The sequence below is a fragment of the Blautia sp. MCC283 genome, assembly GCF_018785565.1.
Classification (GTDB): domain Bacteria; phylum Bacillota; class Clostridia; order Lachnospirales; family Lachnospiraceae; genus Blautia_A.
The window spans coordinates 1-57671 of the sequence record NZ_WQQB01000008.1; the positions used below are offsets into that span (position 1 = coordinate 1).

General features: G+C 45.2%; 48 protein-coding genes, 1 pseudogene and 1 other annotated feature. Of the genes and pseudogenes, 39 read left to right on the forward strand and 10 right to left on the reverse strand.

Going from position 1 to position 57671, the window contains the following annotated elements; all coding sequences use genetic code 11:
* The first annotated feature begins 205 nt into the window (after positions 1-205).
* The 25 genes and pseudogenes from GPK81_RS02170 (at position 206) to GPK81_RS02285 (ending at position 32594) form a co-directional block, all read left to right on the forward strand.
* A complete protein-coding gene (locus GPK81_RS02170; RefSeq protein WP_118514200.1) occupies positions 206-1150 on the forward strand; it encodes an NmrA family NAD(P)-binding protein in 945 nt (314 codons plus the stop codon).
* Between the two features lie 20 nt (positions 1151-1170).
* Complete coding sequence (locus GPK81_RS02175) at positions 1171-2520, forward strand: aminomethyltransferase family protein (protein WP_118368515.1); 1350 nt, start codon at positions 1171-1173, stop codon at positions 2518-2520.
* A 204-nt stretch (positions 2521-2724) separates the two neighbouring features.
* Positions 2725-2817 (forward strand): annotated as a pseudogene (locus tag GPK81_RS18435) (toxin HicA); the annotation flags it as partial.
* On the forward strand, positions 2801-3163 hold the full coding sequence (locus GPK81_RS02180; RefSeq protein ID WP_117567313.1) for a type II toxin-antitoxin system HicB family antitoxin: 363 nt from the start codon (positions 2801-2803) through the stop codon (positions 3161-3163). The pseudogene GPK81_RS18435 and the gene GPK81_RS02180, both read left to right, overlap by 17 nt.
* A gap of 645 nt (positions 3164-3808) precedes the next feature.
* A complete protein-coding gene (locus tag GPK81_RS02185; RefSeq protein WP_215706458.1) occupies positions 3809-4582 on the forward strand; it encodes a NifB/NifX family molybdenum-iron cluster-binding protein in 774 nt (257 codons plus the stop codon).
* A gap of 554 nt (positions 4583-5136) precedes the next feature.
* The gene (locus GPK81_RS02190; protein ID WP_215706459.1) at positions 5137-7758 is read left to right on the forward strand and encodes a cation-translocating P-type ATPase; all 2622 of its coding nucleotides are present in this window, start codon (positions 5137-5139) and stop codon (positions 7756-7758) included.
* Positions 7758-8972, forward strand: a complete 1215-nt coding sequence (locus tag GPK81_RS02195; RefSeq protein WP_215706460.1) for an AI-2E family transporter — start codon at positions 7758-7760, stop codon at positions 8970-8972. The genes GPK81_RS02190 and GPK81_RS02195 overlap by 1 nt, the downstream gene beginning before the upstream one ends.
* 59 nt (positions 8973-9031) lie before the next feature.
* On the forward strand, positions 9032-9445 hold the full coding sequence (locus tag GPK81_RS02200; RefSeq protein ID WP_174088277.1) for an EamA family transporter: 414 nt from the start codon (positions 9032-9034) through the stop codon (positions 9443-9445).
* Between the two features lie 37 nt (positions 9446-9482).
* Positions 9483-11456 (forward strand): bifunctional metallophosphatase/5'-nucleotidase, encoded by a 1974-nt coding sequence (locus tag GPK81_RS02205; protein ID WP_215706461.1) that lies wholly within the window; start codon positions 9483-9485, stop codon positions 11454-11456.
* Positions 11457-11602: 146 nt separating this feature from the next.
* Positions 11603-12337 (forward strand): class I SAM-dependent methyltransferase, encoded by a 735-nt coding sequence (locus GPK81_RS02210; RefSeq protein WP_044962204.1) that lies wholly within the window; start codon positions 11603-11605, stop codon positions 12335-12337.
* Positions 12318-13409 carry a hypothetical protein gene (locus GPK81_RS17860; RefSeq protein WP_227574098.1) on the forward strand — a complete coding sequence of 364 codons (1092 nt, stop codon included), beginning with the start codon at positions 12318-12320 and terminating at the stop codon, positions 13407-13409. The genes GPK81_RS02210 and GPK81_RS17860 overlap by 20 nt, the downstream gene beginning before the upstream one ends.
* Before the next feature lie 4 nt (positions 13410-13413).
* Positions 13414-14346 carry a DMT family transporter gene (locus GPK81_RS02220; protein WP_215706462.1) on the forward strand — a complete coding sequence of 311 codons (933 nt, stop codon included), beginning with the start codon at positions 13414-13416 and terminating at the stop codon, positions 14344-14346.
* A 232-nt stretch (positions 14347-14578) separates the two neighbouring features.
* Positions 14579-15115 carry a nitroreductase family protein gene (locus GPK81_RS02225; RefSeq protein ID WP_215706463.1) on the forward strand — a complete coding sequence of 179 codons (537 nt, stop codon included), beginning with the start codon at positions 14579-14581 and terminating at the stop codon, positions 15113-15115.
* A gap of 212 nt (positions 15116-15327) precedes the next feature.
* Complete coding sequence (locus tag GPK81_RS02230) at positions 15328-16356, forward strand: alpha/beta fold hydrolase (RefSeq protein ID WP_015525502.1); 1029 nt, start codon at positions 15328-15330, stop codon at positions 16354-16356.
* A gap of 201 nt (positions 16357-16557) precedes the next feature.
* Positions 16558-17955, forward strand: a complete 1398-nt coding sequence (locus GPK81_RS02235; protein WP_021977441.1) for an alanine/glycine:cation symporter family protein — start codon at positions 16558-16560, stop codon at positions 17953-17955.
* 86 nt (positions 17956-18041) lie between these two features.
* Positions 18042-18288, forward strand: a binding site (T-box leader).
* Positions 18289-18373: 85 nt separating this feature from the next.
* Positions 18374-18877, forward strand: coding sequence for a TRAP transporter small permease (locus GPK81_RS02240; protein WP_021977442.1), 504 nt, complete (start codon positions 18374-18376; stop codon positions 18875-18877).
* Positions 18878-22210, forward strand: coding sequence for a TRAP transporter large permease subunit (locus GPK81_RS02245; RefSeq protein WP_021977443.1), 3333 nt, complete (start codon positions 18878-18880; stop codon positions 22208-22210).
* A gap of 162 nt (positions 22211-22372) precedes the next feature.
* The gene (locus tag GPK81_RS02250; RefSeq protein ID WP_173762727.1) at positions 22373-23305 is read left to right on the forward strand and encodes a GTP-binding protein; all 933 of its coding nucleotides are present in this window, start codon (positions 22373-22375) and stop codon (positions 23303-23305) included.
* The gene (locus GPK81_RS02255) at positions 23289-24323 is read left to right on the forward strand and encodes a DUF3878 family protein (RefSeq protein WP_215706464.1); all 1035 of its coding nucleotides are present in this window, start codon (positions 23289-23291) and stop codon (positions 24321-24323) included. The genes GPK81_RS02250 and GPK81_RS02255 overlap by 17 nt, the downstream gene beginning before the upstream one ends.
* Before the next feature lie 137 nt (positions 24324-24460).
* Positions 24461-24694, forward strand: a complete 234-nt coding sequence (locus tag GPK81_RS02260) for a hypothetical protein (protein WP_015525508.1) — start codon at positions 24461-24463, stop codon at positions 24692-24694.
* Between the two features lie 211 nt (positions 24695-24905).
* On the forward strand, positions 24906-26126 hold the full coding sequence (locus GPK81_RS02265) for a CobW family GTP-binding protein (RefSeq protein WP_178004383.1): 1221 nt from the start codon (positions 24906-24908) through the stop codon (positions 26124-26126).
* Between the two features lie 94 nt (positions 26127-26220).
* A complete protein-coding gene (locus GPK81_RS02270; RefSeq protein ID WP_118062309.1) occupies positions 26221-27171 on the forward strand; it encodes a TIGR03943 family putative permease subunit in 951 nt (316 codons plus the stop codon).
* A gap of 13 nt (positions 27172-27184) precedes the next feature.
* Positions 27185-27763 carry an aminoacyl-tRNA hydrolase gene (gene pth / locus GPK81_RS02275; RefSeq protein WP_021977127.1) on the forward strand — a complete coding sequence of 193 codons (579 nt, stop codon included), beginning with the start codon at positions 27185-27187 and terminating at the stop codon, positions 27761-27763.
* Positions 27764-27770: 7 nt separating this feature from the next.
* Complete coding sequence (mfd, locus tag GPK81_RS02280) at positions 27771-31097, forward strand: transcription-repair coupling factor (protein ID WP_215706465.1); 3327 nt, start codon at positions 27771-27773, stop codon at positions 31095-31097.
* A gap of 213 nt (positions 31098-31310) precedes the next feature.
* Positions 31311-32594, forward strand: a complete 1284-nt coding sequence (locus tag GPK81_RS02285; protein ID WP_021977129.1) for a hypothetical protein — start codon at positions 31311-31313, stop codon at positions 32592-32594.
* A gap of 87 nt (positions 32595-32681) precedes the next feature.
* On the opposite strand, the gene GPK81_RS02290 is transcribed toward GPK81_RS02285, so the two are convergent.
* Positions 32682-33479 carry an HAD family hydrolase gene (locus GPK81_RS02290; protein ID WP_215706466.1) on the reverse strand — a complete coding sequence of 266 codons (798 nt, stop codon included), beginning with the start codon at positions 33477-33479 and terminating at the stop codon, positions 32682-32684.
* A 176-nt stretch (positions 33480-33655) separates the two neighbouring features.
* On the reverse strand, positions 33656-34849 hold the full coding sequence (locus tag GPK81_RS02295; RefSeq protein WP_118071349.1) for a DUF4317 domain-containing protein: 1194 nt from the start codon (positions 34847-34849) through the stop codon (positions 33656-33658).
* 616 nt (positions 34850-35465) lie between these two features.
* Here GPK81_RS02295 and GPK81_RS02300 point away from each other — a divergent pair.
* Positions 35466-36479, forward strand: coding sequence for a hypothetical protein (locus GPK81_RS02300; protein ID WP_215706467.1), 1014 nt, complete (start codon positions 35466-35468; stop codon positions 36477-36479).
* Positions 36480-36621: 142 nt separating this feature from the next.
* On the opposite strand, the gene GPK81_RS02305 is transcribed toward GPK81_RS02300, so the two are convergent.
* Positions 36622-37266, reverse strand: a complete 645-nt coding sequence (locus GPK81_RS02305; protein ID WP_021977133.1) for a phosphoribosyltransferase — start codon at positions 37264-37266, stop codon at positions 36622-36624.
* Positions 37267-37574: 308 nt separating this feature from the next.
* A complete protein-coding gene (locus GPK81_RS02310; protein WP_021977134.1) occupies positions 37575-38027 on the reverse strand; it encodes an Hsp20/alpha crystallin family protein in 453 nt (150 codons plus the stop codon).
* A gap of 613 nt (positions 38028-38640) precedes the next feature.
* Between GPK81_RS02310 and GPK81_RS02315 the strand changes: the two genes are divergently transcribed.
* The gene (locus GPK81_RS02315) at positions 38641-40272 is read left to right on the forward strand and encodes a glycoside hydrolase family 36 protein (RefSeq protein WP_252196578.1); all 1632 of its coding nucleotides are present in this window, start codon (positions 38641-38643) and stop codon (positions 40270-40272) included.
* 15 nt (positions 40273-40287) lie between these two features.
* Here the strand turns inward: GPK81_RS02315 and GPK81_RS02320 are convergent, their stop codons facing one another.
* Complete coding sequence (locus GPK81_RS02320; RefSeq protein WP_174087726.1) at positions 40288-41157, reverse strand: AraC family transcriptional regulator; 870 nt, start codon at positions 41155-41157, stop codon at positions 40288-40290.
* 53 nt (positions 41158-41210) lie between these two features.
* Between GPK81_RS02320 and GPK81_RS02325 the strand changes: the two genes are divergently transcribed.
* The 3 genes from GPK81_RS02325 to GPK81_RS02335 all read left to right on the forward strand — a co-directional run bounded on the left by GPK81_RS02325 (position 41211) and on the right by GPK81_RS02335 (position 44466).
* Positions 41211-41846, forward strand: coding sequence for a YczE/YyaS/YitT family protein (locus GPK81_RS02325; protein WP_215706469.1), 636 nt, complete (start codon positions 41211-41213; stop codon positions 41844-41846).
* A 354-nt stretch (positions 41847-42200) separates the two neighbouring features.
* On the forward strand, positions 42201-43325 hold the full coding sequence (locus GPK81_RS02330; protein WP_215706470.1) for an aldo/keto reductase: 1125 nt from the start codon (positions 42201-42203) through the stop codon (positions 43323-43325).
* Positions 43326-43374: 49 nt separating this feature from the next.
* Positions 43375-44466: a PTS transporter subunit IIC gene (locus GPK81_RS02335; protein ID WP_215706471.1), complete on the forward strand. Its 1092-nt coding sequence runs from the start codon at positions 43375-43377 to the stop codon at positions 44464-44466.
* A 114-nt stretch (positions 44467-44580) separates the two neighbouring features.
* Here GPK81_RS02335 and GPK81_RS02340 read toward each other — a convergent pair whose 3' ends face one another.
* On the reverse strand, positions 44581-45672 hold the full coding sequence (locus GPK81_RS02340) for a DnaJ C-terminal domain-containing protein (RefSeq protein ID WP_118062321.1): 1092 nt from the start codon (positions 45670-45672) through the stop codon (positions 44581-44583).
* A 370-nt stretch (positions 45673-46042) separates the two neighbouring features.
* Between GPK81_RS02340 and GPK81_RS02345 the strand changes: the two genes are divergently transcribed.
* Both GPK81_RS02345 and GPK81_RS02350 read left to right on the forward strand, forming a co-directional pair.
* Positions 46043-46996: a hypothetical protein gene (locus tag GPK81_RS02345; protein ID WP_021977141.1), complete on the forward strand. Its 954-nt coding sequence runs from the start codon at positions 46043-46045 to the stop codon at positions 46994-46996.
* A 61-nt stretch (positions 46997-47057) separates the two neighbouring features.
* On the forward strand, positions 47058-47969 hold the full coding sequence (locus tag GPK81_RS02350) for a LysR family transcriptional regulator (RefSeq protein WP_118062322.1): 912 nt from the start codon (positions 47058-47060) through the stop codon (positions 47967-47969).
* 88 nt (positions 47970-48057) lie between these two features.
* Here GPK81_RS02350 and GPK81_RS02355 read toward each other — a convergent pair whose 3' ends face one another.
* Complete coding sequence (locus GPK81_RS02355) at positions 48058-48576, reverse strand: nitroreductase (protein ID WP_021977143.1); 519 nt, start codon at positions 48574-48576, stop codon at positions 48058-48060.
* Between the two features lie 247 nt (positions 48577-48823).
* Between GPK81_RS02355 and GPK81_RS02360 the strand changes: the two genes are divergently transcribed.
* Positions 48824-49096 (forward strand): acylphosphatase, encoded by a 273-nt coding sequence (locus tag GPK81_RS02360; protein ID WP_021977144.1) that lies wholly within the window; start codon positions 48824-48826, stop codon positions 49094-49096.
* A gap of 4 nt (positions 49097-49100) precedes the next feature.
* On the forward strand, positions 49101-49796 hold the full coding sequence (locus tag GPK81_RS02365; protein ID WP_215706472.1) for a YjjG family noncanonical pyrimidine nucleotidase: 696 nt from the start codon (positions 49101-49103) through the stop codon (positions 49794-49796).
* 11 nt (positions 49797-49807) lie between these two features.
* On the opposite strand, the gene GPK81_RS02370 is transcribed toward GPK81_RS02365, so the two are convergent.
* Positions 49808-51049 (reverse strand): CdaR family transcriptional regulator, encoded by a 1242-nt coding sequence (locus GPK81_RS02370; RefSeq protein ID WP_021977146.1) that lies wholly within the window; start codon positions 51047-51049, stop codon positions 49808-49810.
* Between the two features lie 397 nt (positions 51050-51446).
* Here GPK81_RS02370 and GPK81_RS02375 point away from each other — a divergent pair, with 397 nt between their 5' ends.
* Positions 51447-52577, forward strand: coding sequence for a glycerate kinase family protein (locus GPK81_RS02375; RefSeq protein ID WP_119248003.1), 1131 nt, complete (start codon positions 51447-51449; stop codon positions 52575-52577).
* Between the two features lie 174 nt (positions 52578-52751).
* On the opposite strand, the gene GPK81_RS02380 is transcribed toward GPK81_RS02375, so the two are convergent.
* Positions 52752-54545 (reverse strand): flavin reductase, encoded by a 1794-nt coding sequence (locus tag GPK81_RS02380; RefSeq protein ID WP_021977148.1) that lies wholly within the window; start codon positions 54543-54545, stop codon positions 52752-52754.
* Positions 54546-54761: 216 nt separating this feature from the next.
* On the opposite strand from GPK81_RS02380, the gene GPK81_RS02385 reads away from it, so the two are divergent.
* The 4 genes from GPK81_RS02385 (at position 54762) to GPK81_RS02400 (ending at position 56902) form a co-directional block, all read left to right on the forward strand.
* The gene (locus GPK81_RS02385) at positions 54762-55397 is read left to right on the forward strand and encodes a Crp/Fnr family transcriptional regulator (RefSeq protein ID WP_021977149.1); all 636 of its coding nucleotides are present in this window, start codon (positions 54762-54764) and stop codon (positions 55395-55397) included.
* Between the two features lie 95 nt (positions 55398-55492).
* Complete coding sequence (locus GPK81_RS02390) at positions 55493-55984, forward strand: GNAT family N-acetyltransferase (RefSeq protein WP_021977150.1); 492 nt, start codon at positions 55493-55495, stop codon at positions 55982-55984.
* 22 nt (positions 55985-56006) lie between these two features.
* Complete coding sequence (locus tag GPK81_RS02395; protein WP_021977151.1) at positions 56007-56573, forward strand: class I SAM-dependent methyltransferase; 567 nt, start codon at positions 56007-56009, stop codon at positions 56571-56573.
* Between the two features lie 56 nt (positions 56574-56629).
* The gene (locus tag GPK81_RS02400) at positions 56630-56902 is read left to right on the forward strand and encodes a DUF1294 domain-containing protein (protein WP_021977152.1); all 273 of its coding nucleotides are present in this window, start codon (positions 56630-56632) and stop codon (positions 56900-56902) included.
* A 30-nt stretch (positions 56903-56932) separates the two neighbouring features.
* Here the strand turns inward: GPK81_RS02400 and GPK81_RS02405 are convergent, their stop codons facing one another.
* On the reverse strand, positions 56933-57646 hold the full coding sequence (locus GPK81_RS02405; protein ID WP_178004730.1) for a YczE/YyaS/YitT family protein: 714 nt from the start codon (positions 57644-57646) through the stop codon (positions 56933-56935).
* Positions 57647-57671: the final 25 nt, after the last annotated feature.

Here is a 57671-nt window from a genome sequence, read left to right on the forward strand (position 1 = left end):
ATTTAGAAGAGCTTTTAGAAGCTTAAAAAGTAGAAAAAAATAGAATTTGCAGTTGCTAACCATTCATGCGTTTGTCGTGAGTTAGAGAGGAGATAATATAATTCAGACAAAAGGAAGGAGGCAATAAAAAGAGCTGAGGGAGCATCCTATAAAGGGGTATCGATTTTTTAATATTATAACTATATAGTTGAAAGGATTATTTTTTATGAAAAAGATATTGTTAAATGGAGTAGACGGAAATTTTGGAAGCAGATCAGCCCGTGTATTGCTGGAAAAATATCCTCATGAAGCTTTGATTTTTACGGCTCCAACAAAAAATGGTCTTGAAAAATACCAGGCAATGGGCATTGAAACCAGAATTGCCGATTTTAACAATGCGGAAAAACTGACGGAAGCATTTAAAGATGCGGATACAGTTATTCTGATCTCCATGCCATTCGTTGGACCGAAAAGAAGAGCGGCACATAAAATTGCAATTGATGCGGCTGTGGCGGCAGGTGTAAACAAACTGGTTTATACATCGATTGTAGGAGCCGGACATGAGGATATCAATGCTTACGAAGTAAACGATCATGTATGGACCGAAAGGTATATCAAAAAACAGCCCATCCATTATTTGATTCTTCGAGATTCCCAATATGCGGAAGCAATGGTCTCCACATTTGTGGAAGCAGTTGAAAATACAAACGGCATCATCCGCAATAACATGGGAGATGGGAAAATGGCATTTGTTTCGAGGGATGACTGTGCGCTTGCGGCGGCCTGTGCGGCAATGTCTGATTGGGAAGATCGAATTGTTGATATAAATGGAGCCGAGCTTCTGACAATTGCACAGTACATGGCAATCGCCTCGGAGGTTACGGGTAAAAAGACGGAATATCAATATATCAACGATGATGAGATGTATGAGTTCTTTGACTCTATCGGCGTTCCAAGGACAACGGAGGAAATGTGGGCGGACACGGCGAAGAACTTTCCATTTTGCTCAGATGGAATGGTGTCCTTTGGCAGGGCAATCCGTCTGAATCAAATGAGTACATTTACAGATGATTTTGAAAAGCTGACAGGGCAAAAGCCCATCACGGTAAGAGAAATGTTTGAAGATATGGAAAATCATTTAATCGGAACAAGAACATCTACAGATAATTAAAAACAGTAGGAGGACGAAAAATGGCAGAAATGATGAATCCGGCGCTGGAAGGCGCCACCTTATTGTTCCCACAGGGATCTTTTATTACGGCATATGCTTATACGGGCGTGGAGGATGAGATCAAGGCATATCAGACCAGCGCATGGATTGGAACGGCGCTTATGACATCCCCCATTTATGATGTATACGGACCGGATGCCGTTAAATTAATGGGACAGGTTTGTACAAATGATTTTACCACGCTGGGAATGAACGGCATACGCCATGCCGTAATGTGCAATGAGAAAGGTCAGATTCTGACAGACGGCGTTGTAATCCGTATCGGAGAAGATCGTTACAGAACCTACTGGCTTGATCCGGTGATCTCTTATTATGTCAATACATCAGATCTGGATGTGCATGGCGAAAACATGAGCGGAAAGGAATATTTTATCCAGATTGACGGTGAAAAGTCCTTAGAGATTCTGGAAAACGCATTCCAGGCCAATCTTCACGACATCAAATTCGGCAGACATAGAATCCAGGAGGTAAACGGAAAACAGGTACGCATCATCCGGCTTGGCATGTCCGGCAACCTTGCTTATGAAATTCACGGAGATATGGCGGATTATGCGGAGATCTATAATCTGGTATGGGCGGCAGGTGAAAAGCTGGGAGCAAGAAAGCTTGGGCTCCAGGCTTATAACATGTTTAACCATACGGAGGCCGGATTCCCGAATATCAATCTTCACTATCCGCTTCCGTGGCTGGAAACCAGCGAGAAAATGACAGAATATATGCGCACAGTGCCTCAGTTATCCATGTTCAATCTCAATCGAAGGCTTCTCGGAAGTGTGGGGGATGATCTTCAGGCTCGCTTTGTTACTCCCTATGATGTGGGATGGGATTTCCTGATTAAATACAATCATGACTTCATTGGAAAAGAAGCCCTCCTTGAAATGTCGAAAAAGCCCCAAAAAAAATGCGTAACCCTGGAGTGGAACGCCGAGGATGTGGCAGAAGTCTTTGCAACCATGCTCAGCCCTGGGGAGGAACCCTGCGAGGATATTACCAAACCATGCGCTCTTGAATACTATTTCTGTGTCAGAGAGTTTGGTTTTGAGTACCGGGCGGATAAGGTGCTGGCTGCAGATAAGGAGATCGGGATCACAAGCGGAAAAATCATCTCTTATACCTATAACAGCATGATTTCTCTGGCCTTCATTTCCGCAGAATATGCCAAAGAAGGGACGGAGCTTGAAATACTCTGGGGAACGCCGGGAACCCGCCAGATGAAGGTTCGCGCAAAGGTTGCCAGATTCCCGTATAATCAGGATTATATCCGTAATGAAAAGCGGGATGTTTCGGATATACCTGTTTTTGAAAGATGAAACCGGAGATGATTACATAGGGAAAATAAAATTTATGTGTTCCCCTGCAGAGTTTTCAAGCTTTGCAGGGGATCTGCTGTTTACAGGTTTATTCTTTTAACTTAATACATATACCTATATTAATTATTGAACATAATATAGAATTTATTTCTCATGTAGCAGATTATCTTGTAGATGTAGGAAGAAATGCAGGAAATAAAGGTAATACCAAAGCACGAACCAATCAAGAAAGTATATGTAGAAATGGTAAGGCAGATTGTAGAAAGCGAGGCGAAGAATGATGAAGACGCTGAATGATTATATGGCAATGTCCTATCGTATGGAAATTGTGGAAGATAAAGATGAAGGCGGATTTGTAGTTTCTTATCCGGATTTGCCTGGTTGCATTACTTGTGGTGAGACAGTGGAGAGTGCGGTAGCAAATGCACTGGATGCAAAAAAAGCATGGATTGAAGCTGCATTAGAAGAAGGCGTAGAGATTCATGAACCAGATAGTTTGGAAGATTATTCTGGGCAGTTTAAATTGAGAATTCCACGAAGTCTGCACAGATCACTGGCAGAACATTCTCAGCGGGAAGGAATCAGCATGAATCAATATTGTGTGTATCTACTTTCCAGAAATGATGCAGTGTTCTCAAAATAAATGTTGTCAAACTTATCTACACCATTTACAATAAGCTGGCAACAAATTGGCAACAGAAAATCAGTGAGCTAAAATAATATATGCAACAGAAATAAAATAACGGCTAAAAAGATACAAAACTTAAACAAATACATTTAAGAATATTTTTGGACTTGCCGAGTTTGAATAATTCACATATTTTTTCGCACTGCCTTTTGACATTTTTTTCGTAACATCCCTTTTCAAAAACCAGTGCCTCCCGTTTATTCAATCTTCATCCGCTTCCAGCCCAAAAGAAGAAAAATAAACCCAAAAGAACCACCAAAAACCTTGTCTCAGCTATGAAATATGTGAGAAACCGGTGCAGGAGATAATAAAGAGATTCTATGGGCATGAGGCAGGAATCTCATTAACGTAATATTTGTAAAGGAAAAAGAACAGTCTGTTTTGATGGAATTAATTTCTGTTATGACAGACTGTTTTTTCTATTCCATTATCAATAGTCGATTTGCGGAAAACATTGAAATATATGTGTCGTGAGGAGAAGTTTATGCTGTATATGCATATAATACTATTAGCTGAGTTATATGGGCATATGTCAAAAATATTATTGACATATGCCTTTTATAGAGCTATTATATAAGAAAAGCAAGAAAGGAGCAGTTTATGCCGAGACCAGTAAAATGCAGAAAAGTTTGCCATTTCCCCAATGTTTTAGAATTCTTTCCGGCAGATGATACTGAGAAAAAAACACCTATTGTTCTGACGGTAGATGAGTATGAAACCATCCGTCTTTTGGACAAGAAAGGTTATAGTCAGGAGCAGTGCGCAGCATCTATGCAAGTCGCAAGAACAACCGTTCAACGGATTTACGAGATTGCCAGGAAGAAAATAGCAGATGCTCTCATTGATGGATATCCACTCAGAATCGAGGGTGGGGATTTCAGAATCTGTGACGGCCAGAGCAGTAACTGCAACTTTGGAGGGTGTTACAAGCAGGAAATTTACAAAAAATATGCAGTGGAAAAAGGAGAGGGTATCATGAGAATAGCAGTAACATATGAAAACGGACAGATTTTTCAGCACTTCGGACACACAGAAACATTTAAGATTTACGATGTAGAGGAAGGAAAAGTAGTACATTCAGAAGTAGTAGATACGAATGGAAGCGGACACGGTGCATTGGCGGGAGTTCTTAATGCATTGAATGCAGATGTTTTAATCTGTGGCGGAATCGGAGGCGGTGCACAGACAGCGTTAGCGGCAGTCGGCATTAAGCTTTTCGGAGGAGTTTCCGGAGATGCGGATGAAGCAGTAGAAGCGTTTATCAATGAAACACTCGATTATAATCCGGATGTTAAGTGTTCTCATCATGAGCACAGCCACGGGGAAGGATATACATGTGGCGAGCATGGATGTGGAAGCCATAGCTGTCATTAAGAAAAATAGCAAAAAATAATAATACACAAGGATGTACAAAGGCGTTTTGCAGTCATTATGAGTTTTTGTTTTTATCAGCAGTGATAAAAAATGTGCAGGTAGTTCGAGGACTGAGAAAAGGAAAAGATCAGGGAAGAGTTGTACAGGGAAATATTGTGGCTGATCAGAGTAATAAATCTTAAAAGGTAATAAAACGGCTGCAGGCCTATAATACTTTCAGGGTAACAGAAAAACTTCCATTCAAAAAATGGGAGTTTTTCTGTTACCGGAGTATCATATTTGCAAGGTGTGATTTATAAAGTATCTTGACAGAGGTACCGATCCTGTTATACTATTAAAACTGATAAAGGGGAGTAACCTACGTTTGGAAATCTGCGTTTGCAGTGTCGTCAGTACGGTGGAAACATCCGGCGCTGCAGGGAAATGGTGAGACTTTTATTGCATTTTTTGTTGTGCAATAAGGGTTTCTTTTTTTATATCCTTTTATCAAAAAATCCTTTATTGCATAAAAAAATTACAGTTGGTGAATATTTGCAAAAAAGGAGGCAAAGGGAATGAAAGAAATTTATCAGCAGACAGCAGAAGAAGTTCTCGAGCGTGTGGAAAGCAGGGAATCAGGGCTTACCGATGAACAGGTCAGACGGTCCAGAGAGAAGTGCGGATGGAATGAGCTTGCAGAAGGAAAGAAAAAAAGTATTTTGCAGATCTTCTTTGAACAGTATAAGGATTTTCTGGTGCTGATCCTGATCGCATCGGCAGTGATATCCGGTATGCTTGGAGATGTGGAAAGTGCAGCAGTTATCGTGATCGTTATTACGATCAATGCGATTTTGGGAACTGTGCAGACAGTAAAGGCTGAGCAGTCCCTGCAGAGCTTAAAGAAGCTTTCCGGACCGGAGGCAAAGGTATTACGTGATGGTGTGGCGGTACAGCTCCCGGCAAGAGAACTGGTTGTAGGAGATGTGATCCTTCTTGAAGCAGGTGATATGATCCCGGCCGATGGAAGATTGATTGAAAATGCAAGCCTTAAGGTCGATGAAAGTGCCCTTACCGGAGAAAGTCTTGCGGTTGAAAAGAGTATGGACATTATTTTGGAGGAAGCACCGCTTGGTGATCGGACAAATATGCTGTTTTCCGGAAGCTTTGTCACATATGGGCGTGGCAGAGCGGTTGTAACGAATGTAGGAATGCAGACAGAGGTTGGAAAGATTGCGGGACTTCTGAAATCGACTTCGGAAAAACAGACGCCACTTCAGGCGAATCTGGATGATTTTGGAAAGAAGCTTTCCATTCTGATCCTGATATTTTGCGGAATTCTGTTTGCAATCAGTGTATTCCGCGGTGAGAAGATCAGCAGTGCATTTATGTTTGCAGTAGCACTTGCAGTCGCAGCGATTCCGGAAGCTTTAAGCTCCATCGTGACGATCGTCCTTTCTTTCGGAACACAGAAGATGGCAAAGGAGCACGCGATCATTCGTAAGCTTCAGGCTGTGGAAGGTCTTGGAAGCGTATCTGTTATCTGTTCGGATAAGACCGGAACACTCACACAGAATAAAATGACAGTAGAAGATTATTATATTGATGGAAAAAGAATCACAGCAGATGCAATTGATGTAGCAGATCCGGCGCAGAGATGTCTTTTGGACTACAGCATTTTATGTAATGATTCAACAAACGAAAATGGAGTGGAGATCGGAGATCCGACGGAAACGGCATTGATCAATCTGGGCAGCCGGTACGGAATCGAGGCTGCTGGTGTAAGAAAGCTTTATCCAAGGGAAGGAGAGCTTCCCTTTGACAGTGACCGTAAGATGATGTCAACACTTCACAGAATTGATGATGAAAACCGGATGATCGTAAAAGGTGCGGTTGACCGGCTTCTGGAGCTGACAGACAGGATCTGGATAAAGGACGGAGTTCGGGAAATCACAGAAGCAGATAAAGAAAAGATCCGGCGCCAGAATCAGGAATTTTCAATGGAAGGGTTACGGGTACTGGCATTTACCTATCGTGAAATTCCGAAGAAGCATGTATTGACGATAGAAGATGAGAACCATCTGGTATTTCTTGGCCTGATCGCTATGATGGATCCGCCGAGGGAAGAATCAAAGGCTGCAGTTGCAGAATGCATAAAAGCGGGGATTCGGCCGGTCATGATCACGGGAGATCATAAGATCACAGCAGCGGCAATCGCAAAAAGGATCGGGATCCTACATGATCTGTCAGAGGCCTGCGAAGGTGCTGATATTGAAAATATGAGTGATGAGCAGCTGAAGGAGTTTGTCCCGAATATTTCTGTGTATGCAAGAGTGTCACCGGAGCACAAGATCCGTATTGTCCGTGCATGGCAGGAGAAGGGGATGATCGTGGCAATGACCGGAGACGGTGTGAATGATGCTCCGGCATTGAAGCAGGCAGACATTGGTGTTGCAATGGGAGTGACCGGAACCGAGGTCGCAAAGGATGCCGCAGCAATGGTGCTTACAGATGATAATTTTGCAACAATTGTAAAAGCAGTGGAAAACGGACGAAATTTATATCAGAATATCAAGTATGCGATCCAGTTTCTTCTGTCAGGAAACTTTGGTGCGATCCTGGCAGTTCTTTGTGCATCCCTTGCAGGACTTCCGGTTCCTTTTGCACCGGTACATCTGCTGTTTATCAATCTTTTGACAGACAGTCTTCCGGCGATCGCGTTAGGCGTGGAGCCGCACAGCAGTGAGGTGATGAATGAGAAACCAAGATCAGCAGACGAGTCAATACTGACAAAGGATTTTCTTGGTAAAATCGGTCTGGAAGGACTGGTGATCGGTATGATGACGATGATCGGATTTTTGACAGGATATCATCAGAATGGTGCACTGCTTGGCAGTACTTATGCCTTCGGAACACTTTGTCTGGCACGTCTGTTCCATGGATTCAACTGCAAATCGGATCATCCGGTTATCTTTACAAAACGTTTCTTTAATAATAAATGGCTTCAGGGAGCATTTGTACTAGGGGCAGTACTCATTACCGTTGTACTGACGGTTCCAGGATTTCATCTCCTGTTTAAAGTAGAGACGTTGGATCTGATGCAGCTTGGCTATGTATATCTGTATGCGTTTGCAAGTCTTCCGATCATTCAGCTGCTTAAATGGATACGCATGAAATTAGGAAAAAGAGGAGAACGATAGTGGATATAAGTAAAATATCTGTAAAAAAAATTCGGGAGCTTATTGTGTTTACAGTATTTCTTGTGGTCGCCCTGTGGAAGTTTGATGTGGTGCTCGATGTGCTGAAAGCAATATGGGGGATCGCATTTCCTTTTGTACTTGGCGGAGCGATCGCATTTGTGACCAACGTGCCAATGAGCTTTTTGGAAAAGAAAATTTTTGGAAGGGTAAAAAAAGAAAATAAGATAGGTGTAAAACTGGCAAGACCGATAAGTCTGTTCCTTACGATCGTATTTGCGGTTGGCGTGATCGTACTGGTGATGTTTGGTGTGATCCCGCAGCTTACGCGGACAATGGGAACTTTGATGATGAGTATCGCTGATTTTATTCCGCAGATGCAAAGCTGGATCCGGGAATTCTCCCATAATAACCAGGAAATCATGAAGCTGGTAGATCAGGTACAGTTTAATCCGGATCAGGCGATCAAGTGGGGGATAAGCCTTCTTGGAAACGGTGCAGGAAATATGATGAATACCACAATGTCAGCAGTGGGTTCCATAGTCAGTGGATTGGCAACCTTTTTTATTGCTTTTTCATTTGCCTGCTATGTCCTTTTTCAGAAGGAGAAGCTGCATGTGCAGATCCGAAAAGTATTTTTTGCTTTTCTCCCAAAGAAAAAGGCAGATGCTTTTCTTAAAGTCTGTTCTCTGACTTATCGGACATTTGCAAATTTTCTTGCAGGCCAGTGTCTGGAAGCTGTGATCCTCGGCTGTATGTTTGTTGTGATACTGAGTATTTTGAGGATGCCATATGCACTTTTGATCGGAGTTTTGATTGCGTTTACCGCATTGATTCCGATTTTCGGGGCCTTCATCGGGTGTGCGGTGGGAAGCTTTTTGATCTTTATGGTAAATCCGAAACAGGCAATTTTATTTATTATAGTATTTCTGGTACTGCAGCAGATCGAGGGAAATCTGATCTATCCTCATGTTGTGGGTGAATCCGTAGGACTTCCGTCGATCTGGGTTCTTGCAGCAGTTACGATCGGCGGAAACCTTATGGGAATTGTAGGTATGCTTGTTTTCATTCCGTTGCTTTCCGTATTCTATACTATCTTTCGGGAATTCGTATATCTGCGCCTGAAGAAAAAGCATATCAAACAGGTGACAAAGACAGAAATAGAGGAATATACGGCGGAGGAAATTGTAAATAGTGACATATCAGAGGGGAAATGATATGATGGACTTGTATTGGGATAGTTAAGAAAATCTTATATTTAAGTGGGGGAGTTACTATGTGGTTTGTGTTTGCCTTGCTGTCTGCTGTATTTGCGGCGCTGACCTCCATACTGGCCAAGATAGGTATTGTCGGTGTTAATTCGAATCTTGCAACAGCGATTCGAACGATGGTGGTGCTGGTTATGGCGTGGGGAATGGTTTTCCTCACAAATACCCAGGGCGGGATCGCAGCGATCAGCAAAAAAAGCTGGCTGTTTCTGACCCTTTCAGGTCTGGCAACGGGTGCTTCGTGGTTATGCTATTATCGTGCTCTGCAGATAGGCGATGCATCGAAGGTTGTGCCGATAGACAAGCTGAGTGTTGTGATCACACTGGTACTGGCATTTGTTTTTTTGCATGAGAAATTCACAGCAAAATCGATGATGGGATGTATTTTGATCGGTGTGGGAACATTATTGATGGTTTTGTGAAAAGGCATAAGAAAACTATATACAAAAGGAGAGTGTTATGAAAACACGAAAGAAAATTTCAGCAAGGCTGCTGGCGATCATGCTTATTGCTGCATTGCTGCTTCCTCTTGCATGGAATGTCCCGGTGGAAGCAGCCGAGGCAAAACAGATCGATGTTTTGTTCAGCCATGATACACATTCGCATTTGAACAGCTTTTCAACCATCGTAGATGGAGAGCAAAAAGATGTTGGCGGATTTGCAAGGATCAAAACCCTGATCGATGAAAAGAAGCAGGAAGATCCGGACACCCTGGTGCTGGATGGCGGCGATTTTTCCATGGGAACACTGATCCAGACCGTATACGAAACGGAGGCGGCAGAGCTTCGGATGCTGGGATATCTGGGGTATGATGTGACGACTCTGGGGAATCATGAATATGATTATCGTTCAAAGGGAATGGCAAATATGCTGGAGGCTGCGAAGACTTCTGGTGAGACAGTGCCGGCATTGGTAGTGTGCAACGTGGACTGGGACAGCATGGAGCAGGATGGATTAAGCGATGGTCAGAAGCAGATCCGGTCGGCATTTGAAGCCTACGGTGTGAAGGATTATGTAGTAGTTCAAAAAGGAGATGTAAAGGCTGCGGTAGTCGGTGTGTTCGGTAAGGATGCCCTGGAATGTGCACCGACCTGTGAATTAAAGTTCAAGGATCCGGTTGAGGCCGTAAAACAGACGGTAGAAGAGATCCGAAAAAATGAAAAAGTGGATATGATCGCTTGTGTGTCCCATGGAGGAACCTGGGAGGATGAGAACAAATCGGAGGATGAGATCCTTGCAAAAGAGGTGCCGGATATCGACTTGATCATCAGCGGACATACGCACACAGAGCTGAAAGAGGCAATTCAGCATGGGAACACATATATCGTATCCTGCGGCGAATACGGAAGAAATTTGGGATCACTTTCCATGACACAGAAACAGGACGGACGGTGGGAGCTGACATCCTATGAGCTGATCCCTGTTTCTGAGGATGTAAAACCGGACCAGGCGACACAGGAACAGATCGATGCCCTGATGGATACGGTAGATAAGAATTATCTTGCCGATTTCGGCTATACAAGGGAAGAGGTTCTTGCTGAAAATGATGTTGAATTCAACAGTCTGGAAGAAATGGGCACGAAGCACGAAGAGTTGAATCTTGGTGATATCATGTCCGATGCATACATATATGCAGTGGAAAATTCCGAGTATTATGATGGTGATCCGGTTGATGTAGCCGTTGTTCCAAGCGGAACCGTGCGGGATACATACACAAAGGGCGATATCACAGTAGAGGATGTTTTTAATTCCTTTTCACTGGGGATCGGAAAGGACGGTGTTGCCGGATATCCGCTGATCAGTGCATACCTGACCGGAAAAGAGCTGAAGCTGGCAGCGGAGGTGGACGCTTCTGTATCAGATTTTATGACAACGGCAAGGTTATATTGCAGTGGATTGAATTTTGCATACAATCCACATCGGATGATCCTGAATAAGGTGACAGATTGTTATCTCACCAGGGCAGACGGAGAACGGATCGAAATCCAGGATGATAAGCTGTATCATGTTGTGACAGATCTGTATACCGGCCAGATGCTTGGTTCTGTGATGAAAATGTCCTATGGACTGTTGTCTCTTGAACCGAAGGACAGGGATGGGAATCCCATTGAAAATCTGGAAGATCAGGCGATCATGGAGGATGACAGGGAATTAAAGGCCTGGGATGCGATCGCAAGATATATGCAGTCCTTTGAGGATACAGACGGCGACGGAATTGCCAATGTGCCGGAGTATTATGAGACGACACATGGACGTAAGGTTGTGGAGGACAGCAGAAATATCATTGATCTGGTGAAGCAGCCGAATAAGTTTTCGGCAATGATCGCAGGTATTTGTCTGATCTTTATTGTGATCATTGTGCTTGTGGTATTTCTGATCCGAAGGATGATCCGCAGGATCAAAGTCAGAAAAGGAAAGAAAAATTCAAAATAAATATACGGCTGAGAAGAAAGCTGTCGCTTTAGCGGTTAATAGATTGCAAAGCGACAGCTTTTATTTGAGATGAATTGCAATTTCTTTTGTAAAATTGTAGAATGAAAGAGCTTATGAAAAAGAGTCATGAAAGAGAGAATCGGGAAATGAATGATAAAATCGCAGTTTGTCTTGGAAAGGGCGGACAGAGAGATATGGCGGAAGCCTTTTGCAGGAGGACCGGAGCGCAGCTTCAGGATAAGCCGGGAGATTTTCTGACGGTGCGGTTTGATTCCAGGGGCGTTTCGCTGTCCGGTTTCGGGCTGACCTATCAGGGGGATTTTGTGGAGACGATGCTTCACAGAGTTACCAGAGGCAGACTTCAGCATGAGATGCTGGTGAAGGCGGTGAAGTCAGATAAGGAGGGAAGGAAGGCCATCGATGCTACGGCAGGAATGGGTGAGGATGCCTTTCTTCTGGCAGCCCAGGGCTATGAGGTGACGCTGTACGAGCAGAATCCGGTGATCGCAGCCCTTCTTAAAGATGCCATTCGCCGTGCCAAGAAAAATATGGATCTGAAAGATATTGCCGGTCGTATGAAGGTGATCGAGGGAAACAGTGTAGAAGGTATGTCAAAGCTTCTTGATCCTGTAGACGTGATCTATCTGGATCCCATGTTTCCGGCAAGACAGAAATCCAGCCTGATCAACAAGAAACTTCAATTGATCCAGAAGCTGGAACCACCGTGTTCCGGGGAAAAGGATCTTTTTGATGCAGCTATCAGAGCAAATCCGGATAAGATCATCGTCAAGCGTCCGCTGAAAAGTGAATGTCTTGCCGGCCGGGAGCCGTCTTATACATTGAAGGGGAAGGCAATACGATATGACTGCTATGTATTATAAAGTCAGACACTATCAATACAAAAATCGAATCGGAAATCTTAAGTCTGAAGCTGTAGGCGTGGTAAGCGGGGAAAAACATTTCCCCATATTTCCTGGAAATATGATTTTCAAGCCACTGACGAAATCCAAACCATTTTCCACGCCACTGTATGCTTATGCAGAGGTGTTCTGGTCAACGATCATTAATGAATATTTTATGCCTGCGCCCAGGTATGAACTGGCCATCTGTGAAGGGTATGAGGCAGTAAATGAAAAATATCTTGACTACGGAACGGCAGTACCCATGGCCTATAAAGAAGGAGAATCCCTTTTGAATCTTCTGGAGTTTTTCAGGAAATATCCGGATGAAAAGGTAGATATAGATAATTATGTAAACTATTGTCAGATGTTTTATGATTATAGAGATATTTTTGAAGCTGATTTTTTGCAGGAGCATCAGGAAATGGCGGAACAGCTTGCCATGCAGGTACTGATCTCTGTCCTGAAGGGAGACCAGAATTATCATTATGAAAATGTAGCATTTCTCTGTGATAAAGATGGCGGGATCATAAGTCTTGCACCTATGATCGATCATGAATTTTCTACGTATTTTATGTTTCCGGACGATATTTCCCGTCATGTATACTGGCTGATGGAATTAAGCAAATCCATCCGCGGATGGGAAGTCCGGCCTGGGGAATATGATAATTTCAAAGATCCGGAAGAACGGAAACTAATGGAAAAAAGTGCCACCTGTATTCATAAAAATCTCCTCTATATAAAAGAACATTATCCGCAGACAACGGAAGAATTTCTGGATAAAGCAGAAAAACTGAAAACAGCATTGACGGAAGCTTCAGAGGATTTTCTGATCCGGGGAAATACGGAATATCCGGACTGTGCGGATTCCAGTGCCTGGCTGATCGGAAAAGCCCGATACAAGGATAAAGATGAAGAGAAAGCCAGCGCTTATGAGGCGGAATTATACGGAAAGGGAAAAAAGCTTGATTTCCGGGACGTAAGTATCAGTGCAATAAATGAAATAAAAGCTGTGATCAGTCAGATGGAAGAAGTTTTGAGAAAGAGAGAATAAACAAATGGAACAAACAAAAACAATATTAAAAAAAACCTGGGTGGTGGCAGCGCTTGCCTGCGTCTGCTGTCTCCTCTGGGGGAGTGCGATCCCGCTGATTAAGACAGGATACCGTCTGATGCAGATGGATTCTGCAGATACGGCAAGTCAGATCGTTTTTGCAGGAGTGCGTTTTGCATTGGCAGGAATCCTTGTACTGATCTTTGCATCTTTGCGTGAGCGCAAAGTTCTGCTTCCGGATCGAACTGTTCTGAAATATGCGGTGCCGGTATGTATGGCTCAGACGGTATGTCAGTATTTCTTCTTTTATATAGGTGTGGCACATACCTCCGGTGTAAAAGGCGCTATTATCACAGGTCTTGGGAATTTTATTGCGATCCTGCTGTCCTGCCTTGTTTTTCACAAGGAAAAAATGACCGGGCGAAAGATGCTCGGCTGTATCCTCGGTTTTGCCGGCGTGGTCGTGATCAATCTCATGGGAAATTCTCTGGATGCAGGTTTTAGGCTTACAGGAGAAGGATTTATTCTGATCGCGCAGTTTTCTTACGGAATGTCCACGGTGCTGATCAATATTTTTTCCAGAAAGGTATCTCCGGTGGTGCTCAGCGGAACGCAGTTTACCATGGGCGGGATCATTCTGTTCCTGATCGGAAAAGGGATGGGAGGACATTTCGGAGTGGTAAATGTCGCCGGTATCGGGATTATCTTTTATCTGGCAATGGTGTCTGCGGTGGCCTATACACTGTGGTCAGTGCTGCTTGCCTGGAATGATGTATCCAGGGTAGCGATCTTTGGTTTTGTAAATCCTTTGTTCAGTGTGATCCTGTCTGCACTGGTTCTGGGAGAGGTACATCAGGCATTTAATATGGGAAGTCTCATCGCACTGTTTCTTGTCTGTGTGGGAATTTATGTGGTAAATCAAAAAAAATCTTCATAAGTGGTATTGCAGTTATTGTTCCCAGGCAATATTTTTTGAAACGTGTTGCTGAGAACGGAGTGAACAGTAACGGTCGCAGAATGAACAGTAACGATGCCGGAGTTTTGAAATTGATTTCAATACGGCATTGTGTTAAAATAGCTCCATAAAAAGTGTGAACATAAAAATCCATGCCGGAATAACTGCAGGATCCGGAAGCAGATCCTGCACCGGACAGTAAGGAGGAAAAAATATGGAATTTCAGAAACTGATCGAAGAGAGAAGGACCATCCGTAAATACAGCCCGGAGAGCAGGATCACAAAAGAAGATCTTCTTGCAGTGATCCGGGCCGCTCAGGAAGCACCCAGCTGGAAAAACTCCCAGACCGGAAGATATTATTGTGTAATGTCCGAAGAGATGGTGGAGAAGGTCAGCAGAGAATGTCTGCCGGAAATGAACCAGGCAAAGGCAGAGAATGCCTCCCTGATCGTTACAACCTTTGTACATAACCATGCCGGATTTCAGAAAGACGGAACACCGGATAATGAGCTTGGAAACGGCTGGGGCTGCTATGATCTGGGACTTCAGAACGAGAATCTGATCCTGAAGGCAAGGGAGCTTGGATATGGAACCCTGATCATGGGACTTCGTGCCGGAGACAAGCTCCGTGAAATCCTTTCCATTCCGGAAACAGAAACGGTAATGGCAGTGATCGCCATCGGAAAAGCAGCCGAAGAGCCTGCAAGACCGAAACGTAAAGATGTGGAAGATATTGTGAGATTTTATTAAATAATAGAAGAAATGCCCGGTACATATCAAAATGTTCGGGCATTTTTTAATGGAAATTAAAGAGCAAAATGGTCTAAAAAGGATTGCCTGGAGGAGTGAATTCTGTTATCCTGTAAGAAAACAGCTGTGACAACATGGAAGGGTTTTGAAAAGCAGAGTTTGGGAGAAGCAAAAAAGCAATACAGTAAAAGCAAGGGAGGTTTTTAACCAATATGCAGATCATACATGAAAATGAATACGAAGAAACCATGAAAAATATCGTAACGCCATATCTTCTGTCTCACAGAAGAGAGCTTTATGTACCGGGTGCGGATTATCCGTTTCGTAATGAAAGCAAACGGATCACAGGTAAGATCCATATGCTGCAGTATCTGTCTGATATTGATATGCCTAAAGGTGTGGTAGTCATCAGCCACGGATTCACAGAATCAGCAGTAAAATATGATGAAGTGGCCTATTATTTTCTTAAAGAAGGCTATCATGTATATATTCCGGAGCATTGCGGCCATGGCCGCAGCTATCGTCTTACCGCAGACCCGTCTCTGGTCCATATCGATACATGGCGAAGATATATCCGCGATTTTCTGAAAGCATGCCGCTACATAAAGAAAGCACATCCGGATCTGTCACTTAACTTGTATGCACATTCCATGGGTGGTGCCATCGGTGGTATTGCTGCAGCCTGGGAGCCGGACTGGTTTCACAAGGTGATCCTTTCTTCTCCGATGATCCGTCCTCTTACAGATAATGTTCCGTGGCCGGCAGCCACCGGCATAGCTCTGGAGAAATGCATTTTCGGAAAAGATGAGGAATATGTAGCTGGTCGAAAGCCTTACGATGGCAGCGGTTCTTTTGAGACAAGCTCTGCAACATCAAAACCAAGATACGAGCGATACAAAAATCTCCGTGCAGAACATAAGGAGCTCCAGACCTGGTCTCCATCCTACGGCTGGCTCTGGGCTTCTGCGGAAATGAGCTGGTATCTGCGTCTCTACGGATGGAAAAAATATACGGCACCAATGCTACTCATCCAGGCCCAGACGGAAGATCTGGTGTCTGTCCGTGCCCTGAAAAATTTTGCCGGAAAGATCAATCGCCAGGGAAAAACAAGCTGTGATTATATCCATATGATCGGAACAAAGCATGAGATCTATGGAAGCAGAGGTAAGATCCTGGAGAAATACTGGGGATATATATTTACATTCCTGGACGATACGGAAAATGATATTGATCACAGATAAGTATTTTTACTACAGGTATATCACATATTTAACAACAGGATTGGCAGCTTTTATTCACTTCCTTTCTTTATCATAGTAAAATTATAAAGCTTTTCTCTTATACATTCGACAAAAAATGTGATATAATCTAACGAATCGTCTTTTTGTACAGACAAACGTACAATCCAAAAAGACAAAATTAAATAAGGGAAGGATTATAGAATGTTATCTGTTATTGAATCAGTGAATGCTGCCATAAACAATTTCATCTGGGGCGTTCCTGCAATGATTTGTATTATTGGTGTGGGTCTTTATTTAAGTATCCGCACGAATTTTCTCCAGATCCGGAAATTTCCTTATGCCATCAAGGTAACCATCGGACGTATGCTTCGTAAACGTGAGGCTTCCGATGGAAGTCTGACACCGTTTCAGGCTGTCTGTACCGCCTTGGCTGCTACCGTGGGAACCGGAAATATTGCAGGTGTCGCAGGTGCCATCGCTATCGGAGGACCGGGAGCCGTATTCTGGATGTGGATTTCCGCAATTCTGGGAATGTGTACGAAGTTTTCCGAGGTAACACTTGCGGTACATTTCCGTGAGACCAATGCCAACGGAGATCTGGTTGGCGGACCAATGTATTACATCAAGAACGGCCTTAAGAAACACTGGCACTGGCTGGCATATCTGTTTTCCGCTTTTGGTGTGCTTACTGTTTTCGGAACCGGAAATGCAACCCAGGTTAATACCATTACAACAGCTATTGATTCTGCACTGATCAATTACAATGTGATCGCTGCAGACAATACTTCTACGGTAAACCTTGTTATGGGGATCATCCTTGCGATTCTTGTGGCAATGATCCTGCTTGGCGGAATCAAAAGGATCGGCCAGGTTACAGAAAAGCTGGTACCGTTTATGGCATTGTTTTATATTATTCTTGCCGTCGGTGTAGTTATCATCAACTGGAAAAATGTTCCGGGGGTTTTCAGCGCTATCATCAGAGGGGCATTTAATCCGGCATCTGTGACAGGCGGCGTAGTAGGAAGCTTTTTCATGAGTATGAAAAAAGGTGTTTCCAGAGGTATTTTTTCCAATGAGGCAGGTCTTGGTACCGGTTCCATCGCACATGCCTGTGCAGACACCAGAAAACCTGTAAAACAGGGATTTTTCGGGATCTTTGAGGTATTCACGGACACGATCGTGATCTGTACGCTGACAGCGCTTGTCATCCTCTGCAGCGGGGTGCCGGTTGGTTATGGCGCAGCAGCAGGAGCGGAGCTTACCATCAGCGGTTTTACCAGTACATACGGAAACTGGGTTTCCATCTTTACAGCAGTTGCCATGTGCTGCTTCGCATTTTCCACTATCATTGGATGGGGACTTTACGGAGCCAGATGTGCGGAGTTCCTTTTTAAGGAAAAAGCTATCAGACCTTTTATGGTACTGTACTCTCTGGTAGCAATCATCGGCGCAACTGTTGACCTTGGACTTCTCTGGAGTATCGCAGAGACCTTCAACGGTCTGATGGCGATCCCTAACCTGATTGCAGTATTCCTGCTTTCCGGTGTGGTTGTAAAGCTTGTGAAGGAGTACTTCGCCGGAGAAGGAAAGAACGCCTGAAGGAGTTTTTGAAAAAAAAACTTGACTATCAAAACAAACAGAGTTAGAATTGGTTTAACTCATTAAAGAGTTAACACATAACAGAAGTAAATTCCATGAAGGGAATCAGTAAAGACAGAGGAACCGTCTTCAGAGAGCTGTGACTGGTGTGATGCAGCGTCGGAACTGCCTTGAATATCATCCCTGAGAAGGAAAGCCGAAAGTTTCAGATAAGTAAGTAGGTTTTCACGGGTGCTTCCCGTTACAGAAGTCGCGTATGCCGGTACGTTGCAGAATCGTGCTTGTTTCAATGGAGAAACAGGGTGGTTGCGGAATTTTATATCCGTCCCTGAAAGGGGACGGATTTTTTTTATCCAAAACATTTTAAACCACGCGGTAAGGATCTGAAACCGGAAAAATATACAAAAGGGGAAAGAGTATGAAAGTGTACAAAAAACTCATGAATGCACTTGCAGCAGTAGAAAAAATCGTACTGGTCATTTCCACACTGCTGATCCTTGTGCTGACTGTGGGAAATGTTTTTTCCCGTAAAGTCATCCACCGCTCATGGTCTTTTACAGAAGAACTTGTTGTAGCGGTGTTCGTTCTCATCACACTTCTGGCAGCAGCACTTGCCTGCCGCGAAAAAGGAGGACTGGTAAGTCTGACATTGTTTACAGACCGTCTTCCGAAAAAACTGGAAAAACCATCTGTGATCCTGATCACGGTTCTCAGCATTGTTTTTTCCGCGATCCTGTTTAAATACGGAATGGACAAAGTTCTTACACAGCTGGCAAACGGCAAGAGAACTTTCGTATTGAACTGGCCGGAGTGGATCTTCTGGTCCTTCGTGCCGATCGGAGCAGGCTGTATGATCCTTCATTTTATTGAGTACTGCCTGGACTTCTGCCTGAAAAAAGATGATGAAAAGGAGGACAAATAAATGATCAGTGCAATCTTATTTATCTCCTTCTTTATTTTCCTGATCCTGGGACTTCCCATTGCGATCTGCCTGGGTCTGTCATCTGTATGTGCCATCCTTTATTCCGGCACATCACTGACCATCGTAGCTACAAACATGTACTCAGGAATCAGTAAATTCCTGCTTCTTGCCATCCCGTTCTTCGTTCTGTCCGGAAACATTATGGCAAAAGCCGGTATTTCCAAACGACTGATCAACTTCGTAGATACCTGCGTAGGACATAAAAAGGGCGGTATCGCCATTGTATGTGTTATCGTAGCCTGCTTCTTCGGAGCAATCTCCGGTTCCGGTCCTGCAACGGTTGCGGCACTTGGAGCAGTTCTGATCCCGGCTATGGTTGAGCAGGGCGGTTTCTCCGCACCGTTTTCCACGGCATTGATGGCAACCTCCAGTTCCATCGCTATTGTCATACCGCCGAGTATCGCATTCGTTGTATACGCCTCCATCACAGGTGTATCTATTGCAGATATGTTTATGGCTGGTATCGTTCCGGGACTTCTGATGGGTGTTGCTCTTGTGATCATCGTTATGATCGAGGCAAAGAAACATAACATTCAGCCATCCCGTGAAAAAGCTTCCGCAAAAGAGCGCTGGGATACATTTAAAGATGCATTCTGGGGATTCCTGATGCCGGTTATCATCCTCGGAGGAATTTACGGCGGTATCTTTACACCAACTGAGGCTGCAGCCGTATCTGTTGTTTACGGTCTGTTTGTTGGTATGGTGATCTACCGTGAGGTTAAGCTCAAAGATCTGTTTGACATTCTTGTGGATTCTGCAAAGACAACAGGCGGAATCATGCTGATCGTAGCGAGTGCTTCCCTGTTCTCTTTTGTATGTACCAAGTTTGGTATTGCAAATGCGGCATCGGAGCTTCTTGCCAGCATTGCACATAATCAGTTTACCTTCCTTCTGATCGTAAACATCATTTTCCTGATCGCAGGATGCTTCATTGATGCAAACTCTGCAATGTATATTTTTGTACCGATCATGCTTCCGGTATGTAAGGCTCTGGGCTATGATGTGGTAGCATTCGGTGTTATGGCAACAGTTAACCTTGCGATCGGACAGGTAACACCTCCTGTAGGTGTAAACCTTTTCGTTGCCATCAGTATCAAGATCAAAAAAGGTCTGGAGGTTACTCTTCAGCAGATCTCCAGAGCAGTTATGCCGATGATCGCTGCATCCGTTGCAGTTCTTCTGATCATCACTTATATTCCGGCTGTTTCCACAGCTCTTCCGAAGGCTCTTGCAAAAGAGGGCTCCTATACAGGAGACCAGTCTTCTGACACAGGAAGCCAGAGCTCCAAGGATGCCGGAGACGGAAGTGATTCCTTTAATACCATCGCAGATTACAGTGATCTTGACTGGCCGGAGATGACATGGAACTTCGCATGCTCTACAACGGAGACAAGTACCTGGGCTGACGGCGGACGTAAATTCGGTGAGCTTATGGAAAAAGCAACCGGCGGAAAAGTCAAGGTTAATATTTATGCAGCAGACCAGCTGACAAACGGAAATCAGTCCGAGGGAATCCAGGCACTGATGAACGGAGACCCGGTACAGATCTCCATGCATTCCAATCTGATCTACTCTGCATTTGACCCGAGATTCAATGTAGTATCCCTGCCGTTTATCTATGATTCTTACGATGACGCAGATGCAAAATTTGATGGTGAGGCCGGAGAAAAGCTGAAAGAAATCCTTGGTGAGTACGGACTTCACTGTATGGGAATCGCAGAGAACGGTTTCCGTGAGCTGACAAACAGCAAGCATGAAGTAAAAACAGTAGACGACATGAAGAACCTGAAGGTTCGTGTGGCCGGTTCCAATCTTCTCATGGAATGCTATAAGAGATGGGGCGCAGATGCTACAAATATGAACTGGTCCGAGACCTACACAGCACTTCAGCAGAATACGGTAGAGGGCGAGGAGAACCCGTTGCCGGCTATCGACGCAGCCAGCGTACAGGAGGTACAGCCGTACTGCTCCATGTGGGATGCAATCTATGACTGTCTGTTCTTCTGCATCAACCAGGATATTTATGAAAGCCTGACACCGGAACAGCAGCAGGTTGTTGATGAGGCAGGCCAGAAGGCTGTTGAGTATGAGCGTTATATCAACCGTTCCGGCGACGAAGAGATCATGAGCCGCTGGGAGAAGAGCAACGGTGTGACCTTTACAAAGAAAGAGGATATGGATATCGATTCCTTCAAGAAAGCAGTAGACGGAATCGACGACTGGTTTGTAAACGAGCTTAAGAGTGCAGGCTATGACGATGCACAGGATCTGGTAGATCTTTTTACAGAGGATTCTGTAGATACCGTGGAGGATTACAGTGATCTGAACTGGCCTGAGACAACCTGGAACTTTGCATGCTCCACAACAGAGACAAGCACCTGGGCTGACGGAGGACGTAAGTTCGGTGAGCTCATGGAAAAAGCTACAGGAGGAAAGGTCAAGGTTAACATTTACGCAGCGGATCAGCTGACAAACGGAAACCAGTCCGAGGGAATCCAGGCACTGATGAACGGAGATCCGGTACAGATCTCCATGCATTCCAATCTGATCTACTCTGCATTTGACCCGAGATTTAATGTGGTATCCCTGCCGTTCATTTATGATTCCTATGATGATGCAGATGCGAAGTTTGACGGCGAGGCCGGAGATAAGCTGAAGGAGATCCTTAACGGCTACGGACTCCACTGCATGGGTATTGCAGAGAACGGTTTCCGTGAGCTGACAAACAGCAAGCATGAGGTAAAATCTGTAGATGATATGAAGAATCTGAAGGTTCGTGTAGCCGGCTCTAATCTTCTTATGGAGTGCTATAAGAGATGGGGCGCAGATGCCACAAATATGAACTGGTCCGAGACTTACACAGCACTTCAGCAGAATACGGTAGAGGGCGAGGAGAATCCGTTGCCTGCCATCGATGCAGCCAGTGTACAGGAGGTACAGCCATACTGCTCCATGTGGGATGCCATCTATGACTGTCTGTTCTTCTGTATCAACCAGGATGTTTACGATGCACTGACACCGGAGCAGCAGGCTGTTGTTGATGAGTGCGGCCAGAAAGCCGTAGAGTATGAGCGTTATATCAACCGTTCCAGCGATGATGAGATCAAAGCACGCTGGGCAGACAAAAACGGTGTGACTTTCACAGAGAAAGCTGACATGGATATCGATTCCTTCAAAGAAGCGGTAGACGGCGTAGATGAGTGGTTTGTTCAGGAGCTGAAAGATCAGGGCTATGACGATGGCCAGGATCTGGTAGATCTGTTTACAAAGTAATCTTCATACATAATCATAAAAGGGTAAAATAGCCGGAAAGAGGCAGTTCTGAGAAGATTTTTCAGGGCCGCCTCTTTTCTTTGTGGGCAAAAGATTATATACTGGTAACAGTCCGGTGTCTGCCGGACAGGAGTATTATTGAGATAAAGTAAAGGAAGAAATATGATAAAAATTGATCTGATAACCGGATTTCTCGGATCCGGGAAGACAACATTTATAAAAAAATATGCCTCCTATCTTCTGAAAAAAGGCATGAACATCGGTATCCTGGAAAATGATTTCGGGGCAGTAAATGTGGATATGATGCTGCTTCAGGATCTGATGGGAGACAACTGTGAGCTGGAGATGGTTTCTGGTGGATGTGACGCGGACTGTCACAGACGTCGATTTAAGACAAAACTGATCGCCATGGGAATGTGCGGTTATGACCGTGTGATCGTGGAACCATCCGGAATCTTTGATGTGGATGAGTTTTTTGACGCCCTCCATGAGGAACCACTGGATAAGTGGTATGAGATCGGAAATGTGATCGCTATTGTGGATGCCAAGCTTGCGGAGGATTTTTCTGCGGAAGCGGATTATCTGCTGGCTTCCGAGGTGGCAGATGCAGGTTGCGTACTTCTGAGCAGGAGTCAGGAAGCTACAGAGGAAGAGATCCACAGCACAAAGGAACATCTCAACCGTGCACTTGGTCAGATCCAGTGTAAGCGCCGTCTGGACAGCGAAATCATGGATAAAAACTGGGATGATTTTACAGACGAAGATTTGGAAAAGATCTTGAACTGCAGGTATGTGGCAGAAGATTATGTGAAAGAATCCTATGCAGAAGGCGGTGGATTTGATTCCCTGTTTTTTATGAATGTTCATAAGAGCGAAGAGGAACTTCGGGAAACAGCAGAAAAGATCTTGAACGACCCGTCCTGCGGAGATGTTTTCCGCGTAAAAGGTTTTCTTAAGAAAGAAGACGGACAGTGGCTGGAGCTGAATGCCACCCGCCATGAGATCTGTATCCAGCCAACGAAACTTGGCCAGGAGATCATGATCGTCATCGGAGAAAAACTGAACAAAGAGGTAATTGATGAATACTGGAAATAATACTGCGGGAAAAACAGCGCCGGAGAGATACGTTTCCGAGAAGGCTTTTGAAGAGTTGCCAGATGCTTTTCAGAAGCTTGCAGAGCTGCTTGGTGAAGATCAGTTTGAGCTGGTTGCAGTAAATGAAAAAGATTCTCAGGATATTTATGTACGGAACGGAGAGATACGTCTTGTGTATCTTATGAATGACGCTGTAGAAAGTTTTCTCGTCTTCGGAAATGCCCGTATGACTGGTGTATACAAGTCGGACTATGAGGGGGAGATCCTGGCAGATCTAAGCCGTCAGGGAAGGGAATACATTCTGGTTGTGCATCAGGACGATTCGGTAGTGACGCTGTTTTTTGAAACCCTGACTCTGGAAAAACATCTCTACGATTACAGTCAGATCGGACATTTCTGGGTGGAAGGATATGAATATCTGCGGCAGCTGGAGTACCGTCTGGCGATCCTGCGTGACAAATATGATTATATTGGCGGGGACAGCTGCAATGCTCTGGAGGAGAAGCTTTCCGCACTGGTGGAGTTCCCACCTCTGAACTACTGCTGTTATCCGGCTGTTCCGGAGAAATATATTGTGCCCAGGGAAGAGCCGTGGATCCCTTCAGAAAGAGCTGTTTCGGTAATGAAAGAGATTGCACGTGAGGCGGGAGACCGCACTTTTGTCAGATGGCTGGGGATCTATCGGAGATTTCCGTTTAAATGGATAGCACGGAAGCTGGCAGGAATGCTTCACCGCACGAAACACATCCAGGTGACAATGTGCCTTTCCGGGAAACTGCAGGAAGCTTCTGCCGGATACGGAGATCGTTCTTTTGGAAAAGAAGCGGATGAACAGTTGAAAGTTCTGGTGGAAAAAGCCCGGGGAAAACAGGCAGAACTGAAAAAACAGGGAACAGAGTCGGAAGTGCTCAGGGAGGAACCTTTTACCATTGCCAGAGATTCTCTTGGATTTAAAGTTTATCTTATGAAATGGAACAAAGGAAGAAAAGACTGTACCGTTGAGATTGAAGAAATGTGACAAAGGAATTTGTTATTTACAGGAAATATCTGTGAAGTGTTTTTGCCCGGCGGGGATTGCTTTTTTAAAAACACTGGGGTATAATCTAACGGAAAGAGTTAAGAACAGCCCTTTAATTAAGAAAGGAGATTTTTAAAATGAAAGTAACACATATTACAGATATCGATAAATTTTTTGAGGTAATTGACAGCTGCAAGGGTAGAGTAGAGCTTGTAACAGGAGAGGGAGACAGACTGAACCTGAAATCCAAGCTTTCCCAGTATGTATCTCTTGCAAACATCTTTTCCGCTGGTGAGATCCCGGAGCTTGAGATCGTTGCAGCAGAGAAAGAGGATATCGACAAGCTTATGAACTTTATGATCAACGGCTGATAAGAGGAACGATTTTCAGGGATGTGAGCTTTTCACATCCCTGTCTTAATCTGGATGCAAAACAGAACACGAATGTCTGTTTTACAAAATGGATATAATGATAACAGAGAGAGAAACAAGAATTTTTCTCTTCCATCATGATCATAACAGGATACAACCAGGGGGTATAAACACTTCCTGGTCAAACTACGTTAAAAGGAGTGTATACAAAATGGTAAAAATTGATATTATCTCCGGTTTCCTTGGTGCCGGAAAAACAACTCTGATCAAAAAACTTCTGAAAGACGGATTTCAGGGTGAGCAGGTCGTACTGATCGAGAACGAGTTTGGTGAGATCGGTATTGACGGTGGTTTCCTGAAAGAGGCCGGAATCCAGATCCGTGAGATGAATTCCGGATGTATCTGCTGCTCACTGGTTGGAGATTTCGGTACTTCCCTGAAAGAAGTTGTTACCAAATACAACCCGGACAGAATCCTCATCGAGCCATCCGGAGTTGGTAAACTTTCTGACGTTATCAAAGCTGTACAGGGTGTTCAGGATGAGGTTGACATCAAACTGAACAGCTATACAACTGTTGTTGATGCCAAGAAATGCAAGATGTACATGAAGAACTTCGGTGAGTTCTTTGACAATCAGATCCAGTATGCAGGCGCCATCATCATGAGCCGTACAGATATCGCAACTGAGAAGAAAGTTCAGGAGTCCCTGGAGCTTCTTCGCAGCCTGAATAAAGATGCAGCCATCATCACAACTCCGATTGAGAATCTTGACGGAAAGAAACTGGTAGAGGTTATGGAGCATCCGGTATCTCTGGAGCAGGAGATGCTTGAGGAAGAGCATGAGCATCATCACCATCATCATGACGACGAGTGTGGCTGTGGACATGATCACGATCATGAAGAGCATGAGCATCATCACCATGATCATGATGAGGAGTGCGGCTGCGGCCATGATCACGATCACGAGGAGCATCATCATCACGACCATGACGAGGAGTGCGGCTGTGGACACGATCATGATCACGAGGAGCACGAGCATCATCATCACGACCATGACGGCGCGTGTGGCTGCGGCCATGATCATGACCATGAGCACCATCATCACCACGACGGTGAGTGCGGCTGTGGACATGACCATCATCACCATCATGCAGATGAGGTCTTCACAAGCTGGGGCCGTGAGACAATTAAAAAATTCACACGTGAGGGACTTGAGAAGATCCTTGAGGCACTTTCCGAGTCTGACAAATATGGTATCATCCTCCGTGCAAAAGGAATGCTTCCGGCAGAGGACGGAACATGGATCTATTTTGATATGGTTCCGGAAGAAACCGAGATCCGTGAGGGCGCACCGGAATATACAGGCCGTCTGTGCGTGATCGGTTCCAAACTTGACGAGCATGCTCTGGAAGAGCTTTTTGGAATCGCATAAAAACAGAACATAAGAGAAATTTTTCAGATTTTATATTACAGAAAGGAAATGGATACTGTCCGGATTAACGGATAGTATCTTACAGGATAAATTTATGGAAGAGATCAAAGTTCCCATTTATCTGATCACAGGTTTTCTGGAAAGTGGCAAGACCTCTTTCCTGAGCTTTACCCTGCAGCAGGATTATTTTCAGGTTGAGGGAAAAACACTTCTTATCCTCTGCGAAGAAGGAGAAGAGGAGTATGATGAGGAAGCCCTGAAAAAGAGCAACACCGTTGTGGAGGTTATCGACAGCGAGGAAGAACTGACACCGGAGAGACTTGCGGCAATGGATATCCTGCATCAGCCGGAACGTGTGATTATTGAGTACAATGGCATGTGGCTGGTAAGCAAGTTTGAAGAGATGGAAAAACCGGCAGGCTGGGGAGTGGAACAGCACATTACCTGTGTGGATGCCAGCACATTCCAGGTTTATATGGCAAACATGAAGTCCCTTTTTATGGACATGGTCCGCAATGCAGATATGGTTATCTTTAACCGCTGCCAGGAGGACGATCCGCTTCCTTCCTACAGAAGAAGCATCAAGGTAGTTAACCAGCGTGCGGAGATCATCTTTGAGGATGAGGAAGGCGAGCTTGGCGATCTTTTTGAGGATGAGATGCCATTTGACATTGATGCGCCGGTGATCGATATCCTTCCGGAAGATTATGGTATCTGGTTTGTGGATTCCATGGATCACCCAGACCGTTATGTGGGAAAAACCGTCCATTTCAAGGCACGTGCCCTGAAACCGCGTGGAATGGGAAGCAAATTCTTTGTTCCAGGAAGAACAGCCATGACATGTTGTGCAGATGATACCACATTCCTGGGATATATCTGCAAAAGCGCTTTTGCCCCGAAGATTGCAGAAGGACAGTGGGTGGAAGTTACCGCGAAGGTTGCTTTTGAGAAGAGAATGGAATATCAGGGAGAGGGTATTGTACTTTATGCAGAGCATGTGGAAGTGTGCGAGCCTCTTGCTGATGAGATGGTATATTTCAACTAACTGAGGAGTTTTTATGTATTTAATTGCAGGTTTGGGAAATCCGGGAAAGCAGTATGAGGCTACCCGCCATAACATGGGATTTGACACCATCGACTGCCTTGTGGAGAAGCATAATATCCCACAGGGCGGCGTAAAATTTAATGCCATGTATGGAAAAAGCATCATCGGCGGTGAAAAAGCCATTCTGATGAAACCGCTTTCCTATATGAATTTAAGCGGCGGTCCGATTCAGGAGATGTCCAGCTATTTCAAGATCGATCCGGAGACAGAGCTGATCGTGATCTACGATGATATCGATCTGGAACCGGGACAGCTTCGTATCCGCAAAAAAGGCAGTGCAGGCGGACATAACGGGATCAAGGATATTATCCGTCGTCTTGGAACTGAGAAGTTTATCCGTATCCGTGTTGGTGTTGGTGCGAAACCGAAAGACTGGGATCTGGCAGATTTTGTGCTGGGTCATTTTTCGGACAGCGACCGCAAGCTTGTGGACGAGGGAATCAACGATGCGGCGGAAGCCGTGGAAATGATCCTGTCCGAGGGCGTGGATGCGGCGATGAATAAGTATAACAGGAAAAAGCCTAAGAATTGAGGTTTGTATGGAAGCATTTTTGCAGCCTCTGCAGGGCCTTGCAGAGTTTGAAGAAATAAAAAAGCGCTGTGGCGCAAACCGCGGAATTCTTAATGTTTCCGGATGTATGGAGTCCCAGAAAGTCCATCTGATGTATGGACTTTCCGGGCTTTTTCCATGTCATCTGATCCTTGCGGATGATGAACGTAACGCAAAGGAAATTTATGAGGATTACCGCTTCTATGACAAAAATGTATATTTTTATCCGGCAAAAGATCTTCTGTTTTTTCAGGCAGACATTCATGGAAATCTTCTGATCCGGCAGCGGATGCGTGTGATCCGGGCACTTCTGGAGCAGGAAGAAGTGACGGTGGTTACCAGCATAGACGGATGCATGGATTTTTTGATGCCTCTGGAAAAGATCAAAAGCAGCCTTCTTCATTTTAAAAGTGACAGTGTGATCGATCTGGATCAGCTGAAAGCAGATCTGGTGGATCTGGGATATGAGCGGGTTGGCCAGGTGGAGCTTCCGGGACAGTTTTCCGTGCGGGGAGGGATCATTGATATCTATCCGCTGACGGAGGAGAATCCATGGCGTATTGAACTCTGGGATGATGAGATCGATTCCATCCGGAGTTTTGATGCAGAAAGCCAGAGATCTCTGGAAAATATAGATGAGATCACCATTTATCCGGCTACAGAAAAGATGGACTGCGAGGATATGGTATCTTTCCTGGATTATTTTCCGGAAGAAAAAACACTGCTGTTTCTGGATGAGCTGAACCATCTGGCAGAAAACGGCGAAGGTGTGGAGGAAGAGTACCGTCAGAGCCGCATGCACAGGGAGGAAAAAGGCGAGGCAAATCTTCCGGAACAGTGGCTCTGTGGTTTTCAGGAAGTGCAGAAGAAACTGAACAGACGGAACTGTGTGGCTGTGTCCGCACTTTCTCCGAGACGTTCTGGCTGGAAGATCAATGAGGAATTTGATCTCACAGTGAAATCTGTGGATTCTTACAACAGCAGTTTTGAACTTCTGGTAAAAGATCTTCTCCAGTATAAAAGTCAGGGTTATCGGATCGCCTTGCTTTCCGGTTCCAGGACAAGGGCAGAGCGCCTGGCAAAAGATCTCTCAGAGGAAGGCCTGAATGCTTTTTACAGCCAGGATACAGACCGTATCATAAGCCACGGGGAGATCATGGTTGTTTATGGTCATGCGCGCCGTGGTTTTCAGTATCCGCTGATCAAATTTGCGGTGATGACAGAAACGGATATTTTCGGCAAAGAGCAGAAGAAGCGCAAAAAAAAGAAAAAGTACAGCGGAAACCGTATCCAGGATTTTGCGGAGCTTTCCATTGGGGATCTGGTTGTCCACGAAAAACACGGACTTGGAATTTATCGTGGAATTGAAAAAGTGGAAGTGGACCGAGTTGTAAAAGATTACATCAAGATCGAATACCGTGGTGGCAGCAATCTCTACATTCTGGCGACCCAGCTGGATGCTCTGCAGAAATATTCCGGATCTTCCGAAAATGCAAAAACGCCCAAGCTGAACAAACTTGGCGGACAGGAGTGGAACAAGACAAAGAGCCGTGTTAAAGGTGCGGTAAAAAATATCGCAAAAGAGCTGGTGGAGCTTTATGCAGTGCGCCAGGAAAAAGAGGGCTATGTCTGTGGCCCGGATACGGTCTGGCAGAAGGAATTTGAAGAAATGTTTCCTTATGAGGAGACAGAGGATCAGCTGGCAGCCATTGAGGATACCAAGAAGGATATGGAAAGTACCAAGATCATGGATCGACTTGTGTGTGGTGACGTTGGTTACGGGAAGACAGAAGTTGCTTTGAGAGCTGCGTTTAAGGCAGTTCAGGAAAGCCGCCAGGTAGTTTATCTGGTGCCGACTACCATTCTTGCCCAGCAGCATTACAACACCTTTGTGCAGCGTATGAAGGAGTTTCCGGTGAAAGTGGATCTTCTCTGCCGGTTCCGTACTTCTGCCCAGCAGAAAAAGACCATCGAGGGGATTAAAAAAGGTCAGGTGGATATTGTGATCGGTACCCACAGGGTTCTTTCCAAAGATGTGGAATTTAAGAATCTGGGCCTTCTGATCATTGATGAGGAACAGCGTTTCGGTGTCACTCATAAAGAAAAGATCAAGCAGATGAAAAAAGATGTGGATGTGCTGACACTGACTGCAACTCCGATTCCCCGAACTCTTCATATGAGTCTCATTGGTATCCGTGACATGAGTGTTCTGGAAGAGCCGCCTATGGACCGTGTGCCGATCCAGACGTATGTTATGGAATATGATGAGGAGACTGTCCGGGAGGCTATCCGCAGGGAACTTCGACGTGGCGGCCAGGTTTATTATGTATACAATCGGGTTAATGATATTGCGGAGGTAGCTCTTCGCATATCGAAGCTGGTGCCGGAAGCCAGGGTGGATTTTGCCCATGGTCAGATGAGCCAGAGGGAACTGGAGCAGGTGATGTATGATTTTATCAACGGAGATGTGGATGTACTGGTTTCCACTACCATTATTGAGACGGGACTGGATATCTCCAATGTAAATACCATGATCATCCATGATTCCGACCGATATGGTCTTTCTCAGCTGTATCAGCTTCGCGGACGTGTAGGACGTTCTAACCGTACTGCCTATGCGTTTCTGATGTATACGAAGAATAAGATGCTTCAGGAGACAGCGGAAAAGCGACTCAGCGCCATGCGGGAATATTCGGATCTTGGAAGCGGCTTTAAGATCGCCATGAAGGATCTGGAGCTCCGTGGAGCAGGAAATCTTCTTGGAGCTCAGCAGCATGGCCATATGAACGCGGTGGGCTATGACCTTTATTGCAAAATGCTCAGTGAGGCTGTCAAGGAGGCTAAGGGAATCCAGACTATGGATGATTTTGAGACGACCATTGATCTTAATATCGATGCATTTATTCCGGATTCCTACATCAGCAACGAATTTCAGAAACTGGATATTTACAAGCGAATTGCCGGTATTGAGAGTCAGCAGGAGTATGACGATATGCTGGAAGAGCTGATCGACCGTTTTGGTGAGCCGACGAAAGCAGTACTGAATCTTCTTGCCATTGCAAGACTGAAGGCCCTTGCTCATCAGGGATATGTGACGGAGATCAAGCAGCTTGGAAAAGATGTCCGGATCACGCTCTATGAAAAGGCTAAGCTGGATCCCGCAGGTATCCCGGCTATTATGGCGCAGTACCGGAGAGGTTTGCAGTTTAAGGCTGATCATGAGCCGAAATTTATCCTGACACCACAGGGAAGGCTGATCGAAGAGTTGATGAAGTTTGCGGGGGAGTTGGCAAAACTGGCAGAGCCACTGGAGTAAAGGGAAGAATCAGCTAAGCTTAGGGTTATCCACGGGAAAAAACATCCGGTCTGTGGATACCGGATATTTTCCCGGAAAGACTTGTGGATAATTTGTGAAATGTCGTGTAAGTTCGTGAAATTCCTTGCTCTTAAAGGTGAAAACGTTTATAATCAAGTATTATGGAATAAGAGCCGGACCGTGATTCTTATGGACGGATAGATGGAGGATGAAATGAGAAATTCAGTAAAGAAAGCGGCAGTTACTGCTCTTGTCTGCGTTACAGCGGCAGGAATGATGGCAGGCTGCGGAAATAAAAAACTCGATGGTACAAAGATCGCAGTGACAGTCAATAAGCAGGAAATCCCGTTTGGCGTTGTAAGTCTGGCAGCACGTATGCAGCAGGCACAGGCTGAGGCAATGTACAAGATGTATCTTGGCGGCGGAAGCGACATGTCTATCTGGAGTACCAAGATGGGTGATGATTCCGATGAGACTTACGGTGAAAATGCGGTAACAACTTCTGTTGAAACTGTTGAAAAGATGTGTCTGGAGAAAGAACACGCTTCCGAGTATGATGTTGAAATCACAGATGATGAGCAGAAGGCTCTTGAGGAAGCTGCCAAAAACTTTATGGCTGCCAATTCCGATGAGACAATTGCAGAGCTTGCGGTTGATGAAGATATGGTAAAGACTTTCCTCGAGCTTGAAACATACGATGTGAAGATGAAGGATGCCATTGAAGCCAAAGCGGACGTGAAGCTGGATGAGAAAGAATATCAGCAGATGTCTTTCAGCTATGCAAGCGCGAAGGTCAGCGGAGATGATCTTTCTGATGATGATATCAAGACAAATAAAGAGAATCTCCAGAAATTCTTTGACAAGGTTAAAGAAGATCCTACTGCAGACTTCAATACTCTTGGAGATGAGATTTCTAAAGATATGACAGCAACAACCGGTACCTGTCCGACTTATGAGGAAGGCGATGACAGTGCGGCTAACGGAACTACTTATCCGGATGAGGTCCGTACCGCATTAAGAAAACTGGATGAAGGTGCACTGAACGAGGAGATTATCAAGACAGATTCCGTATGGTATGTGGTAAGACTGGATTCCAAGAATGATGAAACAGCAACAGAGAGTAAGAAAGAGTCTCTGACAAATACCAAGAAGGATGATTTTTATAACGATACTACAGATGGATGGAAGAAAAAAGCCGACATCAAAGAAGAGAAAAAACTGATCAAGAAAATTAAGATCACAGATAATCACAGCTTTACAATCCAGACTCCGACACCTACACCGGATCCGAATGTGACAGAGACACCGGCAGCTGAGGACTCCGCAGCAGCAGATTCCACAGCAGTAACCGAAACACCGGCAGCATCTGAGGCCGAAACAGAGGCAACGGAGACACCGGCGGCTGAGGAGAGTGAGACTACGGTTGCAGCAGAGGATGAGACTGCAGAGACAGATACTGAGGCGGAGACTACAGCTACACCTGAGGCAGAGAAATAAAATACGGAATATGACAAGATAAAAGAACGGGAAGTGTACGATTTATAGTACACTTCCCGTTTTGCGTTCATGAGCGGGATGTAATTATCAGATCAGATTCAGATGCTCTAATGCATGATAAATGCCATCTTTATCAACTGCGCTTGTCTGCCAGGTGCAGTCTTTTTCGATGCCCCCATAAGCATTTCCCATGGCGACGCTGATACCGGCTGCTTTCAGCATGGGGAGATCGTTTGGGCTGTCTCCGAATGCATAGCAGTTTTCTTTCGGGATGGAAAAACGATCCAGGAGAAATTCCATTCCGGTTGCCTTGCTGGTGCCTTTCTGGGTTACTTCCCAGATGCCATCTTCATGATCAAAAACAGTATAATGATCGTTACAGAATTTACGGAATTTTTCTACGTCAGAGTCCGGCAGTATATGTGCGAGGAATTTATCATAGGAATATGTGCAGGCGTCCTCACGGTTAAATTTGGTGATGTCAGTCATTGGAATCTCTTTTCGCATTCTGGCTCCGAATTCGGACTGTGCGGGAGAGGCTCCGTCATACAGGATCGCAGTGTTGGATTCGAACATTGCCTCGATCTTACATTTTCGGAGAAGATCTACGGTCTCCTTGCACAGAAGGTTGGGGACTGTACGGAAAAAAAGAAGTTTGTTATCCATGTAAATGTGGGTTCCACAGCCATATACATAGCCATCAAAATGGAGTTCGGAAATTTCTTCCGGCATCATGGCTTTGGTGCGGCCGGTGTTGATGAAGAGAAGATGGCCGTTTTCGTGTGCTTTTTTGAGAGCGAGCTTTGTACTTTCCGGAACTGTGAAAGGATGTGGAGTGAGCAGAGTTCCATCTATGTCGAAGAATAAGATTTTTTTATTGTTCATAAGATCCTCCTTATGGTCAAGCGGATATTCGCAATCCGCTTCGCTATGTAGCTCTACACCAAATAACTGCTCCGCAGTTTATCAGGAGGAGCTTCTTGCACTCCTCCTGATACAAGCAAGTCCCCACCCACTACTTATTGCTTTTCGCAACCCCGCAGGGGACTTACTTGATTTGGTTAAAAAGGTATTTCTTCTGATTCGTTTTCAGCGTTGGAGAGAGAGATGTCAGAAATTTCTTCCGGCGGATTCAGTGCGCTGACACGGATTCCATTGAGCTCTACCTCACTTTCCATTGGGATGACCAGGCATTTCCGTCCGTCAATGATGCGGGTCTCGACCAGGTCTGCACGGTCAGGTGCTACGTGGATCACGACATCCGGAGTTTTAATCTCGAATTTTCTGGTGTTGGTGATGTTGGAAGCTACCAGAGAAGATTTTTCCCCGGCGGCAAGCTCGTATTGTTCGTCAAAATTCTGAAGCTTGTCGTCCTCCACACCGCATTCTTCAAAGAGACGCTTTACTTCGGACTTGGTGAGAACAACTGGTTCCGGTTCGTCTTTTTGGGATTCAATGAGATCGTTGAGCTTTTCGTGGATCTCAAGAACTGTATCGTAGGCACAGTCATCGCCAAGGGTTTCTTCTACCAGAGCATTGAAGGAGTCACGCTGGGTTGCTGCGGACAGTGGTGTGGTGCAGCCGAAGACTTCTTCCATCATGGTGGAACGGAGGTTTTCGGCGTTTTTGGTGTAGTAGAGGAGCCCGTGGATGTCGGTGCTGCGGTCGTTGAACTGCGGGAAAAGGAATCCCCAGTCAGGCATTTCCACCAGCCAGTCACGGATACGGTCTTCGATATTGTTGGTCTCTGCGTTGTAGTGCAGGCCTGCCTTGGAGAGCTTGACCGGGCAGATGCTGCAGAGGATATGGTCGTAGATCTCATCGGAGGCGTCGAACATTTCGGCTCCGTCGGAGGATTTGCCGGGAATATCGTAGACTGCGTGGATGAGGATGATGTAGTAGTTTTCACCATAGTCGTAGTTTTCGATGATTTTGTCGTAGAAGGCTTCGGTGAGGGTGTCGTCGGTGAGTTTGCTTTCACGAAGCTTCATAAGGAAGTTCTGGGTTCCGCCTTCCGCTTCCTGGTCCAGAGGAAATTCCATGTTGATGAGGTTTTTTCCGATGGTGCCGGTGAGGGTTTTTCGGAAGATGTCGAAGTATTTGAAAGTTTCTTCTTCTGATAAGGATAAAAAGGCTTCTTTGAGTTCGGTTTTTTTGTTTTTTTCGCCGTCTACGTAACAGCCGCAGATGCGGGTGATGGAACATCGGTCGGGGGTGAACTGTTTTTTTATTTCTGCGATTTCTTTTTTATTCATGTGTGGTTTACCTCGGTTTTTTGATTAGTTTGATTATAGCACAGGTGTTTGGTGGGGGCAAGGTGACGCAGACGGACGTGTGAGATTTGCAGCAGAAGTCCGGGTGCCGTCGTTTCGCCTGGTCATACTAAGCGTCTGAGGTGTCTCACGGAGCGGCCGGCCCATAACTCGCCATGTACGCTGATGCGTACCTGGTTCAGACAGATGGGCCTTACCCTGCGGCTTGTGGCTGCCGGGTACCTCTCCGTGAGCCACCTCACACGCTAAGTATGAACCAAGGCTCACTCCAAAGCACCTGGACTTCTGCTGCAAATCTCGCACTGTGCTGGATGGCTGGGAGGAAAGGCTGAGATTGTTTGTGGTTTGACGGGAGGTTGAGAGCGTCGGCGCGTTGCTGGACGCCTGGAGGGATGTCGAATTTTTGGGATGGTTTTTTGTGGTGTTGTGATGGGATGTGTGGTATGATTTATGTATCTTATAAGATCTGGCCATTTATTTGGTTTCTTTTGGCTTCAATGTCTGAAGCGTTTTTTCAAAAATATTTATAAAAACTGTATACAGGGTTTCTGCAGTGTTTGTTTGATGGTATAATTATAGATACCAGAAGGAGTATTGTTTGAGTGATAATACGATTTTTGATGATGTTTTTCGTACTATGATGGAGAAGATGACGTTTCTGGTCGTGCCTTTGATCAATGATGTTTTTCATACGTCGTATCCGGCTGATGTGGAGATTGTGCAGTTGCGTAATGAGTATCAGCGGGTGGATGGTGAGATTATTACGGATTCGCGGTTGTTGATCGGAAATAAGATTTATCACATAGAATGTCAGAGTACGGATGACACGACGATGGCTGTACGGATGATTGAGTATGATTTTGCAACTGCTGTTGAATTTGCAAGGAAGCAGGGACGGAGGTATCGGATGGAGTTTCCACGTTCTTGTGTGTTGTATCTGAGAAGTGGTAGCAATACGCCGGATTTTCTGGAAGTGGATGTGGTTTTTCCGGATGGAGAATGTCATTTGTACAGAGTGCCCACGATTAAAGTTGATAATTATACAAAAGATAAGATATTTGAGAAGAGTCTTCTCATGCTGCTTCCTTTTTATATCATGAGATATGAGAAAAGAGGGCATGAGATGAGTGAGGATCCGCAACTTTTTCAGGAATTGCTGAATGAATATGAGGTGATCCGGAGTAAACTGGAAGTGGAGATTACTGAAGCTGGAAGGTCTGAACTGTTCAGTGATCTGATTGGACTGATCACTCGGATATCTGATTATATTTTCAGAAACGAGGAGAAAGTCCGGAAAGGAATAGGTGAGGTTATGGGCGGACATGTTCTGGAACTGGAATCTGAGAAAAGGGCAAGATTGCTTGCGGAAGCTAAAGAACAGGCTGAAGCATTGGGATTAGAACGAGGAATGGCTCAAGGAATGGCTCAAGGAATGGCTCAAGGAATGGCTCAAGGAATGGCCCAAGGAATGACCCAAGGAATGGCCCAGGGTGAGGAGCGTCTTAGTGTTCTGATCAACAGGCTTATCCTTGATGGCCGGGGTGATGAGATTCAGAAGGTTGTTACGGATAAAGAAATGCGTGAAGCCATGTACAGAGAATATCAATTATAAGCAGAAATCATAAAGAGGAAGCCATAGGGATATCGATGTTATCTATGAAGCATTGGTTAATATATGGCTTCCTCTTTGTTTGCAGATTCGGGTCAAGCGGATATTCGCAACCCCGCAGGGGACTTACTTGATTTGGTTAAACTTATAATACAGAATATCCATAGCTGCTGACAATGGCATCGATCTTTTGACGGCTTTTGCACAGTGGGCAGTTATCGGAGCGGTAGGAGTGGTAGTCCGGGATGTCTCTGGCCTGGAAAATAGAGTGGACAGGGAGGGTGGCTACGCTGTCTACGCTGCTGTAGATGGCTGCGACACCGCGAATCTTGCCACCGTAATAGAGAATGCTTTCGATGGCACGGTTCAGTGTGGAACCGGTGGTAATGGAACCGTTGAGGATGAGGATGTTTTTACCATTGATCATCGGCTCATAGTTGTCGCGGAAGATCATCTGTCCGGTGCTGTTGAATTCCGGTGTGATGACGTAAATGGTCTGGTGAGCGTTCATGGAAAGTACACCGGCTTTGGTCAGTTCTTCAGCGAGATAGGCACCGATCACTTCAAGTCCGTCCATGCAGACGATGGTGTCTACCGGAATGGATGCTTCATAATTTGTTGCGAGAGTGGCTGCGATACGTTGCGCTTCAGCGCATCTGGATTTCATGGTGGTGAGGTCCAGATAATGCGTGATATGAGACTGAGAAGTTACGAAATGTCCCGGAATCATTTTCAGCTGAATGCGGCTGTCACTACGTGCATAGATTTTAATCATTTTGTCCTGATCCATAATAAAAACCTCCTGTCATGATCGTGTTTTACGTGGCTGTTCAGGAGTATTGTCCTGAAAGATTGCGAAACAGATTTAGTTAATGTGCATATTATACCATTAACTTCAAAAAAATGGAATAATGTACTGCAAAATATACAAAAAAATATTCTGAAATACTAATAACTTTGTTAAAAAATGCCCGATATTATGAATTTTTTGACAATGAGAATGCAGCGAAGTGGAATGCGAGTGGCTGGTGTTATGTATAAAAAGAGGAGGAGGGGAATCACTGTGGATTCCCCTCCTCCTGTGAAAGTGAGTCATTGTTATCCTTCAATAGATACATATTTGTCAGCTTCGATTTCTTCGGCTGCTTTTTTCGGAACGGAAAGTCTCAGAACACCATTCTCGAATTTAGCATGAACATCTTCGTTCTTTACGCCATTACCAACATAGAAGCTTCTGCTTGTGCTGCCTGCATAACGCTCACGGCGGATATAATTGCCTTTTTTATCTTCCTCATCTTTATCAAGGCCTTTGGCAGCGGAGATAGTAAGATAACCATCTTTCAGCTGTACCTGAACTTCATCTTTCTTAAATCCAGGAAGATCTACATCCAGTTCATAGCCTTTATCAGTCTCACGTACATCAGTTTTCATAATATTTTTGGCATGTTTGCCATAAAGAGGATTCTTGCCGCCAAAGAAGTTATCTCTGAAACCAAAATCATCCATCCAGTCATCAAATAAGTTTTCTCCAAATACACTCGGGAACATCATAAGTCATTTCTCCTTTCAAATTGAAACGCCGTTCCGGCGGATCGGATCAAGGGGATCCAGCTGTTGTCGGTCTTACCATTGCGGTTTATTCCGCTGTGGTGATGTCTTAGTTATCTGGAACATCCGGAAGCTCTTCTTTTTTTCTCTCTTCCTTTGTTCTGTATGTACTATAACACGTATTATTAGCACTGTCAAGCCTTGAGTGCTAATTTTTTGTGAAGAATTTGTGAACGGTAAAATGAAAAAGTAACTTCCACCCTTAGTCATATCAAAGACACGGATTGAACATTCTGCAATGTTATAGAAACTTTAAAGCATAGAAAAAAGAAAAAAAATCAATATAATAAGGCATATAGATGACATGCGTTGAAGAAAAATTTTAACCAAATCAAGTAAGTCCCCTGCGGGGTTGCGAAAAGCAATAAGCAGTGGGTGGGGACTTGCTTGTATCAGGAGGAGTGCAAGCTCCTCCTGATAAACTGCGGAGCAGTTATTTGGTGTAGAGCTACGTAGCAAAGCGGATTGCGAATATCCGCTTGACTATGTCATTTTGGATTGGACTGACAATAAAAGGATGTGCTGAATAGTTGGAAAAATGCAGGAGGAGAAAGAAATGAAGAAAAAATATGCAGATTTTAAACTGGGTGTACCGGATTATGTAACTGTGGAGACAGAAGATGAGAGACTGGTATGCCAGGGAGGACAGCCGACAGTAACGGCCGGTGCGACTACCGTGGAATTTCAGGATGCAGGTGAACATGAGGATATATTTGTCACCTCAGAGGATGCAGTGAGATGTGTAAAACTGAGATGGAATTACAAGATCCCAAAATCCGCCAGATTCCTGGGAGATGCCTGGGAACGTACCTATGGTGATGTGGAATGGCATGGAATGAGCGGTAATCGTTATCTGCCATGGTATTTTTTGGCGAAGCTTTCTGAGAAAGTCCTCTGCTTTGGTGTAAAGGTCCGCCCTTCCGCTATGTGCTGCTGGCAGGCAGATACAAAGGGAATCACATTATTTCTGGATGTTCGCTGCGGTAATACAGGAGTACAGTTGAAAGGAAGAAAGCTGCATGCCGCACAGATCGTCTGCATGGAATCAGAAGGAGCAGATACTTTTGAGACTGCACAGGAATTCTGTAAAAAAATGTGTACAGATCCGATTTTCCCGGAGTTCCCGGTATATGGAAGCAACAACTGGTACTATGCTTACGGCGACAGCTCTGAAGAGGAGATCTTAAGTGATACCGATTACATCCTGAAACTGACTGAAGGGGTAAAAAATCCTCCATTCATGGTTATTGATGACTGCTGGCAGGAGCATCACCGCCTGGACGAATACAACGGAGGACCATGGACAAAAGGTAACGCCAAGTTCCCGGATATGAAAGGCCTTGCAGACAAGCTGAAAGAAAAAGGTGTCCGCCCGGGAATCTGGGTACGTCTGCTTCTTAATGAGGATGAGAACATCCCGGATGAGTGGAGGATTTCCTATAATGACTGTCTCGACCCGTCCCATCCGGACGCACTGGCATATATCCGAAGAGATATCGAACGGATCTGCGACTGGGGATACACTCTGATCAAACATGATTTTTCAACTTTTGATCTTTTTGGAAAATGGGGATTTGAGGCAAATTTAAGAGATAATTCCATGGAGAAATGGCATTTCTACGACCAGACCAAAACCAGTGCAGAAATTGTAAAAATGCTTTATCAGGAAGTTTACGGTGCTTCCCGCAGTAATAACGCAGTGATCATCGGCTGCAATACTATCGGACACCTTGGCGCAGGTCTGATGCATCTGAACCGGACCGGTGATGATACCAGCGGACGTATCTGGGAGCGTACCAGAAGAATGGGTGTAAATACACTGGCATTCCGTCTCCCACAGCACAATGCTTTTTATCATATTGATGCAGACTGTGTAGGTATTTTCGGAATGATCCCGTGGGATAAAAACCGTCAGTGGGCAGACGTTCTTGCAAAGAGCGGCACACCACTGTTTGTATCCGCAAAACCTGGAGTTCTGAACCCGGAAGAATTTGAGGAGCTTCATCAGATCATGCTGCGGGCATCAGAACAGAAAGAGCATTTTGTTCCGCTTGACTGGGAGGAGATCGACTGCCCGGAAGTATGGGGAGAAAACGGCGAGACCATCACGTACGACTGGTATGATAACGAAGGTCCGACCATGGATGCGACAGTAGAATATTACAATGCAAAGGTAGTTGTTCCGTAAATCCGAAGAAGTGATTCAGCAATCCAGAAGATCCTCGGCATGATGATATTTTTCCCGGTATTCCCGGGGCGTCATGCCGGTTTCTTTTTTGAAGGCGCGGGAAAAGGCAAAAGGATTCTGATATCCGCAGGAGATCGCCACGCTGGATACAGGGATATCCGTGATCGTCAGAAGTTCCCGGGCATTGATGATCTTGGCTGAAGTCAGGAAAGCCTGGGGCGTGGTTCCAAGATGTTTTTTAAAAAGTCCGTAAAGGTGACTGCGGCTGATATGCAGATAGTCAGCAACATCGGTCACAGTAATATCCTGAAGCGGACTTTTTTTGATGTAATCAACAGCCTGTGTGATATAAAAATTTTCGTTGGATTCCATGGTCGTGTAGGAAGCGTGAAATTCTTCCTCCAGCATGGCGATGATCCGGTAAAGACCGCTCTGGATATAAGCTTCGCTGGAAGGTGTCAGCTGTGGATGGGTCATCATTTCAAGAATGGTTTCCTGATAGGGAAGAACCGAATTTAGCTGCTGGACCGGAGTTTCTTCAGTAAGATGACAGTGTTCACAAAGTATGGGAGCATTTTCTCCATTGAAACAGATCCAGATATAAGTCCAGGGATCAGAAGGCTCTGCTTTGTAGAGAGAGCTGTTCACAGGAGGAATGAAAAAGCACTGTCCGGCTTTCAAGGTATATTTCCGGTTGTTCATATAGAAATATCCCTGTCCGCTCAGCACAAAATGGATGGTGTAATATCGCCGGACACCAGGGCCGTAGGACTGTTCCGGTGTACATTTTTCCCAGCCGCAGGAAATAAGATGAAGTTCTTTTGATGAGGTCTGGCGGTTCAGGACCTGTTTGTTTTCTATGGGAGTTTCCTCCTTTCGATGCATGATTATAGATAATATCAGTTTAAAACATTTGATCAGGGGTGTAAAGAAGAAAGATGAATTCATTAACAGTAAAAAGAATCCTCATGACATTTGCCGGAATCTTTCTGGCGGGTGTCAGTGTGGCCATTTTCAAGGCATCCGATTTTGGGACAGATCCCAATTCCTGTTTTGTCATGGGTGTGTGGAATCTAGCAGGAATAAAATACAGTTATGTTTATATTGCCATCAATGCACTGATGCTGCTGGGAGTGTTTTTTCTGGACCGGCATTTTATCGGACTTGGAACTGTGCTGAATCTGTTTTTTATGGGAATTATCGTGGAAAAAGGAATGCAGCTTTTTGACAGGTATTTGCCGGAGAGGACATTTGGAATAAGAGTGATTCTGATGTGCATCGCTGTTGTAATGATGTGTTTTGCGTCGGCGCTGTATTTTACAGCAGATATGGGAGTTTCCGCCTATGATGCCTATGCACTGATTCTGGATAAAAGGACCCGGATTCCTTTCCGGATGTGCAGGATCGGGACGGATGTGATCACAACTGCGGCCGGATTTTTTATGGGGGCGGTTGTTGGGGCCGGAACTCTTGTTACCGCATTTTTTATGGGCCCACTGATCGAGTTTTTCAACCGGACAGTGGCAAGGCCGTTTCTTTATGGAAAAGAGAAGAAACAGATACGGAAGCAGTAAAACAAAAGGCAGTTGTCGTGCGATAAACGTGCGGCAGCTGTTTTTTTGTGCCTGTTTTTTTGTATAAAACTCCGCAGTGAATGTAGCCTGCAAATATCTGCCTGACCGGAAAAATCTTTATCTGCGAGGGGAAGATCGGACCAGTTGGCCAGACACAATTAAGGCATTGTCTTGACACTTGTAAAAGAAAAAGGTTTACCACCGGGAGAAATACCGTTATAATAGGAGAAACGTAGGTTTTTTTCCTGCAGTAAAAATATAACAGTCCGGGAGATATCCGTGTCGGAAATATTGCTTATCTGATGATATTGATATGGAGAATTTTCCGGGATGTAATAAGAAGGGAGAAAAAATATGGCATATTTAGGCGAAGAAATTAAAAAACTTGGTTTTGGTCTCATGAGACTTCCGCAGAAATCCGAAGGTGTGATCGATGTGGAGCAGACCAAAGTCATGGTAGACAAATTTATGGAAGCCGGATTTACTTACTTTGACACTGCGTGGGCTTATGCAGGAAGTGAAGATGCTATCCGCGAAGCTCTGGTAGAGCGTTACCCGAGAGAAAAATATCAGCTTGCAACCAAGATGGCAGCCTGGATCAACTGCAAGACAAGAGACGAAGCTCTTGCACAGTTTAAAACATCTCTGGAGAGAACAAAAGCCGGATATTTCGATTTCTATCTTCTCCACAATCTTGGAGAACACAGAACAAAATATTTCGATGAGTACGGTTTATGGGACTGGATCTGTGAGCAGAAAGAGGCCGGACTGATCAAACATGCAGGATTTTCTTTCCATTCCACACCGGAAGAACTGGAAGCAATCCTTACCGCACATCCTGAGATGGAGTTTGTACAGCTGCAGATCAACTATGCAGACTGGGAAAATCCGGCAATCCAGTCAAAAGCCTGCTACGAAGTTGCCAGAAAACACGGCAAACCGGTAGTGATCATGGAGCCTGTAAAAGGCGGTATGCTTGCAACGCCTCCGGAATCTGTAGAAAAGATCTTAAAGGCAGCAGAGCCGGAAGCATCCACAGCATCCTGGGCGATCCGTTTTGCGGCAAACCTGGAGGGCGTGATCACCGTACTTTCCGGAATGAGCAACATCGCGCAGATGGAAGACAACCTTTCCTTTATGAAGGACTTTAACGGTCTTACGGAAAGCGAGAAGGAAACTCTGGACAAGGCAAGAGAGGCGATGAGCAAAATTCCTCTGATCCCATGTACAACCTGCAATTACTGTGCAAAAGTATGCCCGATGGAAATCGGAATCTCCGGTTCTTTCACAGCGATGAATTACCTGACACTGTACGGAAACAAAGCTGCCGCAGCGCATCAGGAAGAATGGCTGGTAGGAGTCCGTGGCAGAAAGCGCGCAGACGAATGTGTAAAATGTGGACAGTGCGAGGAAGTCTGTCCGCAGCATATCTCTATCCGTGAGGAACTGGAGAAAGTCAGCGAGACTTTTTGCAAATAAAAGAACTGATCCGACGGGAAACGGATCAGGGTAAGGAGAGAGTTTTAAAATGGAAAAATTCAAAGCATTTCTGAAACGGAAGGATATCGAGATCTCCCTGAAGAGATACGGTATCGATGCACTGGGCGCCATGGCGCAGGGACTTTTCTGTTCCCTGCTGATCGGTACGATCATCAACACCCTTGGCACACAATTCCACATTCCGTTTCTGACTATGGCAGTTGCCACAGTCAATGACACCCAGTACACGGTAGGTTCTCTGGCCTCTGCCATGAGCGGACCTGCCATGGCAGTAGCTATCGGTTACGCATTGCATTGCCCGCCGCTGGTACTGTTTTCACTGATCACTGTTGGTTTTGCCTCCAATGCACTTGGCGGAGCAGGTGGCCCTCTGGCTGTACTGTTTGTTGCAATTGTTGCGGCTGAGATCGGTAAGGCAGTTTCCAAGGAGACAAAGATCGATATCCTTGTAACTCCTCTTGTAACCATCGGTGTGGGCGTAGGCCTTTCCGCATGGTGGGCACCTGCCCTTGGAAAAGCGGCCATGAAAGTGGGAAGCGTAATTATGTGGGCAACGGACCTGCAGCCGTTCTTTATGGGAATCCTGGTTTCCGTATTTGTGGGAATCGCACTGACACTGCCGATTTCTTCCGCTGCGATCTGTGCGGCTCTGGGACTTACCGGACTGGCAGGCGGTGCCGCAGTAGCAGGCTGCTGTGCACAGATGGTAGGTTTTGCGGTTATGTCCTTTAAAGAAAACAAATGGGGCGGCCTGGTTTCTCAGGGAATCGGAACATCCATGCTCCAGATGGGAAATATCGTCAGAAATCCGAGGATCTGGATCGCACCCATCGTAACCTCTGCCATCACAGGTCCGATCGCTACCTGTCTGTTCAAGCTTCAGATGAACGGAACAGCAGTATCCTCAGGAATGGGTACCTGCGGTTTTGTGGGACAGATCGGTGTGTATACAGGATGGATGAATGACATTGCGGCAGGAACCAAGACAGCTGTCACAGCTATGGACTGGGCGGGACTTTTCCTGATCTCCTTCATTCTTCCGGCAGTTCTCTGCCCGCTCATCAATATGTTTGTACGTAAACTTGGATGGGTAAAAGACGGAGATATGACATTGTCATAAATGAAGAGTAATTTATATCAGATTACCTTGTAAAATCAAAAAAAGAGTATCACAGAAACTCCCTGATAAAGATGAGATCTGTGATACTTTTTTTATTTAACCGATATTCACTATTTACGCTACATGTGACCCAGTGGCATTACTCCGTTCCAGTCCACATGCCTTCGCATATTCATGAAGTTTCTCCTTCGCGGTATAATTCAGATTCTGTGGAACCTGGATCTGGATGGTTACATACTGATCACCACGGACGGACGGGTTCTTCATGGAAACGATGCCTTTTCCTCTGAGACGGATCTTGGAGCCGGACTGCATGCCTTCACGGATCTTGCAGATAACATTTCCATAAAGTGTTGGAACAGTAGCTTCACCGCCGAAAACAGCTGTTGTGTACGGGATGGAAATGGTAGTGTAAACATCGGAGCCCTTTCGTTCATATCCAGGACGGGTTCCTACGGTAACCTTCAGAAGCAGGTCACCAGGTTCTCCGCCACCGGTTCCAGGCATGCCTTTTCCTTTCAGACGGATACTCTTGCCGGTATCGATACCTGCCGGAATGTGAACCTGTAATGTCTGCGGTGCACCGGAGCTTCCGTCCGGGCTGGACAGAGAAATCCTTTTATCTGCACCAAAAGCGGCCTCATCGAAGGTAACGTTGATGCTGGCCTTCACATCGGAGCCTTTCTGAGGGAAATCCTGCTGATGGAATCCGCCAAAGCCGCCGCCACTGTGAAATCCGCTTCCTCCAAAGCCGCCGTGGAATCCGCCACCGTTACCGGTGAAGTGCTCATAAGTGCTGTTTCCGCCAAAGCCATGGCCTGTGCTGTGACCGCCGTGGAACATATTTCCAAAGATATCACCAAAGATATCATCCATGTTTTCACCATTAAAGTGAAATTCCTGATAGCTGCCATTGCCACCACTCTGGAATCCGCCGAATCCACCGGCACCTGCACCGGCTCCCGGATCAGCGCCCGCCTCAAAAGCAGCGTGACCAAACTGATCATACATTTTTTTCTTCTTGGGATCTCCAAGAACGTCATAGGCTTCATTTACTTCCTTAAATTTATCTGCGGCATCCGGATTACCGGCGTTGGTATCCGGGTGATATTTTTTTGCCAGTTTACGGTATGCTTTTTTTATTGTTTTCTCATCTGCGTTCCGGTCAATGCCCAGAACATCGTAATAATCTCTTTTTACTGCCATGGTATTCACCTTCCCTTATATAATTATAGATTATAGTCTGCAGCATTCCAGGTGAGTAATATCCTTCTTAAGGAATAGACTTTCCGGAGTGCCATATATCGAACATATGCGTACAAAATTCCCCGGGAAGATTCCCGGGGGTATTACTTTTATCCTGTTCTACATGTAATATAACACTACTAATTAAAAGTGTCAATACCTGCACTGTGGAAAGACCATTTTGGACTGTAATGAGAGATATGATTCTTACAGATGTCAGCACAAAATATGATATAATATTGCCATAAATTCCGGCGGTGGTCCATAAAATAAAAAGCAGACAGAACCGCAGAACAAAGAACGACACAAAAAAGAAAAGGAGGCGTAAAATATGAAAAAAAGAACTCTTCTGTCCAGGAGAAAGGCAGTGAAATGCCTGACTATTCTGGCTGTTATGTTTGCAGCAGCTATTCCGGCAACAGCCCGGGAGGCGAAGGCAGCAGCAGGAACTACCTTTAAAGTTAAAGTCTCTGACGGCTATCTGGCTCTCAGGAGTGAGAAGGCTTTTGACAAAAGTAATGAAATTGGTCAGTTGAACACTGGAGATCTGGTGGAAGTTACAGACCGGAAGGACCCAACCTACTGGTATGCATATGTTCCAAGATTGGATAGATCCGGATATCTGGACAAAAATTATATCCAGGTAGCAGAGAGTACCGCTGCATCCAATGATTCCTGGACTGTGAAAGTAAAGAGTGGCTATCTGGCACTTCGAAACACTGCTGCATATAATGACAGTAACGAGATTGGGCGTCTGAATACCGGAGATATGGTGCTTGTAAAGGACAGCAGTGATTCAACCTACTGGTATGTATATGTGCCGAAGCTTGATAAATCCGGTTACGTAGATAATCGGTATATTTATAACAGCGGACTGTGGACCGTAAAAATAGAAAAAGGTTATCTGGCACTCAGAAATCAGGCTGCCTATAATGACAGTAATGAAATTGGCCAGTTAAATACCGGGGATACCGTACAGGTAAAAGATACAGCCGATGAACATTACTGGTATGTATATGTACCGAAGCTTGATAAAACTGGTTATGTTGATAAGGAATATCTTCTTGGAGGAGCCGGAACGGCGATCCAGTCTATGACTGTTAAAGTAGACAAAGGCTATCTGGCACTTCGAAGTGAAAAAGCTTATGATAAAAATAATGAGATTGGCCAGTTAAATACCGGAGATACGGTTGAGCTCATTGAAAAAGAAGACAGTACCTACTGGTATGTGTTTGTTCCGAAACTTGGAAAAGAAGGATATGTAGATAAAAATTATCTTAAATAAATGTTTTACACCAGGCGGATCAGAAATGTCCGCCTGATATAAAGTACAGGGAGGCAAACAGATGACTCTGGCACAGCTCAGATATACCATAGCAATTGCAAAAGCCGGATCTATGAACGAGGCAGCCAAAAGCCTTTATATTTCCCAGCCAAGTCTTTCCACGGCGATCCGGGAACTGGAGGCAGAAACCGGGGTTGAGATCTTCAGAAGAACAAACCGTGGAATTGCCGTGACACCGGCGGGTGAAGAATTCCTGGGGTATGCAAGGCAGGTAGTAGAACAGTACGAACTGATGGAAGCCAAATATATCTCCAAAGAACAGTCCCGAAAAAAATTCAGTGTTTCCATGCAGCATTATACTTTCGCGGTCAATGCCTTTGTGGAGCTGGTAAAACAGTTTGGCATGGATGAGTACGAATTTGCAGTCCATGAGACCAAGACACATCAGGTGATCGAGGATGTGCGGAACTTTAAAAGTGAGATCGGGATCCTCTATGTGAATGATTTTAACCGCAAAGTACTTACAAAAATGTTTCACGAGTATGGATTGGAGTTTCACGAACTTCTCAACTGCAGGATCTACGTTTATATGTGGAAAGGCCATCCCCTGGCGAAACGCGAGAAGATCACACTGGAAGAATTGAAGGAATACCCCTGTCTGTCTTTTGAACAGGGAGGAAATAACTCCTTTTATTTTGCGGAGGAGGTTTTGAGCACATATGAGTATAAACGGCTGATCAAGGCCGATGACAGGGCCACGATGCTGAACCTGATGGTAGGTCTGGGCGGATATACCTTGTGTTCCGGTATTATCTGTGAAGATCTGAACGGTTCCGATTACTGTGCGGTTAAGCTGGATTCCGATGAGATCATGACCATCGGGTATATCGCAAGAAAAGGTGTTAACATCAGTGCTCTTGGGAAAAAATATCTCGAGGAGATTTCCAGATATAAAGATAAGGCGCTGAAATAAGAGAAAATAAAATCTGACAGATTTCTGCATAATACACGGCGATGTGTAAAATGCAGATCTGTCAGATTTTTTGTACATATTCAGACGATCAAACGCGGATCACAAAGCCCTCTTTACGAGGTTTTGCAGCCGGATACTCGCAGTCGCGGTATCCCAGAACACAGTGGCCGACACCGATATATTCATCCGGAACTCCCCATTGTTTCTTCAGTTCTTTTCCCTCTTCGGAATCAAAAACTTCTTTTGCACGGTGGATCCAGCAGGAATCTACGTCAAGAGCATGTGCGGCATTCATGAGATTTCCCATCACAAGGCTTCCGTTTTCCACGCAGGTGCCCATTTTGCTGTCGGAGAAGACGATGATCACAGTTGGGGCACCGTAGAACGGATCTGAGGTACTGCCCATAACAGCTGCGTTCATTTTGGAAAGTTTTGCAACCAGTTCCGGATTCTGTGTTACTACCATAAGGGTACTCTGCTGTCCCATGCCACTTGGTGAATATTCTCCGGCTTCCAGGATCATATCCAGAGTTTCCTGTGGAACAAGGTCTTTTTTGTAGGCGCGGATACTTCTGCGCTCCAGCATGTTTTTGATGCTTTCGTTCATAATGATTACCTCCTGATGCTAAATTCTGTTGAAAATATTTCCTGCAAAAGAAAGCAGTTTTCTTTTTATCCTGATAGAAATTATTATAACGCAAATGTTTATGGTTTCCAATAGATAGAAGGATATAACTTTACAACTTATAAAGAATTATTATATAATCGGGATAAGATATTCCTGCGGTGGGCAGGAGAATTTTGGGTGGAGATACAGAGACGGAATAGTTGAGACAGAAGATACGAGGTGCCAGATGGAGAAGATACGAAAACATTTTTATTTTTCAGGAAGAGTACAGGGAGTGGGATTTCGTTACCGCTCTTATTATATTGCACAGTCCATGGGGCTGACCGGCTGGGTAAAAAATCTCTGGGATGATCGTGTGGAGATGGAAGTGCAGGGAACCAGAGAGGAGATCCGGGAGATGGTAGAGCGCCTTTCTCAGCAGAGTTTTGTGGAGATCGAGGGTATTGAATCGAAAGAGATCCCCCTTGAGGATGAGTTTGGATTTCATGTGAAAGGATAGTGAAATGATCAGAGCTGTTTTTATGGATATTGATAATACGTTGCTGGATTTTGATGCGGCGGCACAGGAAGGCATGGCCCATTGTTTTGAAGATGCAGGCCTCATCTATAAGCCGGAGATGTTTTCGGTTTTTAAAGAGGAGAATGACCGGATCTGGAAAAAGATCGAACAGGGAATCCTGACCATGGATGATCTTCCCTATGTGCGCTGGCAGGCGATTCTTAAGAAGCTTGGGCTTGAGGCAGATGGCGTAGCTATGGAGATGCTGTTCCGGAAATGTCTGTTTTACAGCGCGGTTCCTATGGAAGGGGCAAAGGAGATCCTTGATCATTTACAGGGAAAATATATTCTGTGCACGGCCAGTAACGGCCCTTATGAGCAGCAGATCTGCAGGCTGAAAAAAGCCGATATGCTGAAAGATTTCGATCATTGTTTTGTATCTGAGAAGATCGGTGTCGACAAGCCGGATGTACGTTTTTTTGAACGATGTCTGGAACAGCTTCCGGGAATCAGGGCAGAGGAATGTATGATTATAGGGGATTCCCTGACTGCTGATATCGCAGGCGGACAGGCAGCAGGGATGGAGACCTGCTGGTTTTGCCGGGAGAAGATGGAAGAGTCGGAACTGGAAAATGTGAGAAGAACGCATAAAGCAGATCATGTGATAAAGCGGCTGGAGGAACTGAAAGACCTTCTGTAAAAATGGGCCTTTTATTCCAGCTCCAGCGCCAGATACAACAGAACAGCGTCCCGGAATTTCCGGGGATTGAGACCACATTTTTTATAAATGTGGTTTAATTTATATTGAAGAGTATTTTTGTGGAGAAAAAGTTTCTCTGCGGTATCAGCCAGAGACATTTCCAGGGAAAAATAAGTTCGCAGAAGTTCCTTTTCATCCAGAGACAGCTGATGAATGGTTTTTCCGGAAAATTCTTCACGGTCATCCGGAGACACAGAAGAGAGAACGATTTCCAGAGTGAGATCATCGAAAACGGCATAATTTTCTGCACAGACATGGTCAGTAAGAGGCCGGTGAAAGTTAAGGTTTCGCAGGGCAGTTTCCGCAGTAGTCAGGGAAAGACCAAGCTGATACAGTGGTACGGACCGGCCAACAGCAACGGCCAGAGTGCCAGCATGCTTTTTCGCAAAATCACGAAGTGTTCCGGAAAGAGCAGAAAAACCGGAACTGTCTGTAACAGCGAGATAATCTCCGGGATAGCGGAAGGTGTACAGCATGATCCCGATGGTCTTGAAAAAATTCTGGATCTGATGTTCTGAAAGAACAGACCCAATGCCGGAATCTGAGTCATGAGTTTCTGCCTGGAGAGAAGATTCCCGTGAGAGATTTGGATTTTCGGTATCTGTCCGGGAAGCAGGAGTTTCCTGGGATTCCAAAATTCTGTGGTCAATCTTTACGGAGAGATTTTGACTGGAAGCAGCCGGATACGTATGGAGCAATATCAGTCGCTTGGGTGTATCCGGATCGATCTGAAATTCCCTCAGACATTTCAGAAGATATTCCGGATTCTGGGTGTCTCCGTGGAGCAGGGAACTGATGACAAACTGTTTTTTGTCCGCCTGATGCCGGCTGTACTGGCCAAGTTCCTGTTCACGGATCAGAAGGCTGGTGATACGCTGTGCCAGAAAGGCGTACTTGCGTACTTTTTCCGGGGAACCGGTGATCCCGATCACAGCCAGAAGACGGTCTTCATGATAAAGAGGCATGTTGATCCCCTGTCGGGTTCCTGTAAAATTGTCAGATTCAGCCACTTCGATGGTAGTACCGGTTACAGCTGCCTTCCGTCCAATCTCATGAAAAGCTCCGATCCGGGCAGCGTTGGTGCTGGCAATAATGGTGCCGGACGGATTGATGAAGTTGATATCATAACTGCAGACGTCCTTGATCGTGTTGACGATCTGCTGGGCGAGCGTGTGGCTGATGTGTGTGATCATGGAATCCTCCTGGAAAAGTTAACCAAATCAAGTAAGTCCCCTGCGGGGTTGCGAAAAGCAATAAGCAGTGGGTGGGGACTTGCTTGTATCAGGAGGAGTGCAAGCTCCTCCTGATAAACTGCGGAGCAGTTATTTGGTGTAGAGCTACGTAGCGAAGCGGATTGCGAATATCCTTTTGACTGTGCTTTCTTTGGGTCAGTATATCATATATGGTTTATAGCTTCAATTTGAATATGTTATTTATAACAATAAAATATAAAAATTATTTAAAAATATAGTATATATAATATATACATACAGGCTTAATTTTATTATGATTAAAAACAAAAGCAGGTTCACCCGAACTGTAAACGAGGATATTTGATTTATATAAAAATTTTCACAGGAGGAAAATACAATGAAGGTAGTAACAGCAATCGATTCTTTTAAAGGCAGCATGACATCCATGGAGGCAGGGTTTGCAGCAGCAGAAGGCATCCATTGTGTAGACGCAGAGGCTGAGGTTCTTGTAAGACCTCTGGCAGATGGCGGAGAGGGAACAGTAGAAGCTCTTGTTGCGGGAATGAATGGAAAAACAGAGCATGTAAAAGTTACAGGTCCTCTTGGAGAGCCGGTGATCTGTGAGTACGGCATTATTGAAAGTACAAAGACCGCAGTGATCGAGATGGCCGGTGCAGCAGGAATCACACAGGTTCCGGACGAAAAAAGAAATCCTCTTTATACTACAACCTACGGCGTCGGTGAGGTGATCAAAGATGCCATCGAAAAAGGCTGCCGCAGATTTATCGTGGGTATCGGCGGAAGTGCCACCAATGACGGTGGTGTGGGAATGCTTCAGGCACTTGGCTATGCATTTCTGGACAAAGATGGAAAACAGGTTCTTCCAGGCGCAAGAGGACTGAAAGATATCACAGAGATCACAGATGCCTATGTAATTCCGGAGCTTGCAGAATGTAAATTCCGTGTTGCCTGCGATGTAACCAATCCTCTTTGCGGAGAGCTTGGATGCAGTGCCATCTACGGACCGCAAAAAGGAGCCACACCTGAGATGATCCAGGATATGGATCAGTGGCTGGGCGCTTATGCAGAGCTTGCAAAAGAGCGTTTTCCAAAAGCAGATCCAAAGTATCCGGGAACAGGAGCAGCCGGTGGAATGGGATTTGCGTTTCTTACATTTACCGATGCAGTTCTGGAATCCGGAATCAACATCGTACTGGATGAGACAAAACTTGAGGACTACATCAAAGACGCGGATCTTGTGATCACAGGTGAGGGACGCATGGATGGACAGACAGCCATGGGAAAAGCTCCGGTAGGTGTTGCAAAACTTGCAAAGAAATATGGCAAAAAAGTGATCGCTTTTGCGGGCGCCGTACAGCGTGACGCAAGAGCCTGCAACGATGCGGGAATCGATGCATTTTTCCCGATCCTCCGTGGAGTGGTAACTCTGGAGGAGGCCATGAAAAGTGAGAACGCAAAACGGAATCTGGCAGATACCGCAGAGCAGGTTATCAGACTGATGAAATAAGAGAAAGCCGATCTGCAAAGCACAAAAATCCGTCAGATAAAAGATGCTGAAAAGATATCAGATGATAACGCAAAAAAAGACAGGCCATGAATGTCTGTCTTTTTTTGATGGTTTATAATTTGTAAAAACAAGGGAGTTGTAACCGGATAAGATCAGTTGATCGGGATTTTTATCTTATCCTTCGATAGGTTCAAAATCCACAGCGCCATGTTTGCACAGTGGGCAGATGATATCTTCCGGAAGTTCATCGCCTTCATAGATATATCCGCAGACTTTGCATACCCAGCCTTTTTTGCCTTCAGTCTGTGGCTGTGGTTTTACATGTTTCTGATAGTAGGTGTAAGTCATGGTCTCCTGATCGTTCATGACACGGGCCTCTGTGACGCTGCAGATGAACATTCCGTGAGTACCAAGATCTACGTAATTTTCCACTTTCAGAGACATGAAAGCATTGATATATTTGTCCAGGAATACCAGTCCATTGTCAGAGTGGTTCACTTTCTGGCCTGCAAATTTATCGGTGCTTCTGCCGGACTGGAATCCGAACTGTTCAAAAACAGAGAACGGAGCTTCTATAGACAGACAGTTTACGTTCATGATACCGGTCTGCTGGATCACGTGGTGAGAGTAGTTGGCCTTGTTGATGTTGACAGCTACGCGGTATGGATTGTCAGTAAGCTGTGTAACGGTGTTGACGATCAGGCCGTTGTCCTTTTTGCCATCGTTGGAAGTTACCACATAGAGGCCGTAACCGATGCGGAACAGAGCGGTCATATCACTCTTGTTGGCAAGATCATCGCTTTTTGCAATGTATTCCTGGCAGAGTTCATCAGCCATGGATTCCATCTGTTTGCGGTTTTCTTCGTTTACTGCGGACATGATCTTAACGGTGGTATTCAGCCAGTTGATCTTTTTGCACTTGGAGAGCATCTCTTTCATGACTTTTGCTGCCAGCGGTGCCCAGGTTCCGTTTTCAATCAGACCTACGGTACGGTTCTGGAAGTTGTGTTCTACCAGACGGGTGATAAAGTCGTTCATAAACGGATAGATGCTTGCGTTGTATGTGGTGGTTGCCAGAACCAGTTTGGAGTAGCGGAAAGCGTCGCTCAGTGCCTGAGACATGTCATCTCTTGCAAGGTCATAGACAACAACGTTTGGACATCCTTTGCTGCGGAATTTGTCAGCCAGCTGCTGAACCGCCGCTTTGGTGTGACCGTATACGGAAGTGTAGGCGATCACGATTCCGTCATCCTCTGGTGTGTAGGAAGACCAGGTATCATAAAGACTGATATAATGTCCCAGATCTTCAGTAAGAACCGGTCCGTGAAGCGGGCAGATGGTCTGGATATCCAGAGTTGCGGCTACTTTCAGAAGGTTCTGCACCTGTACGCCATATTTTCCAACGATACCGATAAAGTATCTTCTTGCCTCATCGTCCCATGGTTCTTCCACATCCAGGGCACCGAATTTTCCGAAACCGTCTGCGGAGAAAAGAACCTTTTCTGTGCTGTCATAAGTAACCATAACTTCCGGCCAGTGAACCATCGGCGCAAATACAAAAGTCAGGTTGTGCTTTCCAAGAGAAAGAGTTCCACCATTATCTACGATAACCTGCTGGCCTTCCAGATCCAGGTCAAAGAAATTCTGCATCATGGCGAAGGCTTTTTTGTTGGAGACAACGGTGGTGTCCGGATAAACTTTCATGAAGTTGGCGATGTTGGCTGCGTGGTCCGGTTCCATATGCTGTACGATCAGATAATCCGGTTTCCGGTCACCCAGAACCTGCTGAATATTATCCAGCCATTCGTGGGTAAAATTGGCATCTACGGTATCCATAACTGCAACTTTTTCGTCCAGGATCACATAGGAGTTATAGGACATGCCGTTTGGCACTTTGTACTGGCCTTCAAAAAGGTCAACCTGATGATCATTAACGCCTACATATTTGATAGTATCTGTGATTTTCATGAGCAATTCCTCTTTTCTTTCTATGGTGGATTTATTTATGTGACTGTGTTTTGTTTGTTCCTTAACTTTGATAAAAATATAACAGATTTTACTGACAAAAACTGTTGCAAATACAACAAAACAGGGGAAATTTTCCAGACTTTACATTTTTTCTGTGCTGGTATAAAATCAGAAACATGTACGGTTCATCTGGCTGGTGAGGAGGGGAGGAAAAACATGGAGCACATTACTTTATTTACGGATATTTTGCCCGAAGAACAGGAAAGAATGCGTGTCTGTTTCAAAGTCCGGGAGGCTGTTTTTCAGAATGGAGAAACCATTATGGAATATTCCAGTTCTATGAAAAAGATCGGGCTGATCCAGGAGGGACGGGCGGTGCTTTACTGCTGTGATGAAGATGGAAATGAGTATGTCATCGATGAACTGAATAAGGACAGTGTATTTGGTGAACCGTTTTTGCTTCCGTCGGATTCCCAGCATTATTATGTGTGCGCTGCCACGGAGACGAGGGTGATGTTCATTGATTATGAGCATGTGATCAAACGCTGTGAAAATGCCTGTCATCATCACAGCCAGATGGTCAGCAATCTTCTGCAGATGACGGCCCTTCACTCCAGACAGCAGACGGACCGGATCTATATGCTTTCCAGATCTTCCACCAGGAAGAAGCTGATGGCTTATCTGCATTCCCTGGCTGCGGAGAAAAATACCGGGAAGTTTAAACTGCCCATGTCCTATACCGCACTGGCCCAGTATTTAAGTGTGGACCGAAGCGCCATGATGCGTGAGATCAAAAACCTGTCTGATGAGGGTGTGATCAAAAGAGACGGCCGGAATGTGGAATTACGATAAACGGGCGGGTTGACTGAGAATGTATGCTTTACAGAGATAAAACCGGGTCATGGTTTTTGGAAGAGTCCCGGATCCTGACCGGAGAGGAGATAATTATGAATATTACAGTAAGAAAATACGAGGAAAAAGATCTTCCGGATCTGATCCGGATCTGGAATGAAGTGGTGGAAGATGGCGTGGCTTTTCCACAGGAAGAATATCTGAATGAGGAAACCGGAAAGGCATTCTTTGCGGAGCAGACCTATACAGCGGCTGCAGTGGATGAGGAGAGCGGAAAAGTTTACGGCCTTTATATCCTTCATCCGAATAATATCGGAAGATGTGGACATATCTGCAATGCCAGCTATGCGGTAAGCAGAGATTCCAGAGGACTTCATATCGGAGAAAAACTGGTATCCGACTGTCTGATCCAGGGAAAAGAGCACGGTTTTGGTGTTCTACAGTTTAATGCGGTTGTGGCATGTAATGTCCATGCAAGACATCTTTATGAGAGACTTGGATTTACACAGCTTGGGGTGATCCCGAAGGGCTTCCGTATGAAGGACGGACATTATGAGGATATCTGCCCGTATTATCATGAACTGTAAAAAATCTTGAAAGGATTTTGGTATGAAAAATCTTCAGATCACCGCATACACGCAACATTTTATCCGGCAGCAGGTCATGCCGGGAGACATTTGTATTGATGCAACGATGGGAAATGGTAACGACACTGTATTGTTGAGCAGACTTGCGGGAGAAAATGGACGTGTTCTGGCATTTGACATTCAAAAACAGGCATTGGAACACACAGAAGAACGCCTGAAAAAGGATGACTGTCCGGAGAATTATCAGCTGTTCCTGGATTCCCATGAGAACATGGCAGCCTATGCAGAAGCAGAAACCGTATCCTGTATCACCTTTAATCTGGGATATCTTCCAGGGGGAGACCATTCTGTGGCAACCAGAGCGGACAGCAGCAAAAGAGCAGTGGAAAGCGGCCTTACGCTTCTGAAAAAAGGCGGCCTTATGACGATTTGTATTTACAGCGGTGGGGATACCGGATTTCAGGAACGGGATGCGATGCTTTCATTTATCCGTCAGCTGGATCCTCATAAGTATCTGGTGATCCAGTCGGAATATGTAAACCGGCCAAATAATCCGCCCATACCGGTGCTGATCATTAAACTGCAGTGAATACAAGAATCTGCTACTGTCCGAAATATAGGACACAGAGCTCGGAGGGAGATATCATGAACGATTACATATATTATTATCTGCTTGCAGTGAATATCCTGGCTTTTGTACTTTTCGGAGCCGACAAGCAGAAAGCCCGGCGTAATGCCTGGCGGATTCCGGAGAAAACCCTGATCCTGAGTGCTGTCATCGGTGGCAGCGTTGGAGCTATCCTGGGCATGCGTTTTTTTCACCACAAAACCCGCAAAGCCAAATTTGCGATTGGTGTACCGGTAATACTGTTGGTGCAGATCGGTGCAATGTGCCTGGTGCAGTGGGCGATGAAGTAAAATAAAACAGCTGCCGTATGGCAGTGGAGATCAATACTCCACGCCTGCGGCAGCTGTCATTTTTTTCATAAAAAGGCGATTGAAGACCGCGATAACACGGCCTACGCCAAGTACAGCGATCACAGTTCCAAGGCCGATGCCGATCAGCTTATGAGCGAAGAGCAGGCCAATGGAAGTGGTAAGGCAGATATTAAAGAGGTCGAAACAGTTCTTGGTGAACCCAACAGATTTCCCGATACAGTCGGAAATGGCCTGTACGATTCCGTCTCCCGGGTTGGGGATGATACGCATGTTCAGAGACATGGCGGCACCAATCCCGGTAAGGATGATTCCGGCGGCAAGGACCAGAAGTCTGGATGGCATATTGTCAGAGGGTGTCGGAAGCAGTGCGGAAAACAGATTCATAAAACGTGTAAACACAAGGCTTAAAGGCAGCTGAAGAAGGTCCATTACAAGCACCAGCTTCAGATCCCGGTGTGCTGCCGGAGCAATGGCACCGCCTGCTTCCCCGGAATATCTGTGGTTTCGGAAGATATGTAAAACAATCTCAACTACAACAAATGCGGAATATAAAAGGAAGGTAATATTACCAAAATTAAATCCTCCAATGGTGGCGATGCTGTAGGCCACAGAAATGATCGGGGAGACACCCAGGCCCGATTTGGTGTTCAGGATGATCCCCAGCGCCAGGATCAGAAGACCGGCAACGTAGAAGACGATCCGAAGGAACAAGTTCTTTTTCATTTCTTATCACACTCTCTTTCAGCAA

Bases quoted from the DNA above. Each gene is read 5' to 3' on its own strand.
- GPK81_RS02170 (WP_118514200.1), top strand. From the start codon at position 206: ATGAAAAAGATATTGTTAAATGGAGTAGACGGAAATTTTGGAAGCAGA.
- GPK81_RS02175 (WP_118368515.1), top strand. From the start codon at position 1,171: ATGGCAGAAATGATGAATCCGGCGCTGGAAGGCGCCACCTTATTGTTC.
- GPK81_RS02180 (WP_117567313.1), top strand. From the start codon at position 2,801: ATGAAGACGCTGAATGATTATATGGCAATGTCCTATCGTATGGAAATT.
- GPK81_RS02185 (WP_215706458.1), top strand. From the start codon at position 3,809: ATGCCGAGACCAGTAAAATGCAGAAAAGTTTGCCATTTCCCCAATGTT.
- GPK81_RS02190 (WP_215706459.1), top strand. From the start codon at position 5,137: ATGAAAGAAATTTATCAGCAGACAGCAGAAGAAGTTCTCGAGCGTGTG.
- GPK81_RS02200 (WP_174088277.1), top strand. From the start codon at position 9,032: ATGTGGTTTGTGTTTGCCTTGCTGTCTGCTGTATTTGCGGCGCTGACC.
- GPK81_RS02205 (WP_215706461.1), top strand. From the start codon at position 9,483: ATGAAAACACGAAAGAAAATTTCAGCAAGGCTGCTGGCGATCATGCTT.
- GPK81_RS02210 (WP_044962204.1), top strand. From the start codon at position 11,603: ATGAATGATAAAATCGCAGTTTGTCTTGGAAAGGGCGGACAGAGAGAT.
- GPK81_RS17860 (WP_227574098.1), top strand. From the start codon at position 12,318: ATGACTGCTATGTATTATAAAGTCAGACACTATCAATACAAAAATCGA.
- GPK81_RS02220 (WP_215706462.1), top strand. From the start codon at position 13,414: ATGGAACAAACAAAAACAATATTAAAAAAAACCTGGGTGGTGGCAGCG.
- GPK81_RS02225 (WP_215706463.1), top strand. From the start codon at position 14,579: ATGGAATTTCAGAAACTGATCGAAGAGAGAAGGACCATCCGTAAATAC.
- GPK81_RS02230 (WP_015525502.1), top strand. From the start codon at position 15,328: ATGCAGATCATACATGAAAATGAATACGAAGAAACCATGAAAAATATC.
- GPK81_RS02235 (WP_021977441.1), top strand. From the start codon at position 16,558: ATGTTATCTGTTATTGAATCAGTGAATGCTGCCATAAACAATTTCATC.
- GPK81_RS02240 (WP_021977442.1), top strand. From the start codon at position 18,374: ATGAAAGTGTACAAAAAACTCATGAATGCACTTGCAGCAGTAGAAAAA.
- GPK81_RS02245 (WP_021977443.1), top strand. From the start codon at position 18,878: ATGATCAGTGCAATCTTATTTATCTCCTTCTTTATTTTCCTGATCCTG.
- GPK81_RS02250 (WP_173762727.1), top strand. From the start codon at position 22,373: ATGATAAAAATTGATCTGATAACCGGATTTCTCGGATCCGGGAAGACA.
- GPK81_RS02255 (WP_215706464.1), top strand. From the start codon at position 23,289: ATGAATACTGGAAATAATACTGCGGGAAAAACAGCGCCGGAGAGATAC.
- GPK81_RS02260 (WP_015525508.1), top strand. From the start codon at position 24,461: ATGAAAGTAACACATATTACAGATATCGATAAATTTTTTGAGGTAATT.
- GPK81_RS02265 (WP_178004383.1), top strand. From the start codon at position 24,906: ATGGTAAAAATTGATATTATCTCCGGTTTCCTTGGTGCCGGAAAAACA.
- GPK81_RS02270 (WP_118062309.1), top strand. From the start codon at position 26,221: ATGGAAGAGATCAAAGTTCCCATTTATCTGATCACAGGTTTTCTGGAA.
- pth (WP_021977127.1), top strand. From the start codon at position 27,185: ATGTATTTAATTGCAGGTTTGGGAAATCCGGGAAAGCAGTATGAGGCT.
- mfd (WP_215706465.1), top strand. From the start codon at position 27,771: ATGGAAGCATTTTTGCAGCCTCTGCAGGGCCTTGCAGAGTTTGAAGAA.
- GPK81_RS02285 (WP_021977129.1), top strand. From the start codon at position 31,311: ATGAGAAATTCAGTAAAGAAAGCGGCAGTTACTGCTCTTGTCTGCGTT.
- GPK81_RS02290 (WP_215706466.1), bottom strand. From the start codon at position 33,479: ATGAACAATAAAAAAATCTTATTCTTCGACATAGATGGAACTCTGCTC.
- GPK81_RS02295 (WP_118071349.1), bottom strand. From the start codon at position 34,849: ATGAATAAAAAAGAAATCGCAGAAATAAAAAAACAGTTCACCCCCGAC.
- GPK81_RS02305 (WP_021977133.1), bottom strand. From the start codon at position 37,266: ATGGATCAGGACAAAATGATTAAAATCTATGCACGTAGTGACAGCCGC.
- GPK81_RS02310 (WP_021977134.1), bottom strand. From the start codon at position 38,027: ATGATGTTCCCGAGTGTATTTGGAGAAAACTTATTTGATGACTGGATG.
- GPK81_RS02315 (WP_252196578.1), top strand. From the start codon at position 38,641: ATGAAGAAAAAATATGCAGATTTTAAACTGGGTGTACCGGATTATGTA.
- GPK81_RS02320 (WP_174087726.1), bottom strand. From the start codon at position 41,157: ATGCATCGAAAGGAGGAAACTCCCATAGAAAACAAACAGGTCCTGAAC.
- GPK81_RS02325 (WP_215706469.1), top strand. From the start codon at position 41,211: ATGAATTCATTAACAGTAAAAAGAATCCTCATGACATTTGCCGGAATC.
- GPK81_RS02330 (WP_215706470.1), top strand. From the start codon at position 42,201: ATGGCATATTTAGGCGAAGAAATTAAAAAACTTGGTTTTGGTCTCATG.
- GPK81_RS02335 (WP_215706471.1), top strand. From the start codon at position 43,375: ATGGAAAAATTCAAAGCATTTCTGAAACGGAAGGATATCGAGATCTCC.
- GPK81_RS02340 (WP_118062321.1), bottom strand. From the start codon at position 45,672: ATGGCAGTAAAAAGAGATTATTACGATGTTCTGGGCATTGACCGGAAC.
- GPK81_RS02345 (WP_021977141.1), top strand. From the start codon at position 46,043: ATGAAAAAAAGAACTCTTCTGTCCAGGAGAAAGGCAGTGAAATGCCTG.
- GPK81_RS02350 (WP_118062322.1), top strand. From the start codon at position 47,058: ATGACTCTGGCACAGCTCAGATATACCATAGCAATTGCAAAAGCCGGA.
- GPK81_RS02355 (WP_021977143.1), bottom strand. From the start codon at position 48,576: ATGAACGAAAGCATCAAAAACATGCTGGAGCGCAGAAGTATCCGCGCC.
- GPK81_RS02360 (WP_021977144.1), top strand. From the start codon at position 48,824: ATGGAGAAGATACGAAAACATTTTTATTTTTCAGGAAGAGTACAGGGA.
- GPK81_RS02365 (WP_215706472.1), top strand. From the start codon at position 49,101: ATGATCAGAGCTGTTTTTATGGATATTGATAATACGTTGCTGGATTTT.
- GPK81_RS02370 (WP_021977146.1), bottom strand. From the start codon at position 51,049: ATGATCACACACATCAGCCACACGCTCGCCCAGCAGATCGTCAACACG.
- GPK81_RS02375 (WP_119248003.1), top strand. From the start codon at position 51,447: ATGAAGGTAGTAACAGCAATCGATTCTTTTAAAGGCAGCATGACATCC.
- GPK81_RS02380 (WP_021977148.1), bottom strand. From the start codon at position 54,545: ATGAAAATCACAGATACTATCAAATATGTAGGCGTTAATGATCATCAG.
- GPK81_RS02385 (WP_021977149.1), top strand. From the start codon at position 54,762: ATGGAGCACATTACTTTATTTACGGATATTTTGCCCGAAGAACAGGAA.
- GPK81_RS02390 (WP_021977150.1), top strand. From the start codon at position 55,493: ATGAATATTACAGTAAGAAAATACGAGGAAAAAGATCTTCCGGATCTG.
- GPK81_RS02395 (WP_021977151.1), top strand. From the start codon at position 56,007: ATGAAAAATCTTCAGATCACCGCATACACGCAACATTTTATCCGGCAG.
- GPK81_RS02400 (WP_021977152.1), top strand. From the start codon at position 56,630: ATGAACGATTACATATATTATTATCTGCTTGCAGTGAATATCCTGGCT.
- GPK81_RS02405 (WP_178004730.1), bottom strand. From the start codon at position 57,646: ATGAAAAAGAACTTGTTCCTTCGGATCGTCTTCTACGTTGCCGGTCTT.